Annotated in this window: 55 protein-coding genes and 1 other RNA gene; 17 read left to right on the top strand and 39 right to left on the bottom strand. The window is 58.4% G+C overall.

Translation table 11 applies throughout. The annotated features are described in order from the left end of the window. Positions 1-11 precede the first annotated feature (11 nt). An RNA gene (gene rnpB / locus FT726_RS10885) (RNase P RNA component class A) lies at positions 12-388 on the bottom strand. 33 nt (positions 389-421) lie between these two features. Continuing rightward, the gene (rsmI, locus tag FT726_RS10880) at positions 422-1,285 is read right to left on the bottom strand and encodes a 16S rRNA (cytidine(1402)-2'-O)-methyltransferase (RefSeq protein ID WP_058759850.1); all 864 of its coding nucleotides are present in this window, start codon (positions 1,283-1,285) and stop codon (positions 422-424) included. A gap of 62 nt (positions 1,286-1,347) precedes the next feature. Here rsmI and FT726_RS10875 point away from each other — a divergent pair, with 62 nt between their 5' ends. The 4 genes from FT726_RS10875 to dolP are packed head-to-tail and all read left to right on the top strand — an operon-like array spanning position 1,348 to position 4,929. Beyond that, positions 1,348-3,387: a penicillin-binding protein activator gene (locus FT726_RS10875; protein ID WP_346302802.1), complete on the top strand. Its 2,040-nt coding sequence runs from the start codon at positions 1,348-1,350 to the stop codon at positions 3,385-3,387. Further along, the gene (locus FT726_RS10870; protein WP_021509715.1) at positions 3,345-3,740 is read left to right on the top strand and encodes a YraN family protein; all 396 of its coding nucleotides are present in this window, start codon (positions 3,345-3,347) and stop codon (positions 3,738-3,740) included. The genes FT726_RS10875 and FT726_RS10870 overlap by 43 nt, the downstream gene beginning before the upstream one ends. A gap of 14 nt (positions 3,741-3,754) precedes the next feature. After that, positions 3,755-4,342 (top strand): DnaA initiator-associating protein DiaA, encoded by a 588-nt coding sequence (diaA, locus tag FT726_RS10865; RefSeq protein ID WP_021509716.1) that lies wholly within the window; start codon positions 3,755-3,757, stop codon positions 4,340-4,342. A gap of 14 nt (positions 4,343-4,356) precedes the next feature. After that, the gene (gene dolP, locus FT726_RS10860; RefSeq protein ID WP_021509717.1) at positions 4,357-4,929 is read left to right on the top strand and encodes a division/outer membrane stress-associated lipid-binding lipoprotein; all 573 of its coding nucleotides are present in this window, start codon (positions 4,357-4,359) and stop codon (positions 4,927-4,929) included. Positions 4,930-4,959: 30 nt separating this feature from the next. Here dolP and FT726_RS10855 read toward each other — a convergent pair whose 3' ends face one another. Then, positions 4,960-5,661, bottom strand: a complete 702-nt coding sequence (locus FT726_RS10855) for a pirin family protein (protein WP_031280148.1) — start codon at positions 5,659-5,661, stop codon at positions 4,960-4,962. Positions 5,662-5,790: 129 nt separating this feature from the next. Between FT726_RS10855 and FT726_RS10850 the strand changes: the two genes are divergently transcribed. After that, complete coding sequence (locus FT726_RS10850; RefSeq protein ID WP_021509719.1) at positions 5,791-6,690, top strand: LysR family transcriptional regulator; 900 nt, start codon at positions 5,791-5,793, stop codon at positions 6,688-6,690. Positions 6,691-6,896: 206 nt separating this feature from the next. Here FT726_RS10850 and FT726_RS10845 read toward each other — a convergent pair whose 3' ends face one another. The 11 genes from FT726_RS10845 to pmbA form a co-directional block, all read right to left on the bottom strand. Further along, entirely contained in the window at positions 6,897-8,807 is a 1,911-nt protein-coding gene (locus FT726_RS10845; RefSeq protein ID WP_021509720.1) for a transcription antiterminator, read from the bottom strand. A gap of 24 nt (positions 8,808-8,831) precedes the next feature. Further along, on the bottom strand, positions 8,832-9,569 hold the full coding sequence (gene dagF / locus FT726_RS10840) for a 2-dehydro-3-deoxy-phosphogluconate aldolase (RefSeq protein ID WP_021509721.1): 738 nt from the start codon (positions 9,567-9,569) through the stop codon (positions 8,832-8,834). Next, positions 9,566-10,687: a DgaE family pyridoxal phosphate-dependent ammonia lyase gene (locus FT726_RS10835; RefSeq protein WP_346302801.1), complete on the bottom strand. Its 1,122-nt coding sequence runs from the start codon at positions 10,685-10,687 to the stop codon at positions 9,566-9,568. The genes dagF and FT726_RS10835 overlap by 4 nt, the downstream gene beginning before the upstream one ends. Continuing rightward, positions 10,671-11,804, bottom strand: coding sequence for an amidohydrolase/deacetylase family metallohydrolase (locus FT726_RS10830; RefSeq protein WP_346302800.1), 1,134 nt, complete (start codon positions 11,802-11,804; stop codon positions 10,671-10,673). The genes FT726_RS10835 and FT726_RS10830 overlap by 17 nt, the downstream gene beginning before the upstream one ends. Positions 11,805-11,913: 109 nt before the next feature. After that, complete coding sequence (locus FT726_RS10825) at positions 11,914-12,561, bottom strand: DUF4310 family protein (RefSeq protein ID WP_021509724.1); 648 nt, start codon at positions 12,559-12,561, stop codon at positions 11,914-11,916. Between the two features lie 12 nt (positions 12,562-12,573). After that, positions 12,574-13,350, bottom strand: a complete 777-nt coding sequence (locus tag FT726_RS10820; protein WP_021509725.1) for a DUF4311 domain-containing protein — start codon at positions 13,348-13,350, stop codon at positions 12,574-12,576. Positions 13,351-13,375: 25 nt separating this feature from the next. Next, the gene (locus FT726_RS10815; protein ID WP_021509726.1) at positions 13,376-13,672 is read right to left on the bottom strand and encodes a DUF4312 family protein; all 297 of its coding nucleotides are present in this window, start codon (positions 13,670-13,672) and stop codon (positions 13,376-13,378) included. A 2-nt stretch (positions 13,673-13,674) separates the two neighbouring features. After that, the gene (locus FT726_RS10810) at positions 13,675-14,031 is read right to left on the bottom strand and encodes an SFCGS family glycine-rich protein (protein ID WP_021509727.1); all 357 of its coding nucleotides are present in this window, start codon (positions 14,029-14,031) and stop codon (positions 13,675-13,677) included. A gap of 19 nt (positions 14,032-14,050) precedes the next feature. Then, a complete protein-coding gene (locus FT726_RS10805; RefSeq protein ID WP_010617110.1) occupies positions 14,051-14,389 on the bottom strand; it encodes a glycine dehydrogenase in 339 nt (112 codons plus the stop codon). A gap of 263 nt (positions 14,390-14,652) precedes the next feature. Next, positions 14,653-15,039: a cytochrome b562 gene (cybC, locus tag FT726_RS10800; protein WP_021509728.1), complete on the bottom strand. Its 387-nt coding sequence runs from the start codon at positions 15,037-15,039 to the stop codon at positions 14,653-14,655. A gap of 72 nt (positions 15,040-15,111) precedes the next feature. Continuing rightward, on the bottom strand, positions 15,112-16,452 hold the full coding sequence (gene pmbA / locus FT726_RS10795) for a metalloprotease PmbA (protein ID WP_346302799.1): 1,341 nt from the start codon (positions 16,450-16,452) through the stop codon (positions 15,112-15,114). A 115-nt stretch (positions 16,453-16,567) separates the two neighbouring features. On the opposite strand from pmbA, the gene yjgA reads away from it, so the two are divergent. After that, a complete protein-coding gene (gene yjgA, locus FT726_RS10790; RefSeq protein WP_058759857.1) occupies positions 16,568-17,110 on the top strand; it encodes a ribosome biogenesis factor YjgA in 543 nt (180 codons plus the stop codon). A 257-nt stretch (positions 17,111-17,367) separates the two neighbouring features. Here the strand turns inward: yjgA and mpl are convergent, their stop codons facing one another. Further along, positions 17,368-18,723 (bottom strand): UDP-N-acetylmuramate:L-alanyl-gamma-D-glutamyl-meso-diaminopimelate ligase, encoded by a 1,356-nt coding sequence (gene mpl, locus FT726_RS10785; protein ID WP_058781127.1) that lies wholly within the window; start codon positions 18,721-18,723, stop codon positions 17,368-17,370. A 168-nt stretch (positions 18,724-18,891) separates the two neighbouring features. Between mpl and fbp the strand changes: the two genes are divergently transcribed. Beyond that, positions 18,892-19,899: a class 1 fructose-bisphosphatase gene (gene fbp / locus FT726_RS10780; RefSeq protein ID WP_021509731.1), complete on the top strand. Its 1,008-nt coding sequence runs from the start codon at positions 18,892-18,894 to the stop codon at positions 19,897-19,899. A 211-nt stretch (positions 19,900-20,110) separates the two neighbouring features. On the opposite strand, the gene FT726_RS10775 is transcribed toward fbp, so the two are convergent. Beyond that, the gene (locus FT726_RS10775; RefSeq protein WP_282995939.1) at positions 20,111-21,670 is read right to left on the bottom strand and encodes a methyl-accepting chemotaxis protein; all 1,560 of its coding nucleotides are present in this window, start codon (positions 21,668-21,670) and stop codon (positions 20,111-20,113) included. A 172-nt stretch (positions 21,671-21,842) separates the two neighbouring features. On the opposite strand from FT726_RS10775, the gene FT726_RS10770 reads away from it, so the two are divergent. The 3 genes from FT726_RS10770 to ppa all read left to right on the top strand — a co-directional run bounded on the left by FT726_RS10770 (position 21,843) and on the right by ppa (position 23,404). Then, positions 21,843-22,256, top strand: a complete 414-nt coding sequence (locus FT726_RS10770; RefSeq protein ID WP_346302798.1) for a lysozyme inhibitor LprI family protein — start codon at positions 21,843-21,845, stop codon at positions 22,254-22,256. A gap of 67 nt (positions 22,257-22,323) precedes the next feature. After that, positions 22,324-22,773 (top strand): DUF441 domain-containing protein, encoded by a 450-nt coding sequence (locus FT726_RS10765; RefSeq protein ID WP_021509736.1) that lies wholly within the window; start codon positions 22,324-22,326, stop codon positions 22,771-22,773. Between the two features lie 100 nt (positions 22,774-22,873). After that, positions 22,874-23,404: an inorganic diphosphatase gene (gene ppa, locus FT726_RS10760; protein WP_346302797.1), complete on the top strand. Its 531-nt coding sequence runs from the start codon at positions 22,874-22,876 to the stop codon at positions 23,402-23,404. 80 nt (positions 23,405-23,484) lie between these two features. Here ppa and FT726_RS10755 read toward each other — a convergent pair whose 3' ends face one another. From FT726_RS10755 to FT726_RS10745, 3 genes are read right to left on the bottom strand one after another with little or no spacing between them, the layout of a single operon-like run. After that, positions 23,485-23,838, bottom strand: coding sequence for a gamma-glutamylcyclotransferase (locus FT726_RS10755; RefSeq protein WP_031280151.1), 354 nt, complete (start codon positions 23,836-23,838; stop codon positions 23,485-23,487). 2 nt (positions 23,839-23,840) lie between these two features. Continuing rightward, the gene (locus FT726_RS10750) at positions 23,841-27,611 is read right to left on the bottom strand and encodes a translocation/assembly module TamB domain-containing protein (RefSeq protein ID WP_346302796.1); all 3,771 of its coding nucleotides are present in this window, start codon (positions 27,609-27,611) and stop codon (positions 23,841-23,843) included. After that, on the bottom strand, positions 27,608-29,347 hold the full coding sequence (locus FT726_RS10745; protein ID WP_058781125.1) for an autotransporter assembly complex family protein: 1,740 nt from the start codon (positions 29,345-29,347) through the stop codon (positions 27,608-27,610). Before FT726_RS10745 ends, FT726_RS10750 begins: the two co-directional genes overlap by 4 nt. A 454-nt stretch (positions 29,348-29,801) precedes the next feature. On the opposite strand from FT726_RS10745, the gene FT726_RS10740 reads away from it, so the two are divergent. Further along, positions 29,802-31,145: a hemolysin family protein gene (locus FT726_RS10740; RefSeq protein ID WP_021509741.1), complete on the top strand. Its 1,344-nt coding sequence runs from the start codon at positions 29,802-29,804 to the stop codon at positions 31,143-31,145. 56 nt (positions 31,146-31,201) lie between these two features. On the opposite strand, the gene FT726_RS10735 is transcribed toward FT726_RS10740, so the two are convergent. After that, positions 31,202-31,408, bottom strand: coding sequence for a DUF1107 domain-containing protein (locus FT726_RS10735; protein ID WP_031280153.1), 207 nt, complete (start codon positions 31,406-31,408; stop codon positions 31,202-31,204). Between the two features lie 313 nt (positions 31,409-31,721). Here FT726_RS10735 and FT726_RS10730 point away from each other — a divergent pair, with 313 nt between their 5' ends. Next, positions 31,722-32,279, top strand: coding sequence for a YtfJ family protein (locus FT726_RS10730; protein ID WP_058759862.1), 558 nt, complete (start codon positions 31,722-31,724; stop codon positions 32,277-32,279). A 31-nt stretch (positions 32,280-32,310) separates the two neighbouring features. Here FT726_RS10730 and cysQ read toward each other — a convergent pair whose 3' ends face one another. Next, positions 32,311-33,057, bottom strand: coding sequence for a 3'(2'),5'-bisphosphate nucleotidase CysQ (gene cysQ / locus FT726_RS10725; RefSeq protein WP_021509744.1), 747 nt, complete (start codon positions 33,055-33,057; stop codon positions 32,311-32,313). Between the two features lie 281 nt (positions 33,058-33,338). Here cysQ and FT726_RS10720 point away from each other — a divergent pair, with 281 nt between their 5' ends. Continuing rightward, positions 33,339-35,297: a bifunctional 2',3'-cyclic-nucleotide 2'-phosphodiesterase/3'-nucleotidase gene (locus tag FT726_RS10720; protein ID WP_278428021.1), complete on the top strand. Its 1,959-nt coding sequence runs from the start codon at positions 33,339-33,341 to the stop codon at positions 35,295-35,297. A 35-nt stretch (positions 35,298-35,332) separates the two neighbouring features. Here the strand turns inward: FT726_RS10720 and fklB are convergent, their stop codons facing one another. Beyond that, on the bottom strand, positions 35,333-35,953 hold the full coding sequence (gene fklB / locus FT726_RS10715; protein WP_021509746.1) for an FKBP-type peptidyl-prolyl cis-trans isomerase: 621 nt from the start codon (positions 35,951-35,953) through the stop codon (positions 35,333-35,335). Positions 35,954-36,137: 184 nt separating this feature from the next. On the opposite strand from fklB, the gene FT726_RS10710 reads away from it, so the two are divergent. Continuing rightward, a complete protein-coding gene (locus tag FT726_RS10710) occupies positions 36,138-36,797 on the top strand; it encodes an OapA family protein (protein ID WP_150360361.1) in 660 nt (219 codons plus the stop codon). Positions 36,798-36,852: 55 nt separating this feature from the next. Here FT726_RS10710 and rplI read toward each other — a convergent pair whose 3' ends face one another. From rplI to rpsF, 4 genes are read right to left on the bottom strand one after another with little or no spacing between them, the layout of a single operon-like run. Further along, positions 36,853-37,302 (bottom strand): 50S ribosomal protein L9, encoded by a 450-nt coding sequence (gene rplI, locus FT726_RS10705; RefSeq protein ID WP_021509748.1) that lies wholly within the window; start codon positions 37,300-37,302, stop codon positions 36,853-36,855. Between the two features lie 39 nt (positions 37,303-37,341). After that, positions 37,342-37,569: a 30S ribosomal protein S18 gene (gene rpsR, locus FT726_RS10700; protein WP_000135199.1), complete on the bottom strand. Its 228-nt coding sequence runs from the start codon at positions 37,567-37,569 to the stop codon at positions 37,342-37,344. A 4-nt stretch (positions 37,570-37,573) separates the two neighbouring features. After that, positions 37,574-37,891 carry a primosomal replication protein N gene (priB, locus tag FT726_RS10695; RefSeq protein ID WP_031280155.1) on the bottom strand — a complete coding sequence of 106 codons (318 nt, stop codon included), beginning with the start codon at positions 37,889-37,891 and terminating at the stop codon, positions 37,574-37,576. A 6-nt stretch (positions 37,892-37,897) separates the two neighbouring features. Further along, positions 37,898-38,293 (bottom strand): 30S ribosomal protein S6, encoded by a 396-nt coding sequence (gene rpsF, locus FT726_RS10690; RefSeq protein WP_021509750.1) that lies wholly within the window; start codon positions 38,291-38,293, stop codon positions 37,898-37,900. A gap of 386 nt (positions 38,294-38,679) precedes the next feature. Here rpsF and FT726_RS10685 point away from each other — a divergent pair, with 386 nt between their 5' ends. Beyond that, positions 38,680-38,886: a hypothetical protein gene (locus tag FT726_RS10685; RefSeq protein WP_021509751.1), complete on the top strand. Its 207-nt coding sequence runs from the start codon at positions 38,680-38,682 to the stop codon at positions 38,884-38,886. A gap of 51 nt (positions 38,887-38,937) precedes the next feature. On the opposite strand, the gene yjfP is transcribed toward FT726_RS10685, so the two are convergent. Beyond that, complete coding sequence (gene yjfP / locus FT726_RS10680; protein ID WP_346302795.1) at positions 38,938-39,687, bottom strand: esterase; 750 nt, start codon at positions 39,685-39,687, stop codon at positions 38,938-38,940. A gap of 159 nt (positions 39,688-39,846) precedes the next feature. Here yjfP and FT726_RS10675 point away from each other — a divergent pair, with 159 nt between their 5' ends. Together FT726_RS10675 and bsmA are read left to right on the top strand one after the other, a co-directional pair. Then, positions 39,847-41,778 carry a Cache 3/Cache 2 fusion domain-containing protein gene (locus FT726_RS10675; protein ID WP_346302794.1) on the top strand — a complete coding sequence of 644 codons (1,932 nt, stop codon included), beginning with the start codon at positions 39,847-39,849 and terminating at the stop codon, positions 41,776-41,778. A gap of 55 nt (positions 41,779-41,833) precedes the next feature. Continuing rightward, positions 41,834-42,160, top strand: coding sequence for a biofilm peroxide resistance protein BsmA (gene bsmA / locus FT726_RS10670; protein WP_021509754.1), 327 nt, complete (start codon positions 41,834-41,836; stop codon positions 42,158-42,160). On the opposite strand, the gene FT726_RS10665 is transcribed toward bsmA, so the two are convergent. The 12 genes from FT726_RS10665 to mutL form a co-directional block, all read right to left on the bottom strand. Beyond that, the gene (locus tag FT726_RS10665) at positions 42,134-43,762 is read right to left on the bottom strand and encodes an isovaleryl-CoA dehydrogenase (RefSeq protein WP_282996489.1); all 1,629 of its coding nucleotides are present in this window, start codon (positions 43,760-43,762) and stop codon (positions 42,134-42,136) included. The genes bsmA and FT726_RS10665 overlap by 27 nt on opposite strands. A 95-nt stretch (positions 43,763-43,857) precedes the next feature. After that, entirely contained in the window at positions 43,858-44,592 is a 735-nt protein-coding gene (gene rlmB / locus FT726_RS10660) for a 23S rRNA (guanosine(2251)-2'-O)-methyltransferase RlmB (RefSeq protein WP_021509756.1), read from the bottom strand. A 138-nt stretch (positions 44,593-44,730) separates the two neighbouring features. After that, positions 44,731-47,169 carry a ribonuclease R gene (rnr, locus tag FT726_RS10655; RefSeq protein WP_152390396.1) on the bottom strand — a complete coding sequence of 813 codons (2,439 nt, stop codon included), beginning with the start codon at positions 47,167-47,169 and terminating at the stop codon, positions 44,731-44,733. Between the two features lie 16 nt (positions 47,170-47,185). Then, on the bottom strand, positions 47,186-47,629 hold the full coding sequence (gene nsrR, locus FT726_RS10650; RefSeq protein WP_021509758.1) for a nitric oxide-sensing transcriptional repressor NsrR: 444 nt from the start codon (positions 47,627-47,629) through the stop codon (positions 47,186-47,188). Positions 47,630-47,824: 195 nt separating this feature from the next. After that, complete coding sequence (locus tag FT726_RS10645) at positions 47,825-49,123, bottom strand: adenylosuccinate synthase (protein ID WP_058759868.1); 1,299 nt, start codon at positions 49,121-49,123, stop codon at positions 47,825-47,827. Positions 49,124-49,298: 175 nt separating this feature from the next. After that, positions 49,299-49,499, bottom strand: coding sequence for a DUF2065 family protein (locus FT726_RS10640; RefSeq protein WP_031280157.1), 201 nt, complete (start codon positions 49,497-49,499; stop codon positions 49,299-49,301). A 57-nt stretch (positions 49,500-49,556) separates the two neighbouring features. Beyond that, on the bottom strand, positions 49,557-50,561 hold the full coding sequence (gene hflC, locus FT726_RS10635) for a protease modulator HflC (RefSeq protein ID WP_021509761.1): 1,005 nt from the start codon (positions 50,559-50,561) through the stop codon (positions 49,557-49,559). A gap of 3 nt (positions 50,562-50,564) precedes the next feature. Continuing rightward, positions 50,565-51,800, bottom strand: coding sequence for an FtsH protease activity modulator HflK (gene hflK / locus FT726_RS10630; RefSeq protein WP_021509762.1), 1,236 nt, complete (start codon positions 51,798-51,800; stop codon positions 50,565-50,567). 79 nt (positions 51,801-51,879) lie between these two features. Beyond that, positions 51,880-53,160 carry a ribosome rescue GTPase HflX gene (gene hflX / locus FT726_RS10625; RefSeq protein WP_288420929.1) on the bottom strand — a complete coding sequence of 427 codons (1,281 nt, stop codon included), beginning with the start codon at positions 53,158-53,160 and terminating at the stop codon, positions 51,880-51,882. An 80-nt stretch (positions 53,161-53,240) separates the two neighbouring features. Next, positions 53,241-53,555: an RNA chaperone Hfq gene (gene hfq, locus FT726_RS10620; RefSeq protein ID WP_010618006.1), complete on the bottom strand. Its 315-nt coding sequence runs from the start codon at positions 53,553-53,555 to the stop codon at positions 53,241-53,243. Positions 53,556-53,665: 110 nt separating this feature from the next. Then, positions 53,666-54,607: a tRNA (adenosine(37)-N6)-dimethylallyltransferase MiaA gene (miaA, locus tag FT726_RS10615; protein WP_031280158.1), complete on the bottom strand. Its 942-nt coding sequence runs from the start codon at positions 54,605-54,607 to the stop codon at positions 53,666-53,668. Further along, positions 54,600-56,465, bottom strand: a complete 1,866-nt coding sequence (mutL, locus tag FT726_RS10610; protein ID WP_288420925.1) for a DNA mismatch repair endonuclease MutL — start codon at positions 56,463-56,465, stop codon at positions 54,600-54,602. Before mutL ends, miaA begins: the two co-directional genes overlap by 8 nt. Between the last annotated feature and the right edge of the window lie 104 nt (positions 56,466-56,569).

Genomic DNA, 56,569 nt, shown 5'->3' with positions numbered 1-56,569 from the left:
CTCATTAAAAAAGTCGAAACTGACCGATAAGCCGGGTTCTGTCGTGGACAGTCATTCATCTAGGCCAGCAATCGCTCACTGGCTCAAGCAGCCTACCCGGGTTCAGTACGGGCCGTACCATGTGAACCCCTATTTGGCCTTGCTCCGGGTGGAGTTTACCGTGCCACGGACTGTTGCCAGCCGCGCGGTGCGCTCTTACCGCACCCTTTCACCCTTACCTGATCCCATTACTGGGCCATCGGCGGTTTGCTCTCTGTTGCACTGGTCGTAGGCTTGCGCCCCCCAGGCGTTACCTGGCACCCTGCCCTATGGAGCCCGGACTTTCCTCCCCTCTGCCCGTCTCCCCCGAAAGGGACGACGACAAAGCGGCGACTGTCTGGTCAGCTTCGGCGCGGGATAATAGGCGATCCGCCCGCGTTTGTCACGCCTCTTGCTGCTCCAGCGCATACTTGTACAGGGCGTTTTTCTTAACCCCATGAATTTCCGCCGTCAGCGCCGCCGCCTTTTTCAGCGGCAGCTCGGCCTGCAGCAGCGCCAGCGTGCGCAACGCCTCTGCCGGCAGCGTCTCTTCATCCGCTTTATGGCCTTCGACAATCAGCACCATCTCGCCCTTGCGGCGATTCTCATCCGCCTGCACCCACGCCAGCAATTCACCTACCGGCGCACCGTACAATGACTCCCAGGTTTTGGTCAGCTCTCGTGCCAGCACCACGTAGCGCGCCGCGCCCCATACGCTGACCATATCCTGTAGCGTATCCAGCACGCGATGGGTCGATTCGTAGAAAATCAGCGTGCGCGGCTCGTCACTCAGTGCACGCAGCGCATCGCAACGTCCTTTACTTTTGGCCGGCAGAAACCCTTCGTAACAGAAACGATCGGACGGTAATCCCGCCGCGCTCAATGCTGTGATCGCCGCGCAGGCACCGGGCAACGGCACCACACGCACCCCGGCCTCGCGGCAACGACGCACCAGATGGTAGCCCGGATCGTTGATTAACGGCGTGCCCGCATCGGAAACCAGCGCAATGCTCTGGCCCTCCTGCAGCTTCGCTAACAGCACGTCGGCCTTCTGCTGTTCGTTATGGTCGTGAAGTGCGAACAGTCGCGCATTGATGGCGAAATGTTGTAGCAACAGCCCGGTATGACGTGTATCTTCCGCAGCGACCAGATCGACGCTCGCAAGCACCGTCAGCGCACGCTGCGTGATATCACCCAGGTTACCGATCGGGGTAGGAACGATATAGAGCGTGCTGGCAGAAATCTCTGCCCGATCGAGTTGTTTCATTGTTTCATCCGAATTGCCGATTTAATATTGAGCATCTTGAAAAAAACATCACTGGATACAGTATGCTTCCTTCGAAAGTCGTACGTCATAAAGCAGGACGCCTGGTCCCTGTTTTGCTCGCGGGCCTGATTCTGGCCGCCTGTAGCGGCCAGGGACCGCAGCAAACCTCAAGCGTAAACGTGCAGGGTCCTGCCACGGGCCGCTCTGACTATTATCTGCAGCAGGTGCAGCAAAGCAGCGATGATAGCAAGACCGACTGGCAATTACTTGCCATCCGTGCCCTGCTGAAGGAAGGAAAGTATCCGCAGGCGCAAAATCAGCTCGGCCAGCTGCCACAGCAGCTCTCTGACGTACAACAGCAGGAACTGCTGCTGCTGCGCGCCCAGCTGCAAATTGCCCAGCAGCATTTCAACGGTGCTCAGCAGCTGCTGGGACAGATAAAAGCCGCTGACCTGTCGCAGGATCAGCAGGTGCGCTACTACGCGCTGCAGATTGCCGCTGCGCAAAATCGTCCGTCGCTCGCGCTGCTGCGCGCCTATATTGCTCAGGAACCGCTGCTGAAAGGCGCCGATCACCAGAGCAATATTGACGCCACCTGGCAGGCGCTGACCCAGCTTACCCAGGATCAGCTCAACAGCGTGGTGATCAACGCCGACGAAAATACGCTGCAGGGCTGGCTTGACCTGCTGAATACCTGGCACGCCAACAGCCAGGATGCCCAGATGCTGAAAGCCGCCATTAGCGACTGGCAGACGCGCTATCCGCAAAACCCCGGCGCGAAAACCCTGCCGACCCAGCTCAGCCAGGTGCAGAACTTCACTAAAGCCTCGACCAGCACAATCGCGCTGCTGCTGCCGCTTAATGGTCAGGCGCAGGTGTTCGCCAGTGCCATCCAGAAAGGCTTTAACGATGCGAAAAACGGTGTGCTGACTGCGCCGGCAGCCCCTGCCGCACCGGCCAGCAGCGATGCCAGCGCATCCACGCAACAGCCCGCCAGCACGGCAACGCCAGCCAATGGCGATGCCAACGCGGTGGTCAGTCCGTCGGCCGCGGCCATCACGCCGTCAGACAGCGCACAGCCGCAGCAGCCCGTCGCACAGCCAGCCGTCGCGCAGCCTGCCAGCAGCGCCCAGGTGAAAGTGTATGACACCAGCAGCCAGCCGATTGCTCAGGTGATGCAGCAGGCGCAGCAGGATGGTGCCACCCTGGTGGTTGGTCCGCTGCTGAAAAATAACGTGGAACAGGTCGCCAACAGCCAGACACCGCTGAACGTGCTGGCGCTCAACGAACCAGAGCAGATCCAGAACCATCCGAATATTTGCTATTTTGCGCTTTCTCCTGAAGACGAAGCGCGCGATGCCGCGCACCATATCTGGGATCAGGGCAAACGCCAGCCGTTGCTGCTGATGCCGCGCAGCAGCTATGGCGACCGCGTGGGCAAAGCGTTTGCGCAGGAGTGGCAGAAGTTGGGCGGCACAACCGTGCTGCAGCAGCGTTTCGGCGGCGTGGGCGAGCTGAAACAGGGCATCAACAGCGGCGCCGGTATTGCACTGAGCGGCACGCCGCTGACGGTCCAGCCGGACCAGCCGCAGGGCGTGGCGGTTGCCGGTCTGACGATTCCGGCACCGCAGACCAGCACTCCGGCACCTGAGAGCAGCAGCGGCAGCGTTGATGCGGTTTACATTATTGCCACTCAGGACGAACTGCAGCTGATCAAGCCGATGATTGCCATGCGCACCAGCAGCCGCAATAACATCGCCCTGTATGCCAGCTCGCGCAGCGCGCAGGCCGGTGCCGGTCCGGACTTCCGGCTGGAGATGGATGGCCTGCAGTTCAGCGATATTCCGCTGCTGTCCGGCGCCAATCCGGGCCTGATGCAGCAGGCGGCGCGCAGTTTCAACAACGACTATTCGCTGGTACGCCTCTATGCGATGGGCATTGATGCCTGGACGCTGGCGAACCAGTTTAACCAGATGCGTCAGGTACCGGGCTTCGCCATTGATGGCAATACCGGCAAGCTGAGCGCCGACACGGATTGCGTGATCAACAGGAAGTTGGCATGGAACCAGTATCGTCAGGGACAAATCGTTCCGGTGCAGTAAACCGCCAGCGCCTCGGCGCTGAGCAGGAGCAGCAGGCGCGTCGCTACCTTGAGCGCGCCGGACTGCAGTGGGAAGCCAGCAATGTGCGCTGCCGCAGCGGGGAAATCGACCTGATTATGCGCGACGCGGATTGCTGGGTGTTTGTTGAAGTGCGCTATCGGCGCGATGCACGTTTTGGCGGCGCGGCTGCCAGCGTGACGCGCCAGAAACAACAAAAGCTGCTGCGTACCGCTGCGCTGTGGTTGCTGGCACGCGGCGGCAGTTTTGATACGGTGAATTGCCGTTTTGACATCATCGCCATCACCGGGCGCGAACTGGTGTGGCTGGCCGATGCCTTTCGTGCGGATGGATAGAACCAGGTGGTCTTGTGCAGGACAGAATTAAAGCGTGTTTTACCGAAAGTATTCAGACGCAAATCGCCGCAGCCGAAGCGCTGCCAGATGCGATTTCCCGCGCCGCGATGACGCTGGTGCAGTCACTGCTGAACGGCAACAAAATCCTCAGCTGCGGTAACGGCGCCTCGGCGGCTAACGCCCAGCATTTTGCCGCCAGCATGATTAACCGTTTTGAGACTGAGCGTCCCAGCCTGCCGGCGCTGGCGCTGAGTGCGGACAATGTGATGCTGACGGCAATCGGTAACGACCGTCTGCACGACGAAATTTATGCCAAGCAGGTTCGTGCGCTTGGACAGGCCGGCGACGTTCTGCTGGCCATCTCCACCCGTGGCAACACCCGCGATATTGTTAAAGCGGTGGAAGCTGCGGTTACCCGCGATATGACTATCGTCGCGCTGACCGGCCATGACGGCGGTGAGCTGGCGGGCCTGCTCGGTCCGCACGATGTGGAAATTCGCATTCCGTCACATCGCAGCGCACGCATTCAGGAGATGCATATGCTGACGCTGAACTGCCTGTGCGATTTGATTGATAACACCTTGTTCCCACACCAGGAATGACTGAAGGAGCTCAAATGAAAGCATTGAACGCTATCGCCATTCTGTTAACCGCCATGCTGCTGCAGGGCTGCGTGGCGGTTGTCGCCGGCGGCGCTGCGGTCGCCACCAAAACCGCCACCGACCCGCGTACCGTGGGCACGCAGGTTGATGACGGCACGCTGGAGCTGCGCGTCACTAACGCGCTGGCAAAAGATGAGCAGATCAAAAATCAGGCGCGCGTGGTCGTGACCGCGTATCAGGGCAAAGTACTGCTGACCGGTCAGGCACCGTCAGCCGATCTCGCCAGCCGGGCGAAACAGATCGCCATGGGCGTTGATGGCGCGACAGAGGTGTATAACGAGATTCGCACCGGGCAGAAAGTGAGCCTCGGCACGTCTTCATCAGATACGTGGATCACCACCAAAATCCGCTCGCAGCTGCTGGGCAGCGATCAGGTGAAATCGTCCAACGTGAAAGTCACCACTGAGAACGGGGAAGTGTTCCTGCTGGGTCTGGTAACGCAGGAAGAAGCGAAGGCAGCAGCGGATATCGCCAGCCGTGTCAGCGGCGTGAAGCACGTCACCACCGCCTTTACCATTCTGAAATAATGCCACAGGCGGCCAACAGGGCCGCCTTTTTTACACCGGAATATCAATTACCAGCGCACGCAGCGGCGTTTCCGCCTGCAGCGTAATCTGCGCCTCTTCACTGACAAACGCCCCATCGCCACAGCGCAGCTGCTCCTGATGCGCACTGCTGGCCCGTACCTCAAGCGCACCGTGAATCGACTGCAAATAGGCGCGCGGTCCGTGCAGCGCCAGACTGTACTGCTCGCCCGGTGCCAGCGTGACCTGATGTACCCACACCTGCTGGCGCAGCTGCAAACTGCCGTCCGCGCCATCCGGTGACGCAATCAGCACATGGGTTTGCTGCGGCAGCGCGCGTTTTTGCAGCAGCGGATTTTCCCGTTCCGGACAGGCGGCCAGCCACAGCTGCATGCGCGTCAGTGGGCGATCCTTGCTGATATTGTGTTCGCTGTAATTGACGCCCTGGCGGGCCGACAGCAGCATCGCTTCGCCCTCGCGCGCCACCAGGTGATTGCCTTCGCTGTCGCGGTATTCGGCTTCACCCTGCAGCACCAGGTTGAGCACATCTACCTGCGGATAGGTGCGCGGCTGAAATGCCGCACCGGGTGCCAGCACTTCCTGATTCAGCACGCGCAGCGAGGCGTAGCCCATCAGTTGGGGATCAAAATAGTGGCCAAATGAGAAGCTATAGCGCGCCTGCAACCAACCGAAATCGGCCTGGCCACATGCGGACGCGCAGCGGGTTGTCATCATGCTTTACCTCCGACGCACTGCGGTGAGAATCCACCACAGGCTTTATACGTCAATGGTAAAAGGCTGGACGCCGGATTGTTAGCCAGTTAATCTGCCTGGCATATTCAAATTTACTGACAGAGAGTCGGCATGGCTAAAGAGCGCGCGTTAACCCTGGAAGCTTTACGTGTGATGGATGCGATTGACCGGCGCGGCAGCTTCGCCGCGGCGGCCGACGAGCTGGGACGCGTGCCATCGGCGCTGAGCTACACCATGCAGAAGCTGGAAGAGGAGCTGGATGTGGTGCTGTTTGACCGCTCCGGCCATCGCACCAAATTCACCAACGTCGGGCGAATGCTGCTGGAACGCGGCCGCGTGCTGCTGGAAGCCGCCGATAAACTCACCACCGATGCCGAAGCGCTGGCGCGCGGCTGGGAAACCCATCTGACCATCGTGGCCGAAGCGCTGATCCCGACCGAGCTGCTGTTCCCGCTGGTAGAGAAGCTGGCCGAGAAAGCCAATACGCAGATTTCGCTGGTCACCGAAGTGCTGGCGGGCGCGTGGGAGCGACTGGAACAGGGGCGCGCCGACATCGTGATCGCGCCGGATTTGCATTTTCGCGCCTCCACCGAAATCAACACGCGCAAGCTGTACAGCATTATGAGCGTGTATGTTGCCAGTCCGGATCACCCGATTCATCAGGAAGCCGAGCCGCTGTCCGAGGTCACGCGCGTTAAGTATCGCGGCATCGCCGTGGCGGACACCGCGCGCGAACGTCCGGTGTTGACGGTGCAGCTGCTGGACAAACAGCAGCGCCTGACGGTAAGCAGCATGGATGATAAACGCCGCGCGCTGCTGGCCGGTCTCGGCGTAGCGACCATGCCCTATCCGATGGTAGAGAAAGATATCGCCGAAGGCCGCCTGCGCGTCGTCAGCGCCGAGTATACCCGTGAGGTGGATATTATTATGGCGTGGCGCCGCGATAGCATGGGTGAAGCCAAAGCCTGGTGCCTGCGTGAGATTCCAAAACTGCTGGCGAAACGCGGCTGATTTTGTGGGCTGGCGGCACTTCGCCCTCACCCCAGCCCTCTCCCGCACGCGGGAGAGGGAGCCGCCCGAACGTGGTTTGAGGGCCAGAATTCAGTCAATCCACCGGGCGCTAAGGATCAGCAACTGAACTCACACGCCGCTGGATCGGTCCCCTCGCCCGCTTGCGGGAGAGGGTTAGGGTGAGGGACAAACCGCACCCATCCCCATCACAACCGGCTCAGACAATCCATTGCCACCGCTTTAAAGCTGACGAAATCAGCGCAGTCGCGCAGTCTTGTCACCGCCCTTTCGCGCAGGAAGGTGACAAACAGATCGTAAATCGCCATCGCCTCTTCGTATTCGCTCTTACTGATCGCCAGCAGAAAAATTACCGAAGCCGTCTCATCGCCCCAGCTCACGCCGTGCGGTGCCAGCACGGTATAAACCACGGTTTTTTTAGCCAGTAATCCCAGCGAGTGTGGTAGCGCAATCCCTTCGCCCAGCATGGTACTGACAATCGCTTCACGCTCTTCAACCGAAGGATAAAAATCAGCATCGACATAGCCCTCCGCTTCGAGCCGATCGCACAGCAGGCGGAACAGCGCCGACTGGCTCATTGGCCGGTCGAGCACCATGAAATGCTGCGCGTCGAAGTACTTCTCCAGCATGTAAGGCCGGGTGCGATCCACCAGCACCAGCTTGCCGAGCTGTTCCAGCTGAAACTCCGTAGGGAATGGCGACATCATCACTACCGGCTTGTTCTTCTCGCTGAGCCGCGCGGTTGAAATAACAAAATCTTCATCAATGTGCGCACGCACTTCGTAGTCGCGCTGCGACAGCCGCGCCGTCACCACCAGTTGCGGGTATTTGCGCAGCAGCAGCGCCTCGATCATGCGCAGCGTGGAGTTGCCGCTGTCGCAGACCAGCAACACCTGCGGGTGTCGCTGGTAGCCGACATCGTAATGTCGCTCCAGCCCGACGCCGATGTGCAGCACCAGAAAGCCAATCTCGTTTTCGCTGATGGTATACGGCGTGTATTTGCCCCAGCTGGTGACGGCCGCCAGCGTTACATCGTAGGCCATCGGATAGTGCTGCTTGATGTTACTCAGCAGCGGATTAGGGATGTGGATCTGATAGCGCACGCGGGTGATCATGGTTTTGATGTGCGTGAGCAGATCGGCGCGCAGCTGCTCATCCTGCTGCAGCCGGTAGTTGTAATGGGTGTTGATGTAGTTAAGCAGGTAATCCACCAGCGCATCCGCGTCATCGGCGTTGATGGTGCTGGGGGCCAGCGCCTGAATCTGCCGCGCCGCAATATTGACGCGCAGCCAGTTCTCTTCCGCCTGCGAGATGCCTTTACCCACCAGCGGGCGCATCAGATTAACCAGATCGTGCGCCGCCTCGCGTATCTCCTCGCCGACATCCTCCGCGCCGGGATCGCTGAGCGGGAAGCCTTCGCTGATGCGGCGCACCGCCACCGCGCAGTAAATCAGCAGATAGCGCTCGCCTTCATCGCTCAGCCGGATGGCATGCTGCGTGAAACACTGCGCCAGCAGCGGCTGCAGCTGCGCCAGCATGCCGCTGTGCAGCGCCTCGACCGTCAGCAGTGGGCTGTCCGGCGTCTGCTGGTCGATTTGCCACAGCAGATCGGTCAGGCAGGTGCGAATCGCCGCCTCGCTGCCAAACAGTTTCATACCGTAGCGCGGCTTGGTTTCGATGTTGAGATGATAGCGGCCCAGCCACTCGCGCACTTCCGCCATATCGCTCTGCAGCGTGGCGCGGCTGACGAACCACTCTTCCGACAGATCTTCCAGCTTGAGCGAATACGCGGCGGTGAGAAAGCGGCTCAGCAAATAGCGCACCCGATCCTGCGAGGTGCGCGGCACCCGCAGCGGTGCCGCACTCTCCTGCTGCAGGCGGCCGAAGCGCACCGCGTCGTCGATTTTTAGCTGATAGCCCGCGCCGCGCGCCAGCACGAACTGAGCGCCGTGCTGTTCCAGCAGCGCATTGAGCGCGGTGATGTCGGTGCGCACCGTGCGCGTTGAAACGGAAAAACGCCGCGCCAGCTCATCCTGTGGCAGCGTTTCGCTTTGCAGCGCCGCGAAGAGTTGAGCTAAACGCTGATTGGGAAATCTCACGGAGCCTCACCTGTTACTCATTTGTTACAGCAGTTTCTTGCACGTTGCCAGAAGCTGACGCACATCGTCAATGCGCGTGTCGCCGCTGGCGCTATCAATAATTGAGCTGTAAACGTGCGGGATGACTTTACTGACCCCGGCCTCCAGAGCAATCCGCACAATCTCTTCGAAATTACTGAGATCGATACCGCCGGTCGGCTCCAGCCAGAAATCATGGTGCGCACAGGCGTCCGCCACCGCGCGATACTCCTCCACCGCTTTCAGGCCGCCCATCGGGAAATACTTCACCGAACTGCCGCCCATATCCTGCAGCATGGCGATCGCCGTGGCGATCGGCACAATGCCGTCCGCCGCCTGCGAACTGCGCGGACCGGTGGAGATTTTCACCTTGCCCGGCGTGCCGGTTGGTGAAACCAGACCGTTCACGATGGTGTGTGGCTGTCCGAGCAGCGCGCGGCTGGTGGCCACGCCGGTAAAGACCTGATTAACGTGCTGCGGCTGCAGTTCCGCCGAGATTTCACTGACCATCGCCGACTGATTCGGGTCGCCCGCACCCAGCCCGACCGACAGCGCATTATCAATCAGCGCCGCGTACTCGCGCATATCGGCAATCGCGGCCTCATTCGAGGCGTAGTTTTTCGACAGAACGCCGACCAGCACATGCCCTTCTGCCGCCTGCCAGATCGCCTGCGCATTCTGCTTTGAACCAGCCAGCACGTTGAGGCACAGACGGCCCTGATAGAAATTGGGGTTGAGATTCATGCGCGTTTTCCTCCGCTGAGCAGCGCCTGGATGCGGCTAAAGATAATGTGCAGCTGTTCCGCGCTGACGCTGCGCACATCCGCTTCGATAATGCCTTCGTTGGCTTTATAGCCGCGGAAATAGATGGCGATGTCGCCGTTTTTCAGCGCCTGCACCAGCTCGCCGGTCGGCCAGCCCGTCACCGCTTCATCAAATTTGATCTCGGCGCGGGCGATATCACGACCAGCGGCATCCCACACCACGCGCGCGCTGACGCCGTTCAGCGTGTTGAGGTTATCGATAAAGGGCGTCATCTTCGCCACCATGTCGGCACCGCTGGTTTTGCTCTGCAGCAGGTAGCTTTCAATCGCCTGAGTCAGACCGAGAATGCCCTCTTTGCCGACTTTCATCGCGCGGCCAATGCCGTTGCTCTGGCGTTTCACCCACTCGACGTACTGGCTGCGGCCAAGCACCAGGCCGCTGGTTGGCCCTTCAATCGCTTTGGCACCGCTGTAGATCACCAGGTCAGCCCCCATCTGGTAATAGCACTGCAAATCCTCTTCGGCCGCCGCATCGACAATCAGCGGAATACCGTGTTTGCGCGCGACCACCGCCGCCTGTTCGACGCTGAGATGGCTTTTCTGCACACAGTGATGCGACTTGACGTACAGCAGCGCCGCGGTGGTCGGCGTGATGGCCGCCGCCAGCTGTTCTGGCGAGCACTCATTACTGTAACCAGCCTCAATCAGGCGTCCGCCACCCAGCGCCACCATGCTGCCCACCGGCGCGCCGTAGTTCACGTTATGGCCTTTCGGCACCACAATGTCGTGCGGCACGCTGAGCGGCGCGGCGTGCAGGTTATCCAGCAGCCAGTCGTTATCTTTGACGATCACCGCCGCTACGCACTGGGCAATACCGGCCGAGGCGCAGGACACCACCACCGCGTTTTCGACTTCCAGCAGGCGCGCGATGTAGGCACCGGTTTTGTTGACCAGATCTTTGATCTCAAAGTAGTGATTGAGGCCGTAGCTGACGGTATCCACCACGTCGGCGGACGGCGTCGACACGCCGAGAATGGTCATACGGCCGGAGGCGTTGATCACCTGTTTCAGGTCATATTTCTCATAAATCGAAGACATGATGCGCTTTCCCTTCCTCAGTCAGATGCCACTGGCCCGCGATCACCACGGCCAGCGGCAGCAAATGTTGCTCACCCGTTACCCGTTCGCCTTCAGCATCGACGAACGGGCGGGCTTCCTCTTTGACGGTAAAAATGGTCAGATCGGCGTCATAACCGGCGGTAAGATGCCCTTTACCGGCCAGATGCAGACCCGCTGCGGCATTAACGGTGACGCAGGCGATCACCTGCGGCAGCGTCATGCCGATGGAGAAAAATTTCGACATCACGTGCGCCAGGCTGTGCACCGGGCCGTTGATGCGGTTGCGACAATAGATATCGGAGCTGATGGTGTCCGGCAGAATGCCCTGGGCAATCGCCTCGCGCGCCACCGCAAAACTGAAGCTGGCGCTGCCGTGGCCGATATCCAGCTTCACGCCGCGCGCGATCGCCTGCTTAACCGCCGCTTTCAGCTCGCCCTGCGGTGACAGAATGCGGTTCGGCTTGCCGTTGAAGCAGTGAGTGATGATGTCGCCGGAAGTGAGCAGCGCGGCTATCTCCTCCAGCACCGGCGGGTTGTTACCGATGTGCACCATCAGCGGCAGATTGCCCGCCGCCTGCTGAATGGCTTTGGCGCGCACCAGCGGCTGAATGCCGTTGTCGCCGACCACGCTGCTGCTCATGCGTGCCTTCAGGCCGACAATAAAGTCCGGGCGACGCTGTACCGCCTGCACCACCGCTTCGCCATCGATCTGCGCCATGTCGGCCAGCTCGTTCTGCGTGACGATGCCGGTGCGCGAGATGTTGATCAGCGCGCGCACTTCGGTCTTCGCGCTGCGCGTCAGCTGATAAAAGTCGTCGATGTAATCGGCACCGGTGCTGCCCGCATCCACCACGGTGGTGACGCCCTGCGCCACGCCAATCGCGTCGGCTTCGTCGTGGTAAATCGGTGATTTGGGATAGCAGTGTACGTGGCTGTCAATCCAGCCGGCGCTGACGTAGTAGCGGCCGCCGAGATCGCGCTCCTGTTGCGCTGCGCCGTCCACCTTACCGACCGCCGCGATTTTGCCGGCGCGAATCGCGATATCCACCAGCTGTTCATCACACAGACGCGCGCGGCGCAGAATCAGATCAAACATGCTTACTCCTCATGGTGTGCATGAATGCGCACCCTACAATCAATGCTTTACTCAAACGCTTGCGTAATATCAGGCATTGTAGGGTCGCCATTCATGGCGACCGCATACATCAAAGCGAAACCGGGAAGATAGCGCCGAGCACCATGGCACCGAGAATTGCGCCGCCGGTAATCGGCTTGTTCCACAGGTAAAACAGCAGCGCACCGACCAGCGAACCGAGGCCGATCGGAATCGACGCCGCCATAGCAGACAGAATAATCAGTGGACCAAGGAAGCGACCGGAGGCATTCCCGGCGCCCATCATTACGTCCGCGCCGTAGGTGGAATCGCTCTGGTTGATGGTGAATTTACGCGCGAGGATAATCACGTAGCCAATCGCCACACCAATCACCAGCCCGGTTGCCAGCGAGGCGGCAAAGTTCGCCACCGGAAACACGATACCGGCTCCCAGCAGCAGCGCCGGCACACCGAGGCCGACGCCGGTCTGAATCGCGCCGCCGATATCCAGAATCCCTACCAGCGAGCCTTCAATGATGCGCGCAAACAGGAAGCTGGCACCAAACGCCGCCACCGCGCCGTACACGCCGGTTTCCATGCCGGAGCGCAGCATCGAAACGAATGCCACTTCGTTAAAAGCACCGATGCCGTACAGGTAGTACATGTGCGTCCCGGCGAATACGCCGGAGGAGAGCAGGCCGACAAACAGCGGGAAAGACCAGTCGGCGTACCAGAACCCTTTGTTTTCGTTCTCGTTCATGCTGAAGGCTCCTTATTTGCCGCTCAGGCTGTTGTGGATCATGTCGAGCCAGCCAGGGATGCCGAGCTGGAAGGATTGCAGCAGTTTCACATCGAAGCCACGGAAGAAGCCGCTCAGCACAAACAGCAGGACAATCGCAGCCATCATCACTTTGGTGACTTTGTTCCAGCCGCTCTCTTCCACGCCTTTACCGATCAGAATGCCCAGCACCAGACCCGGCACGGCGTTACCCATGATCAACTGCGCCAGACCACCAAAAATGGTTGCCCAGAAGCCCGATTTCTTACCGGCATCTATCGCCGCCAGCCAGAAGATCACCGGCATCACCGTGTTCACCAGCAGATTCGCCGCCGGCACCAGCACTTTTACCGCAGTCACCTGCAGCGCAGCCGGTACGGCAGAAGCGGTACTGTTCAGGAAGGCCACCACGATCATGCCGATGATGCCGCAGGCAATCGCCATGCGTTTCGGGTTATGCAGCGTTTCCGCGACGTTGCGGTTCTTTACCATCAGTGCGGCCGCGCCCCAGTTCGGCAGAATGCGGTGATCCACATCCTGCGTGAAGGAGCCCGCAGCAACGGAGGATGCCCAGGCGTTAAAGAAGAAGCCGAGACCAAAGGAGAAGTGCGAAGCCGGATCGCCCTCGCAGGAGTTGAGCTCGCCCAGCGTACGGAAGGCACCCATCCCCTGCGTGACAGGCGCGTGGAACATGCGCGCCGCGCCCGCTCCAACGCCCACGCCGACTAATCCACCTATGATCAACGACTTAAACAAAATGATTAAAAACATAATGTTACCCTTGTTGTCGTTATTCTTACGTTGCTGTGAAGGTCACGCTCTCGGTGTCGATCACAGTGACGCTGACAGTAATTTCCAGCTCCACGCTGTAATTCCGCCGTTCACGCGCGAGGAAGAAGAACAGAAATTTCTCCTTCCGCACGCTCTCCTGCGCGCGCAGCACCCGCACATCGAGCGGTTCAATGCGCAACAGAATTTTCTGGCTGGTGCGCAGCACCTGCTGCTGCACCTTGCTGAGCGCATCGGCGAAGGCTTTTGCTTTGCTGTCGCCTTTGCCCTGCACCGTGACCTGCGTCTCATACTGTTGTTTCATGCTTAGCTGCCGTGTTTTTTATTCCAGGCCTGAACCAGACGCTCACCCAGCTCTTCTTTATCCATGAAGCCAAAACCGAGCACGGTGGCGCCTTCGTTGATGGCGGTTACCCCTTCGTCCACCGAACGCATGCCGTGTTTGGCTTTGTAGCCGTACTTGTTCTGCGCGGTGATGGCACCGGCGCCGCCGCTGCCGCAGAAGGAGATGCCGAAATCAGCGTTTTCCGCCTTCATCACATCGCCCAGTTTCATATCCGCCGCCACGCCCGGCACCACTACTGCCCGGCCGCCGGCTTTTTCCACGCCAGCTGCCACTTTCTGTCCTTTACCCAGACGATCGCCAATCACTACCGTTACCATATTCCGTTCCTCTCTCAATTCATGCTTCGTTCGATTTCGCCACTTCGATATGCACCGACAGCAGCCAGGCTTCTTCGACAGGCAAATTGCCAAACAGATCCACCACCTGCTGCGCCAGCGCCATGGTCTCAGGCGAGATGTCCTCAAACAGTTCGGCTTCGACGTCCGGCAGCGCCTCTCCGGTGAGAGAACGTGCCGCCATGGCGCGGACATGTGAGGCCAGCATTTGCTGTTGCACCGCATTGGCTGCAATGTGGTGCGCGGCATACAGCGCCGCGATTTGATTCATCACCTTATCCGCCAGCGCCTGAATTGCCTCCGGCGTGCTCGGTTTCAGCGGGACAGCATCACTCCTCACCTTGTTACTCCTGTTTACAGCGGACAATGTCAGATAATTCGCGTTGAGAAGAAATTACGCTGTCCGCCTGGCGGTGTGGAGACGCAACATTTCCACCTCAAAGTGGAAATCCCACGGGCGACTGTGCGCCAGATCGCACGATGCACGAACTATGCGAGATCGCTCACGAAATGCGTGAAATGAGGTAAAAAGCGGGATAAAAACGGTGGAATGACGCAAGGCTGCGGCAGGAATAAGGCCAGCCTGCAGGCTGGCCCGGTTTATCAGCGGAATTTCTTATGGTTGGCGTTACGGATATCTTCCAGTTTCTTCGCTTCGGTTTTCGCCTCGTCCAGCTTGTTAGCCTGCGCCAGCTGGTCGACAACGTCGATCTGGGCAATCAGTGAGTCCAGACCGGCGTGGTAATCCTTGATCTGTGCGCTGTCAGCACCCTGGCCTTCCAGTTTTTCCGGCGTGGATTTTTTTGCATCCTGCGCAGCGGCACGCATCTTGCCCAGTGCAGCGTGCATTTCCTGTGCGTCAGAAGTTTTCTTGACGACACTCAGCCCGTCTTTCAGGGTATCCATATCCTGCTCCAGGTCAGCCGCGAACAGGCTGGCTGAAGAGAACAGCAACGACAAAGACAACATAGCAATCACATGCTTACGCATAACGTTTTCCTTTAATTATTATCAGGCGAAAAAAAAGCAGCCGCTGTGGGCTGCTTTCATCAAGCGATGTCTTTATTGTCCGGCGATTTTCATCTCCGGCAGCAGCACCGATCCGCATTGTATATTGCTGCGCGTTTCAATGTCGTTACCGACCGTTACCATATTGAGCCACATATCTTTGAGGTTACCCGCAATTGTGATCTCGCTCACAGAGTATTGAATTTCGCCGTTTTCAACCCAGAAGCCCGCCGCACCGCGCGAGTAGTCACCGGTCATGGCGCTGACGCTGGAACCCATCATCTCGGTAACGATCAAACCGCGCCCCATCTGCTTCACCAGATCGTCAAAGCTGTGGCCCTGACCGGCGATGCGCCAGTTATGAATGCCGCCCGCGTGGCCGGTGCTTTGCAGGCCAAGCTTACGCGCCGAATAGCTGGTCAGCAGCCAGTTCTGCAGCACGCCATCTTTCACGATTTCGCGCGCTTCGGTGCGTACGCCTTCGCTGTCGAACGGCGTCGAGGCCAGCCCTTTCAGCAGGTGCGGCTTCTCTTCAATCGTCAGCCACGACGGCAAAATCTGCTGGCCCAGCGCGTCGAGCAGGAAGGTGGATTTGCGGTAAACGCTGCTGCCGCTGATCATGCCCACCAGATGGCCGAACAGGCCGGTGGCCACTTCCGGCGCAAACAGCACCGGCGCTTTCATGGTCGGCAGCTTACGTGGCGAAAGACGTGCCAGCACGCGGCGCGCGCACTCCGCGCCCACCCAGTCGGCGCTTTGCAGATCGCCCATCGCGCGGCCAATGGTGTAGGCGTAGTCGCGCTCCATGTCACCATTGTGCTCGGCAATGACGCAGCTCGACAGCGAATGCCGGCTCGAGCAGTAGCTCTGCAGCATGCCGTGACTGTTACCAAAGACTTTGATACCGACGTGGCTGTTAAAGCTGCCCCCTTCGGTATTGGTGATGCGCTTATCAGCCTGCAGCGCGGCCTGCTCGGCTTGCGCGGCCAGCTCAATGGCGCGATCGGCGTCGATCTCCCACGGGTGATAGAGATCGAGATCCGGCGCCTCAAACGCCAGCAGATCGCGCTCGGCCGGCGCAGCACAGGGATCGGGCGAGGTGTAGCGCGCGATATCGATCGCCGCCTGCACGGTGCGTTTAATCGCGTCCGGGCTGAGATCGGTCGAGGAAGCACTGCCTTTGCGGTTTTGGTGATAGACGGTGATGCCAAGCGCGCCATCGCTGTTGAATTCGACGTTTTCCACTTCGCCGTAGCGGGTACTGACACCGATTCCGGTGGTTTTGGTGACCGCCACTTCTGCTCCGTCGGTACTGGCTTGCGCCAGTTCCAGCGCCTGCGCGACAGCCTGTTCCAACACTTTACGTTGTTCTGCAACCTGAGTAGATACGTTCATCGACCTGCCGTCTAATCTTAAGTATGAATTTATTGAGTCTATCAGACTCAGAGAACAATTTCGCAGTCGCCCGATAAACTGGTAGGATTAGCCTCTTTTTTTAGGGAGCCAACAGATGACGAAGCAGCCCGAAGACTGGCTCGACGATGTGCCGGATAATCAGGAAGAAGAAGACGAAGAGATTATCTGGGTCAGTAAAAGTGAAATTAAACGCGACGCCGAGGAGCTGAAACGCCTGGGCGCCGAGTTAGTGGATTTAGGGAAAAACTCCCTGGATAAGATCCCGCTTGATGAACAGCTGCGTGACGCCATTGAACTGGCGCAGCGCATTAAGAAGGAAGGCCGCCGCCGCCAGCTGCAGCTGATTGGTAAAATGCTGCGTCAGCGCGACGAAGAACCAATCCGCCTGGCACTGGATAAGCTGAAGAACCGCCACAACCAGCAGGTTGCACTGTTCCATAAGCTGGAGCAGCTGCGCGATCGGCTGATCGAGCAGGGTGATGACGCGGTGGCGGAAGTGCTGAATCTCTATCCGCACGCCGACCGTCAGCAGCTGCGCAGTATGATCCGCAACGCGCAGAAAGAGAAAGCCGCTAGTAAGCCGCCAAAAGCCGCCCGCCAGATTTTCCAGTATCTGCGCGAGCTGGCTGAAGCGTAAGTCCGCTGCGGACGGTTGCCCTGCCCTCACCCTAACCCTCTCCCGCAAGCGGGAGAGGGGATATAAAGTACAGTGCCGGGTTAGAAGCAGAGTGCTGAAGCAGCTGAAGCACAGTGCTGAGGTAGCTGAAGCAGAATGCTGAGGTAGCTGAGGGCGAGCGCTGGATGTGACGTCCGCCCCGGACGGCCCCTTCTCCCGCTTGCGGGAGAAGGCTGGGATGAGGGCAGATCGCCTCTCGGCCCTGAACCGGCCACGCATTACTTACCTAACCGCTCCAGCAGTTTCTGATGAATCCCGCCAAAGCCGCCGTTGCTCATCACCAGAATCGAATCACCCGGCTGCGCCGCTTTAGCCACCATCTCCACCAGCGTATCAATGTCCGCGCTCCAGTGTGCCGGCTGAATGCAGGCTTCCGCAACGTCCGCGACCTGCCACGGAATGTGGTGCGGCTGGAACAGGAACACCTCATCGGCACGCCCTAACGAAGGAGCGAGTTCGTTCTTGCTCACGCCCATCTTCATGGTATTAGAGCGCGGCTCAAGCACCGCCAGAATGCGTGCGGTGCCGCCGACTTTACTGCGCAGCGCCGCCAGCGTAGCGAGAATCGCCGTTGGGTGATGGGCAAAATCGTCATACACCTTAATCGCGTTCACTTCGCCGCGTAGCTCGAGGCGACGACGCGCGTTAATGAAGCTGTTCAGCGCCTCTCCGGCATCGCACGGCTTCACGCCAACGTGACGTGCGGCGGCAATCGCCATCAGGCCGTTGTGCATGTTATGTTCGCCGACCAGCGCCCAGTTCACTTCCGCCACTTTCTCACCGTCGAGCCAGGCTTCCCAGCGCGAGGCATCCGGCACCAGCTTCTTCGCCTGCCAGCGACCGTTATCGCCCACGCTCTCCTGCTCGCTCCAGCAGCCCATCGCCATCACCTGCTTAATGTTGTGATCGTGTTCCGGCAGCAGGATCTTGCCCTGACCCGGCACGATGCGCACCAGATGGTGGAACTGCTTCTGGATCGCCCGCAGATCGTCGAAGATGTCGGCATGATCGAACTCAAGATTGTTGAGGATCAGGGTGCGCGGGCAGTAATGTACAAACTTGGAACGCTTGTCGAAAAACGCGCAGTCGTACTCATCCGCCTCAATGACGAAGAATGGACTTTTTCCTAATTTTGCCGATACGTCGAAGTTACCCGGCACCCCACCAATAATAAAGCCCGGTTCCAGGCCGCAGGCCTCGAGAATCCACGCTGCCATGCCGGCTGTGGTGGTTTTGCCATGGGTACCGGCCACCGCCAGCACCCAGCGATCGCGCAGCACGAAATCGTGCAGCCATTGCGGTCCGGAGAGGTAAGGAATGTTGCGTTCCAGCACCGCTTCCACGCACGGGTTGCCGCGCGTCATGGCGTTGCCGATGATCACCAGGTCCGGTGCCGGATCCAGCTGCGAGGCGTCGTAACCTTCAGTTAATTCAATGCCTTGCTGTTGCAGCAGCGTGCTCATCGGCGGATAGACATTGGCATCTGAACCGGTCACTTCGTGTCCGAGCGAGCGGGCCAGCATCGCCAGTCCGCCCATAAAAGTGCCACAAATCCCAAGGATGTGAATGCGCATAAAAAGATCCATTACTCAAAAGTTCGGCGCACAGTGTAACGCCGAGTCCGGAGGGAAGAAACGGATTAGGACTATGGTTTTTGAAGTTCAATCGGCTAAACTGCGTACGCATACGTTGGTAGCTTGTTACAGCTGCTGCCACTCCATCGTAGATTCAGGGAATGTGTTATGAAAACGTTAGGCGAATTCATCGTCGAGAAGCAACACGACTTTCCTCACGCCACAGGTGAACTGACGGCGCTGATTTCCTCCATCAAGCTGGGCGCAAAAATCATCCACCGCGACATCAACAAAGCGGGTCTGGTGGATATTCTTGGTGCCAGCGGCGTAGAGAACGTGCAGGGTGAGCAGCAGATGAAGCTGGATCTGTTCGCTAACGAAAAGCTGAAAGCGGCACTGAAGGCGCGCGGTGTGGTCGCGGGGATTGCTTCCGAAGAAGAAGATGAGTTTGTCATCTTTGAAGGTTCGGAGAACGGTAAGTACGTAGTATTGATGGACCCGCTGGATGGTTCCTCGAACATCGACGTTAACGTTTCCGTCGGCACCATTTTCTCGATTTATCATCGTATTAGTGAGCCAGGCACGCCAATCACTGAAGCCGATTTCATGCAACCGGGCCACAAGCAGGTTGCCGCAGGTTACGTGGTGTACGGTTCCTCAACCATGATGGTGTACACCACCGGCGTGGGCGTTCATGCCTTTACGTACGATCCGTCGCTCGGTGTGTTCTGCCTGAGCCACGAACGCATGACCTTCCCGGAAAAAGGCTACACCTACTCAATCAACGAAGGGAACTACATCCGCTTCCCGCAGGGCGTGAAAAAGTACCTGAAGTTCTGCCAGGAAGAAGATGTTTCAACGAAGCGCCCTTACACCTCGCGCTACATCGGTTCACTGGTGGCGGATTTCCACCGCAACCTGCTGAAAGGCGGCATTTATCTTTATCCCAGCACCGCCAGCCACCCGAAAGGCAAGCTGCGTCTGCTGTATGAATGCAACCCGATGGCCTTCCTCGCCGAACAGGCGGGCGGTAAAGCCAGCGACGGTAAAAACCGTATCCTCGATATTCAGCCGGAAACGCTGCACCAGCGCTGCCCGTTCTTCTGCGGTAATGATGCGATGGTCGACGACGTGGAACGCTTCATGCGTGAGTTCCCGGACGAACATCAGGCGTAATGTAAGCGGGCATTTAAAATGCCTGCGTGTGAAGCCTGTCAGTAAATGATTTTCGGTCGCCATTAATGGCGACCCTACAGGTTGATGGCACGGTTTATGTTGGGTGCGCATTTATGCGCACCGCGTAAATTACCGCTTTATCTTCTCCCGCGTCGCCATCCATCAGGGCGAACACAGGCAACGTTACCGGTCATCCCTGACCACATCATAACTATGCCGCCTGCACGCGGAACTGTGCCATAGATGCCTGCAACTGCTGCGACTGCGCTTCCAGCGACTGCGTAGCGGCACTGGCCTGCTCCACCAGCGCGGCGTTTTGCTGCGCGGCTTCATCCATCTGCGTCACCGCCTGATTGACCTGCTCAATGCCGCGGCTCTGCTCTTCCGAGGCGATGGAGATCTCTTTCATTAGCGCGGTCACCCGCATCACTTCACTGGAGATCTCATCCATGGTTTCGCCGGCGCGCGTGGCCATGTCGCTGCCCTCTTTGACCCGCGTCTGTGATTCGCTGATCAACTCACGAATCTCTTTGGCGGCGCTGGCGCTGCGCCCGGCCAGGGTGCGCACTTCGTTGGCAACCACGGCAAAACCGCGCCCCTGCTCACCGGCACGTGCCGCTTCCACCGAGGCGTTGAGCGCCAGGATGTTGGTCTGGAACGCAATGCCGTCGATCACGCTGAGAATATCGGCGATCCGATCGGAGCTGTGGGTGATCTCACGCATCTTCTCCATCACGTAGCACACCACTTCCGCGCCGCGATCGGCGGTATCGGACACGCTACTGGCCAGCTGATTGGCCTGCTGCGCGTTGCTGGCGTTAAGCCGGACGGTAGCCGTGAGCTGCTCCATGCTGGCGGCAGTCTGCTCCAGCGAGGCCGCCGACTCTTCCGTGCGCTGCGACAGATGCACCGTGCCCGCGGACAGCTCGCGGCTGCCGACGTCAATCTGCAGGCTGGCTTCACGCACCTGGCTGACCGAGTTGCGCAGCGCCAGCTGCATTCCCGTCAGCGCCTGGTTCAGACGGCCGATTTCGTTATTGGCCGCTGCCGGCAGCGGCTGTGACAGATCGCCGGCTGCAATCTGCTCCAGATGCTGGATCGCCCCGTCCAGCGGATGCAGTAGCGCGCGGCGCAGCAGCAGCCAGGCCAGCGCAATCAGCAACAGGGTCAGCGCGACGGCGACGCCAATCATGATCTTCATCTGCAGTTCATTGTGCGCCGCTGCCGCCAGACGTGCGGCAGAGACTTCGTCGGCATACAGACTGAAGTCGTTCACTGCCTTGGAATAGTTAGCCGCCAGCTGCGACAGGTTGCCTTCCAGCACCTGGTAATACTCATCGGTATACTGCTTTTGCAGCGCATCCATCATGGGTGCCATGGCACCTTTCTGATACGCGTTGAACGCGGCCGCGACCGCATCGGCGAGGCTTTTGCCCTGCGCGGTGACGGTACCGGCATCAATAAACGCGGTCAGATGGCGTTGCGAGCTGGCGACATCCGCCTGCGCCTGTTTGGTGACGGTCGCACCCTCGTCCAGCAGGCCGATTTCGATTTTGCGCACCGCCAGCGCGGCGCTGGCGCGGGCACGCATCAGATCGGCGTTGCTCTGATACAGGCTGTTGAGTTCAATGCCCTGAATACGGTTGATGGCGTCAAGTGACTGGTTGCCGGAATTGATGGCGTAGATGCCCATACCGCTCACTGCCAGCAGCAGCAGCGTCATAAAGGCCAGAAGAGAGAGTAAAGCCGTGCGTATAGATAGCTGTGTGATCATGATAATTCCCGTGCGCTTTAAAAAAGGGAGAATCCAGTAGCCCTAAAACGGAGAGATTATCGGCAGTGACCGGGGGAAACTTTATCCTTCATTGATGGTCAACCTGATTACGATCATCTACGCTTCAGATTTCCTGAAGTTCGTAGCGCTAAAAGCAAGGAATTTAACGATGAAAAAATGGCTTCCGCTCGCCTTTCTGTTCGCGTCCAGCGTGGCAATGGCACAGCAAAACCCTATCGATCAGCAGCTCAATCAATGCCTGAATAAAGAGTCCAGCACCACCGGCATGTCGCAGTGCTACAGCACGGCCAATAAGGCGTGGGACAAAGAGATGAATGCGCAATATAGCCAGCTGATGAAGAAATTAACCGGTGAGCCCAAAGACAAACTGCGCAATGCGCAGCGCGCCTGGCTGGCCTACCGTGATAGCTGGACCGATGCCAGCCGCAGCTATTTCCTCAGCAGTCAGGGCTCCATGGCGGCGCTGTCAGTGGGCGCGCAGGGCGTCAGTCTGGTGCGCAACCAGGCGCTGATGCTGCAATCAATCAACAAAGGCAGTTGCGCCAATCCCGATGATTGTTGATAAATGGGGGCGTTAAACACGCTCAGCGCTGGCCACGGTCAGCGCGCCCATTATTCACGGAGAAACCATGGCTGCCTACGCCTCGACCCTCATTCTTATCTGCCTCGCCATCCTGAGCTACTTCGTCCACAACAGCGCCGTTACCATTTCGATTCTCATCCTGCTGGTGATTAAGCTCACGCCGCTGGCACAGTTCTTTCCCTACGTCGAAAAGCAAGGCATCCAGATTGGTATCATTATTCTCACCGTGGCCGTCATGGCACCGCTGGCAAGCGGCACGCTGCCGGCCTCGTCGCTGCTGAAATCCTTTGCTAACTGGCAATCCATTGTGGCGATTATCGTTGGCGTATTTGTTGCCTGGCTCGGCGGTCGCGGCGTCAGTTTAATGAGCGTGCAGCCGTCGGTGATTGGCGGGTTGCTGATTGGCACGGTGATTGGTGTGGCGTTCTTTCGCGGCGTGCCGGTCGGGCCGCTAATCGCCGCAGGGATTGTGTCGCTGTTTGTCACCACGAAGTAGCCTGCTGGACCATTCCGAAACGCCAAAAAGGGGGCATACTTTCAGAGTCAGTTGGCTATAATAGCCGTCACTCAACTTACGACTAATGAAGGAAAGCCAGATGAGTTTGAACCAGGTGCCTGCAGGTAAAGATCTGCCAGAAGATATCTATGTCGTCATCGAGATCCCGGCCAACGCCGATCCGATCAAATATGAAGTGGACAAAGAGTCTGGCGCCCTGTTTGTAGACCGTTTCATGTCTACCGACATGTTCTATCCGTGCAACTACGGTTACATCAACCACACGCTGTCTCTGGATGGTGACCCGGTTGACGTACTGGTGCCAACCCCGTATCCGCTGCAGCCAGGTTCAGTGATCCGCTGCCGTCCAGTGGGCGTGCTGAAGATGACCGACGAATCAGGTGAAGATGCCAAACTGGTAGCGGTTCCGCACACCAAGCTGAGCAAAGAGTACGATCACATTAAAGATGTGAACGACCTGCCAGAACTGCTGAAAGCGCAGATCACCCACTTCTTCGAGCACTACAAAGATCTGGAAAAAGGCAAATGGGTGAAGGTTGACGGCTGGGACAACGCGGAAGCGGCTAAAGCTGAAATCATCTCCTCTTTCGAGCGCGCACAGAAGAAGTAAGTTTTCTGTCAGCGCTGTCGCATCGCTATGTATGGCGATCGGCAGATAAAAAAACACCGCCCACTGGGCGGTGTTTTTATTTACGCTTCTGCGGCGTCATCGCGCCGTAACCAGTCGCCACTCGCGATGCGGGTGCGACCGGCAATCGAACGCTGATACACGTACAGCCAGGCGCTGCCGTAGGGCGTCTGGATCAGCTGGCGCTTATACTCGCCGTTCTTGCTGCGCAAGGCATCCAGCTCGCCGAGGGTGCTGGCGTCGATGCGATACACTTCGCAGTACACCGTGCCGTCCCCCTCAACCACGCCCGGATAGTGACCGAGATTGTAGAGCGCAAACCCTTCAATCTGATGGTCGCCGAGCCATTGCGCATTGGTCATCCAATGACTATTTCCCTGTTTGCGCCGTAAACTGCCGTAGACAATTATTCGCATTGCTAAAACTCAAACTGATAGAGCAAATCCAGTGCCTGATCGAGACCCGACACGGCTTCCAAATAGAGTTTGGGCATCAGGCGATAACGCAAAGTGAGCGTCGCCAGTGAATCAAATATGCCAACACCGTATTTTACCTGCAGACCCGGCAGCACATAACCACTCACCTGCACCTGCTGGCTGTCGCCGACACCGGTGGTATCAAGCGCAAGGTTACTGACGCCGAAGGTCTCGCCGATTTTACCCATAACCTGACCACTTTGTGCAACCCCCAGTCCAACCAGCGCCGAGGTTAAGGCGTTGCTGTCGCCATCGCTGCTGAGTCCCTGACCGCGTAAAAGGTAAGACAGCGCCTCCTGCTGCGACATCGCCGGGTCGGAGAAGACCTCCACCTTCGGCTCGTCGGCCAGCCCGGTGACGCGCAGACCGGCTGTCACATCATCCTCGGTGGCTTCCGGGTTACGAATCGCCTCCAGATTGACGTAGGGCTGATCCGGCGGACCGGCGAACTGCAGCTCGCCTTTACGCACAATCAGATCCTGACCATACGCGTGGAAACGGCCGGAAGGAATATTGATTTGTCCGTTTAAGCCCAGGCCGGTTTTATCCTGCACCAGTTTGAGATCGCCGTTGAGGCGCGCTTTCAGGCCAAAGGCCGAGAGACGCACATCGTTGCCGACGTGGATCACCAGATTGCTGTTGATTGGAATCGCGGCGGTTTTCGGCTGAATCGGCTTGAGGTTCTCATCCAGCATCACCTCATCCGACGACACGCCGGTAGCGCTCTCCGGCACTTCCTGCACCGTGATGCGCGCCCACGGAATATCAACCTTGCCGTCAAGGTTGAACGCCGCCGGTGTGGCTTCAAACGCCAGGTCCGGCGAAACGTCCATCCGCACCATCGGCGGAACGGTAACGCGAATACGGCTGCCCTGCGCAGTGACGCGCGCGCGCCAGTTATCCAGCTGGCTCCAGTCCGCGTTGCCGCCCAGAGTGAGGTTACCCTGCTGCGTCTGGATCAGGCCGTTGAGCGTGGAACTCATGCCGTTAAACACCAGGTTGAGATTGGCCGAGGTGAGATCAACCGGCATAAAGCTGCCATCCACATCAACATCGCTCAGCCCCAGCTGACCAAAGATCTGCGGCTGCTGCAGCGTGCCGCCGAGACGCAGATTGCTGTTGAGGTTGCCTTTGATCTTCTCGCCCTGCATCAGCGCCGGGTTGAGCATCGCCAGCGAAATGTTGCTGATGCCGATGTTGCCTGACAGCTGGCGGCGATTCTCCGGATCGGCGATTTGCACGTTGCCGCTCAGCTGACCGTTATTCACGATGTGAATCAGCCAGTCGAGCTGCGCGCGTCCATTACGCAGCGCCGCATTCAGGTTGAGCGTGTCGAAGGCGATCGGCAGGTTATTCCCCTGCACATCCTGCACCACTTTTACGCCGTTTCCTTTAAGCGATACCGTGCCGGTCGGCAGCGCGCCGTCGGCGGTCCAGTTCACGCGCGCATCACCGCTGAATACGCCGTTCAGCTGGGTGGCATCAGTAAGGAACGGCTTAACCATCGCCAGATCGAAGCGGTTCAGCACCACGTGCGCATGGCCGCTGGCTCCGGCCTCGATCGGCTCCGGCACGCACAGCTGCGCGTTGGGGTTTAGCCAGCAGTGCGGCCCGAAGGTGGCGCTCTGTTTGCTGTTCAGGTAGTCAATTGTCATCGCGCGCGTCAGGCGCCATTCGCCCACCGGCGTGTCAAAACGCGTATTGTTGAGATTGCCCTGCCAGCGCTGCGTCTGGCGATCAAAGCTACCGTTGAGCGCCAGCTGGCCGGAGACCGGCTCGCCCTGCACGTTGAGTTTCAGCTGGTGCTGCTTCTCGTTACCGTCGGCGTTGAGCGTCAGCAGGCTGATCTTAAGCGCGTCCTGCTGCAGCTGCTCCACGCGCAGCTGCAGTTTACCGGCGACCTGATCGCTGGATTTCACGTCGCTCTGCAGCGTGACACGGCGGATCTGCAACTGCTGCCAGCGCAGGCCGCTGGCGGTAAGATCGGCCAGCAGCTGGGGCGCCTGCAGCGTACCGCGCGCCTTGATGGTGCCTTTGGCTACGCCGCCGAGGCCCGGCAGCGCATTATCCAGATGCGGCGCATCGACACTGGCATCGAGATTTAGCGCGTCGCCCAGTTCGCCCTTCACGTCGAGATGGTTGCGCCCCAGCGCGATGTCAATGCCGGGGATTTTCCACTGATTGTAACTGTTGCCGGTCAGCGAGCCTTCGGCGCTCACCGCGTTCTGTTTCACATTGCCCTTCAGCGCCAGCTGCGGCACGCTAAGCTGCCAGCTTCCGCCGTACAGGCTGCCGCGCGTGGTGATTTTACCGTCGAGCTTCGCCGGCCAGTCAGGATACTGTTTAGCGGTATTGATGCCCGCCAGCGTCAGTTCGCTGCGCCAGCTGATGGCTTTGCTCCAGTCCACCAGCGCGCTAAGGTCAATGTTGCCCTGCAGCGCCGCCACGCGCAGTTTATCCAGGCTGAACTGCTGCACGTTGCCTTTACCGTCCAGCGTAATGGTGGCCGGCGGCACCGCTTCGCCCTTCACCGCAGTGCGCAGCGACATCACGTAGTCGGTGGCTTTGCCGCTGAACTGGTAGTCGAGATTATCCGCCTGATACTGCACCGGACCGGTCAGCGGCCAGCGCAGCTGCGGGCTGGTGAGTTTGAGCGACAGCGGCAGACCGGCGACCGCCGGCTGTGCGGCGGCGTCCAGCTGGGCACGCACCGGCCCCGAGAGATTCAGGCCCAGCTTCAGCTCGTCGCGCATTGCCCCGGCGAGGTTCAGTTTGATCTTCTCGCCTTTAATCGGATCGAGATTCAGCGAGCCGTTGAGCACAAAATTGACCGGCCAGTTATCCGCCAGCCGGGCATCGCCGCTGGCGTTGATCTGTCCCTGCGGCGAGTCGACGTCAAAGGTCTCCAGCTGCACATGCCGGTCGGTAGTTTTGGCCTTCAGCAGCAGACGCGTAATCGCCACGTCCGTATCGCCGGTGATGCGCAACTGCTCACCCAACAGCTGCTGCACGTTGATATCGAGCGGCAGCTGGAAATCCGGCAGTGCCGGCAGCAGCGGCTCGGCAAACATCGCCTGCAGCGTTTCGCCCAGCGGTTTCTCATCCGGCTGCGGCTGCTGCACTTTAGGCTGCACCACCTGTTCGTCCGCCACTTTCGCCGCCTTCGGCAGCGCGATCAGCAGGCTCTGGATATGGGTGGGATTGAGCGTCAGCGCGCGATCCTGCCACTGCAGGCCGCTGGTGAAATCGAGCAGCGAAATGGCGGTGTCATCGACTTTGACGTTGATGTTATGCAGGCTGACCCGGCTCAGCGTGATCGGGTATGGCGTGCTGAGATTGCTGCTGCCGCTCTCCTCTTCCGGCGGCTGCGCACTGGCGGGCGTCATTTTTTTGCTGTCGACCACCACGCTGACATCCTGCAGCGCGATATCGTTCACGCACACCGAGGAGTGCAGCAGGCAGTTGAGGTTGAGCGCCAGATGGAAGCGCCCGGCATCCACGCTGACGCCCGGCATCTGGTACTTCACGCCGCTCAGCGTCAGATCGCGCCAGCCGCCTTCCACCTTGTTAATCGACAGGCCCGGCACCCAGCGATCGGCACCTTTAAACAACAGATGCAATCCGGGCGTGGTGCCCACCAGAAACGCCACGCTGGCCAACAGCACCAGCAGGAAAATACCGATACCGATCAGGACCTTTTTCCACAGCTTCATAGTTCAGGCCCCAGTCCTACATAAAATTGCAATCCATGCTCCTTGTCGTCACCAATCGGGCGCGCGATATCAAACTTGATCGGCCCTACCGGAGAAGACCAGCGCACGCCGAAGCCTGCACCGGTTTTAACATTACTCTGCTTGATGTCGTTGACCGCTTCACCGGAGTCGACGAATACCGCGCCCCACCATTTGCCGGAGACGTTGTACTGATACTCGAGCGAGCCGGTGGCCAGCTTTGAGGCACCGGTGAGTTTGCCTTCGTCATCGCGCGGCGAGATATCTTTGTATTTGTAGCCGCGAATGCTGCGGTCACCGCCGGCGAAGAAGCGCAGATCGGGCGGCACTTTTTCGAAATTGTTGGTTTCAATCCAGCCAAGGTTACCGCGCGCCACAAAGCGATGCTTCTCGCCCAGCGTGCGGATCCACACGTTCTGCGCCTGCAGGATCAGGAAGTCGACGTCTGAACCCCAGGTGGTGTCCGACACGTCTACCGAGTAGCGCTGTGAATCGCCCCAGGTCGGCATCAGGCCGCCGCGCGAACGGGTGCGGTTCAGGCTTACGCCCGGATAGAGCAGCATGGTGGTGTTGGTGACGCTGCCCTGAGTAAAGTGGTCGAGACTCCAGCGCAGGTTAACCGCGCGCTGCCAGCCGGAGCTGCTGTCCCAGTTACGCGACATCGCCAGCGTGGTGGTGTCCGATTTGGTGTCGTTGAGATCGGTGCGTTTCAGGCCGCCGGAGAAGGTGTAGTACTGCTCCAGCGGACTTTTCAGCAGCGGCACTTTATAGCTGAGATCAAGCTGCTGCTCCGGCGCGGAGATATAGGCGCTGGAGGTCAGGCTGTGGCCGCTGTCATTGATCCACGGCTTTTTCCACGTGCCTTTCAGCCGCGGTCCGACGTCCGTCGAGTAACCGACACCGGCTTCGATGGTGTTCTCCACGCGCGGCGACACGGCGGCGCTGAGCGGCAGCACTTTGGTCTGGCGCCCTTTATCGAACTCGGGTGCCACGACGACAGAATTAAACCAGCCGGTGGCGGAGAGGCGACGATTGAGTTCGGCCAAATCGCGTGAGCTATAGGGATCGCCCTTTTTGAACGGCACCAGATTGCGCAGATAGGCTTCATTGATTTGCGAGCCCTCAAAGCTGACATCGCCGAAGCGATAGCGCGGGCCGCTGTCGTAGTCGATATCCCAGAACGCTAAGCGCCGTTCGACCGAGACACCAAGCTGGCTCTGCTTAAAGTCACCGTCGAAGTAACCATTACGCAGCGCCAGGCTGGAGAAGCCGTTTTTGAATTTATCGTAGTCGCCGTGATTGAGCTGGCTGCCGACTTTCGGCCTGCCCTGTTTTACCCACGCCTGATAGTCAGGATCGTCTTTTGCGGCGCCTTCCACCACGATGGTGCTGCCGCCAATCTTCACCGGCTCACCGGCGGTGACGCGGGCAATCAGCACCGGACGGCCACCCTGCGGCGGTGCCGGGCGTGATTCAAAGTCGATCTGCGGCTCGTAATAGCCCAGCGCGCGCAGGCCTTCTTTGATCGCGGCAGCCACGCGCGCCTGGAAACGGCCGTCGTTCGACACCTCGTCACTGCCGATAGTGGACAAGCGCGCCCTGACGTTTTTCTGTAACTCCCCGGTCAGGCCTTCCAGCTGCAGTCGCACTTTGGCTGCCTCAACAGCAGGTGCGGCAAGCAGCAGGCTGGCCAAGCAATAAGCATGAAATCGCGGCACGCGTACTCCTGTTAATAATGCCTGCCCCTATTCCGCAGGGGCGTTAACTCTGGTGGAAAGGGTATCACCACACCTTGCATACCCATCAGCATAGCCGCTCTTTTTTGCGAGCGGCTGCGTAAAAACGGCCGCTAAGCCAAATCGACTGCTATTGTCGGTAAATGTGCGTACCGATACAACAACGAAGCCGCGCTTCTGCGCACCGCCAGCCGCCACTCGGATTAATCCGAGCCGGCCAATCACGCCGCTGGCGGCAGCAATAGCGCTGCTGCTATAATCAGCGACCAGCAGGCCTCGCCTGCACGCATTTCTGCCCCGACGTTAACGTGACTTTGTCGAACTGGCGCAGACATTTTTGGCACGGATAGCCCTGTTTGACGGGTAAGTACCGGATGTACGCCTCTTCGCGCTGCCCAGGCCAAAAATGACAAGTGATTAACCCAACGGATCTTTTATGCTTGATAGCCTGCTTGTCATTCTTTTACTGATCGTAATCAGTTCATTTTTTTCTCTGTCGGAGATCTCGCTGGCGGCTGCCCGCAAGATCAAACTGAAACTGCTGGCCGATGAAGGCAACATCAACGCGCAGCGCGTGCTGAAGATGCAGGAACAGCCGGGCATGTTCTTCACCGTGGTACAGATTGGCCTCAACGCCGTCGCGATTCTCGGCGGTATCGTCGGCGATGCGGCGTTTTCGCCCGCCTTCAGCAGCCTGTTCAACCGCTTTATGGAGCCGGAACTGGCGGATCAGCTCAGCTTTATCTGCTCCTTCACCATCGTCACCAGCCTGTTTATTCTGTTTGCCGACCTGACGCCAAAACGCGTCGGCATGATCGCGCCGGAAGCCATCGCGCTGCGCATCATCAATCCGATGCGCTTCTGCCTGCTGGTTTTCCGCCCGCTGGTGTGGCTGTTCAATGGCCTGGCCAACGTGTTCTTTCGCATCTTTAAGCTGCCGATGGTGCGTAAAGATGACATCACCTCGGATGACATTTACGCGGTGGTAGAAGCGGGCGCGCTGGCCGGCGTGCTGCGCAAGCAGGAGCACGAGCTGATCGAGAACGTGTTTGAGCTGGAATCACGCACCGTGCCTTCGTCCATGACCTCGCGTGAAAATATCGTGTGGTTCGATCTGCACGAAGACGAAACCAGCCTGAAAACCAAAATCGCGCAACACCCGCATTCGAAGTTTCTGGTGTGCGACGGCGATATCGACCATATCGTCGGTTACGTTGATTCCAAAGAGCTACTGCTGCGCGTGCTGGGCAACCAGAGCATGACGCTCAACAGCGGCGTGCAGATTCGTTCGGCGCTGATTGTGCCGGATACGCTGACGCTGTCAGAGGCGCTGGAGAGTTTTAAAACCGCCGGCGAAGACTTCGCGGTGATCATGAACGAATATGCGCTGGTGGTCGGGATTATCACGCTTAACGACGTGATGACCACGCTGATGGGCGATCTGGTCGGTCAGGGGCTCGAAGAGCAGATTGTGGCGCGTGACGAGAACTCCTGGCTGGTGGAAGGCGGTACGCCGATTGATGACGTGATGCGCGTGCTGGATATCGACGAGTTCCCGCAGTCCGGCAACTACGAGACCATCGGCGGCTTTATGATGTATATGCTGCGTAAGATCCCCAAACGCACCGATTTCGTCAAATTCTCCGGCTACAAATTCGAGGTGGTGGATATCGACAGCTACCGCATCGACCAGCTGCTGGTGACGCGCATTGACGATCGCCCGCCGGTGCTGAATGTGTCGAAGAGTACGCTGGATGAGTCTGAAGGGCCTGCCGCGTAGCAGTGATCGTGCAGTTACAGAAAGATTCAGGGCGCCAGCGGCGCCCTTTCTTTTGCTTAGTTGTACTCGGCTTGCAGCCGCAGCACCTGGCGGTTGATTTCTGACATCACGCTAAGGTGCTGTTTATCCTTGACGCGCGGCAACATGACTTTGCCTTTGTCGAACTCAAACGCGCCAACATCCTTGATGTACAACCTTCCTTTAAATAGCGTCTTTACATATTTCGCAATTTGCAGCGGATTATAGCGCTGGAAGATCTTCATGCTGTTTAACTCCTGAACAGATGTAATACGCTTCGCCGTTGCCAAATTCGGTACGAGCCCTTGAAGCGCAAATGAGGCATAACTATAGAACATGATTCCTTGCCGATGTTCCGAAAAAATGGATTTTTTACTGAATTGACACATCATTACAGAGAACTCTGTCATAACGATCACAAAATCCAGTATAAACCTTCATTGGTTAAGGAATTGTGGCATGGGTTACAAAGCTGCTATCTCATCGCGACAGGCGCATCATCCACGCCTAATATTGCAAAAACATGAATAACTGGTCGGATCACTAAGGAGCATTACCATGCGTTTGGCACATTCCGTGATAGCCCTGGCGCTGCTGCTGCCCAGCCTTGCCTCAGCCCACGCGTTTAAGGTTGGCGAGCGCGTACCGGCAGTCGGCGTTAACGACAAAGGAGAACTGCTGTATCAGCAGGAGAAGTTTCGCTACCAGCCCTGGAACAGCGCCCAGCTGAGTGGCAAAGTGCGGGTCATCCTGCATATTGCCGGACGCTCGTCAGCCAAAGAACAGAACGCCGCGCTGATTGAAGCCATCAAAGCCGCTCAGCTGCCGCACGACCGCTATCAGACCACCACGGTGGTGAATACCGATGATGCCATTCCCGGCACCGGGATGTTTGTGCGCAGCAGCATTGAGAGCAATAAACAGCAGTATCCGTGGTCGCAGTTCATTGTCGACAGCAACGGCAACGCGCGCAAGGCGTGGCAGCTGGAGAAAGGCGGTTCGGCAATTGTGATTCTGGATAAGACCGGCCATGTGCGTTACGCCAAAGACGGTCCGCTGACGCAGGATGAAGTGCAGCAGGCGATGAAACTGATCCATCAGCTGCTGCAGGCGTGATCGCGCCACAGCGGGCGGCGCGCACAGCGTATCAGAACAGCGAGACGCGGAAGCCCGGATTCAGGAACGACTCGCGCGGCGCGTAGTCGAGGGTTTTGCCCTGCCAGTCATGCACGTGCGCGCCAGCGGCAATGGCTACCGCATGGCCGGCACCGGTATCCCAGATATTGGTCGGCCCGAAGCGCGGATAGAGCTGCGCCTTGCCCTCTGCCACCAGGCAGAACTTGAGCGAGGAGCCGATAGCGGTGGTCTGATGCTCGCCCAGCTGGGTCAGATACTCTTTCAGCTCTTCGTCTTTATCAGCGTGCGAACGGCTCACCACCACCAGCAGCGGTCGCGCTTCACGTACGTGGATCTGCGTGGTGTGGCCGCCCTCTTCTTTCCACGCTTTGCCTTCGGCCGCAGAATACATCACCCCCAGCGCCGGCGCGTACACCACGCCCAGCACCGGTTTGCCGTGCTCAATCAGCGCGATATTGACCGTAAACTCGCCGTTACGCTTGATGAACTCTTTGGTGCCGTCGAGCGGATCGACCAGCCAGTATTGCTGCCAGTGCTGACGCACATCCCAGCCGGGTGGATCCTCTTCCGACAGCACCGGCACGTCAGGCGTCAGCGCTGCTAAGCCCTGCACGATAACCTGATGTGCCGCCAGATCGGCCGCCGTGACCGGTGAATCATCCGATTTACGCGTCACGTCCAGCGGTTGTGCGCCATCGTAGACCTGCATAATGGCATCGCCCGCGCTTCGCGCCAGCTGGCAAATTTTATCTAACATTGTTCACCTCATTTCGGCTGATGCTGCCGCTGAAACCCCGGCAGCCCGTCTCCAGATATTTTAGCAGCTGCGCTGTGACAGCCGCAGCTACGCGTATTCGCTTTGATTATCAATATCATAGTTCGGTCGTGGCGGCTATGGCGCAATGCTGAATGGCAGGCACTCCGTCAGCTTACGCAGGAAAGAGGCAAAATCCCGAGCCCCATCACAAATTGAAATGATAATTCGTCATGGTTTTACATTATTTTGAGAGGCCCATTAAAGCGAACAAGGAGCAAGCCATGTTCAAAGCGAGCATGTCGTTACTGGCACTGTGCGTTGCAGCCGCCACGGTGCAGGCTGCCACGGTGGATTTACGCATTCTGGAAACCACCGATCTGCACAGCAACATGATGGATTTCGATTACTACAAAGATACGCCGACCGAAAAGTTTGGTCTGGTGCGCACCGCCACGCTCATCCAGCAGGCGCGCGGCGAAGTAGCAAACAGCGTGCTGGTGGATAACGGCGACATTATTCAGGGTAGCCCGCTGGGTGATTACATGGCGGCCAAAGGCCTGCAGCCGGGAGAAATCCATCCGGTGTATAAAGCCCTTAATACGCTGGATTATGCGGTAGGCAATCTGGGTAACCACGAATTTAACTACGGCCTGCCCTATCTGCAGCAGGCGATTGCCGGGGCACGTTTTCCCTACATCAATGCCAACGTTATCGATGAAACCAGTGGCAAGCCGCTGTTTACCCCCTATTTAATTAAAGAAACCACGGTAAAAGACCGCGACGGCAAGCCGCATACGCTGAAAATCGGCTATATCGGCTTCGTACCACCGCAGATTATGGTGTGGGATCGCAACAATCTGCAGGGTAAAGTGCGCGTTGATGACATCACCGAGACAGCGAAGCGCTATGTGCCGGAAATGCGCGCAAAAGGTGCTGAAATAATCATCGCTATTCCGCACTCCGGTCTGAGCAGTGAGCCGTACCATGCCATGGCGGAAAACTCGGTGTATTACCTCAGTCAGGTGCCAGGTATCAATGCCATCATGTTCGGCCATGCGCACGCGGTGTTTCCCGGCAAAGAGTTTGCGGAGATTAAAGGCGCGGATATCGCTCAGGGCACGCTTAACGGCGTACCGGCGGTAATGCCCGGCATGTGGGGCGATCATCTCGGCGTAGTTGACCTGGTGCTGAAAAATGACAGCGGCAACTGGCAGGTGACCCTGGGTAAAGCCGAAGCGCGGCCAGTTTACGATGCGGTGGCGAAAAAATCGCTGGCGGCGGAAGATGCCGATCTGGTGAAAGTGCTGGCCGACGATCATCGCGCTACGCGTGAGTTTGTGGCAAAACCGATCGGCAAGTCGGCGGATGTGATGTACAGCTATCTGTCGCTGGTGCAGGACGATCCCACCGTGCAGATCGTCAATAATGCGCAGCGTGCTTACGTCGAACGCTTCATTCAGGGCGATCCCGATCTGGGCCGCTTACCGGTGCTCTCGGCAGCGGCCCCGTTCAAGGCCGGCGGCCGTAAGAACGATCCGGCCAGCTATGTTGAAGTGGAAAAAGGCGATCTTACCTTCCGTAATGCCGCCGATCTCTATCTCTACCCGAATACGCTGGTGGTGATGAAAGTCAGCGGCGCGCAGGTGAAAGAGTGGCTGGAGTGCTCGGCAGCGCAGTTTAATCAGATCGACGTGCATCGTCGTCAGCCGCAGTCGCTGATCAACTGGGATTTCCGCACCTACAATTTTGATGTAATTGACGGCGTGCAGTATCAGATCGATGTAACGCAACCGGCGCGCTACGACGCCGAATGCCAGCTGATTAACCCGGCGGCATCACGTATTCAGGATCTGCGCTGGCAGGGCAAACCGATCGATCCCAAAGCGACCTTCCTCGTTGCCACCAATAATTACCGTGCCTGGGGCGGCAAATTTGCCGGTACCGGCGAGCAGTATGTCGCGTTTGCTTCGCCGGATGAGAACCGCTCGGTGGTGGCCGCCTACATCAGCAGCGAAACCCGCACCCACGGCGCGGTGCAGCCACAGGCCGATCACAACTGGCGGCTGGCACCGATCGCCAGCGCAACGCCGCTTGATATTCGCTTTGAGACCGCGCCGGGCGCAAAAGCCACGCAGTTTATTGAGAAGTATGCTGATTATCCGATGAAAGCCGTCGGCAGTGATGAAACGGGCTTTGCCATCTGGCAGGTAGATCTACAGAAGCAGGCAGAGAAGAAGTAGTGACCGCGGGCGCCAGATATGGCGCCCGCTGTTTATTACAGGATTTCCAGCAGCTCGACTTCGAAAATCAGGGTGCTGAATGGCGGGATAGAGGCACCCGCGCCGCGCTCGCCGTAAGCGAGATTGTGCGGAATGGCCAGCTCCCACTTCGAACCAACCGGCATCAGGGTCAGCGCTTCAATCCAGCCAGCAATCACGCCGCTGACCGGGAATTCAGCCGGTTCGCCACGGGCAACGGAGCTATCAAACACGGTGCCGTCAATCAGCTTACCGGTGTAGTGCACGCGTACGCGATCCTGACGTGATGGGATCGGACCATCGCCCTGGGTGATGACGCTGAACTGCAGGCCGGATTCGGTGCTGCTCACGCCTTCACGCTGTGCATTCTGCTCAAGGAACTGCTGACCTTCGGCCGCCATGGCTTCGACGCGCTCACGACGTACGCCTTCGGCACGCTCGTGGACTTCACGCAGCGCACGGTGTACCACGTCAACCGGAACTGCCGGTGAGTTCCCTTCCAGCGCGTCGCGCAGGCCCGCAAGCAGCGCTTCTGGCTGCAGACCCTGCAGTCCAGACTCTTGCAGCTGCTGACCAACCTGTAAACCGATACCGTAACTTGCTTGTGATTCGACGCTGTCAAATGAAGGGGTCGTCATCTTGTTTCCTTAATCCCGGAGAAAATAGAACCGGCAGCATAACAGCGCAGGCGGCTGGCGTAAAATCTCGCGCGCCGCGGATGACATTTCCCGGGGAAAGAGAAACAATATGCAGGTCAAATTTTTCAATGCTGGCAGGCACTTCGCGCCCGCTTTGCCCATACTATAGAACAAGAGAGCATCCATGGGCCAAATCGCCCCACGACGTCGCAGGACGCGCGCACCGCGTACCTTATTTTCCCGGTTGCAACGCTGGCTGCCTGACAGGCGCGTCACGACCGCCAGCGAGGAGGAGGAAAGAATGGCTTCTGAAACCCCGTCGCGTATACCCGCTGTACTGCAGCGCATCTGGCATCTGCTGGATAACGTACGCTGGATGGATCCGCTGCCGCCGCTGCACCGACGCGGTATCGTTATTGCCCTTCTGGTGATGCTGCTGGCGTTTCTCTGGCCTGCCAGCACGCCGCAGTATCCGGTGGAGCGTCCGGCAGAGAGCAGCGGCAAAGAGGTGCCGATGCAGGCGGAAATCTACGATAACAATGCGCAGCCGCCGCAGAATACGACGCCGAAAAGTGATGCCCAGGGCGAATGGCACAGCTATACCGTGGCCTCGGGCCAGACGCTGGCACAGCTGTTCCGTGACAACAATCTGCCGGTCAATGATGTGTTTGCCATGGCGCGGGTGGAAGGCGATGGGCAGCCGCTGAGCGCGCTGCAGAGTGGTCAGCAGGTGAAGATTCGTCAGAACGCGCAGGGCGTGGTGACCGGCTTAACGGTCGAGAGCAGTAACGGACCGGTGCTGTTTACCCGCCAGCCGGACGGCAGTTTTATCCGCGCACAGTAAGCGACAGAAACAAAAACGCCGGCACAAGGCCGGCGCTTTCAAACTAAGTAAAAAATTACTCAGCTACTACATTCACAACCAGTTTCGCGAATACTTCGCTGTGAACCTGGAAGTCAACTTCGTGCTCACCGGTGGTGCGCAGAACGCCGTTTGGCAGGCGAACTTCGCTCTTCGCCACTTCAACGCCAGCTGCAGTAACTGCATCAGCGATGTCGCGGGTACCGATGGAACCGAACAGTTTACCTTCGTCGCCTGCTTTAGACGCGAGAGTAACGGTGCCCAGTGCATTGATTTTCTCTGCACGTGCGTTAGCAGCAGCCAGAACGTCAGCCAGTTTGGCTTCCAGTTCAGCGCGACGCGCTTCGAAGAACTCAACGTTTTTCTTGGTAGCAGGAACAGCTTTACCCTGTGGAACCAGGAAGTTACGAGCGTAGCCCGCTTTAACGTTAACCTGATCACCCAGGCTGCCCAGGTTTGCTACTTTATCAAGCAGAATAACTTGCATTACCTTATCCTCTTAAAGTCGTTAATGGACAGTTGCCGATTACTGATGACGATCAGTGTACGGCAGCAGAGACAGGTAACGCGCGCGCTTGATAGCACGAGCCAGCTGACGCTGGTATTTTGCACGAGTACCGGTGATACGGCTTGGAACAATCTTGCCGCTTTCAGTGATGTAGTTTTTCAGCGTTGCGATATCTTTATAATCGATCTCTTGAACGCCTTCCGCGGTGAAACGGCAGAACTTGCGACGACGGAAATAACGTGCCATTTGGCTAGTCTCCAGAATCTATCAATTCAATCTGCTCGGCATGTAACACAAGTTTGCTCTGGCCATTGCGTGCCTGATGGCAGCTAATAAAACCTTCGAGTGTGAGTTGCGTGCCGACCGTTATATGTTGAGTAATCGCCTGATGGGCGCTGCCGCTGATAATCACCGGCATCTGACACCAGGCTTGCCGGTGAAACCCGGCTTCCTCCTGCACAGAACGATGCTCAAGCACGAACTGGCAGTGAGGAATCCCTGACGGACTGACTTTTCGAACTGGCGTCTTGCACACGGTGCCAGACAGGCGCAGCCGATTGGCCGTCATCGTGGATTACTCTTCAGAATCCCCAGCATCTGAGTCTTCTGCCGATTCGTTAGCGAAGTCTTCGCGGCGCTCACGACGCTCGTCTTTCGCTTTAACCATCGGAGAAGCTTCAGTTACCGCGTGCTTAACGCGCATAACCATGCTGCGGATAACGGCGTCGTTGAAGCGGAAGTTAGTTTCCAGCTCGTCGATCACTTCCTGCGGTGCTTCTACGTTCAGCAGAACGTAGTGTGCTTTGTGCAGTTTGTTGATCGGGTAAGCCAGCTGACGGCGACCCCAGTCTTCCAGACGGTGGATCGTGCCCTGTGCACCAGTGATAGCACCAGTGTAACGCTCGATCATGCCCGGAACCTGCTCGCTCTGGTCAGGATGGACCATAAATACGATTTCGTAATGACGCATCGATAGCTCCTTACGGATTATTCAGCCTCCTGTCAGGGTCAGCTGCGGCCCACGGAAGCAAGGAACGTTATAGGTTGCGAATCACCCAAAAGATGAAACACACCTCTGAATGCAGCTGAAAAATTGACGCGTAATCATACTGACCTCGCCGGGGAAACTCAAGCGCACAATTCATCAAATTGTCGCTGCCGTGCCAGGCGGGGACACCTTTCGTGCTAAGGATTGAGATTCAGCAGGTTAGTCAGAGATTGTTCAAAATCCCTGAACGAGGCGTTCAGCATGACGATCTGGCGTCGTACTGGTGAAGAACTAAACTCTCTACAGGCGCAACGGTTTGGCTTAATCAGCGCGCCTGAGAGTGAAATCCCTGGAGTGAGGAGTCGATTATGAAAGCTGTCATTATCGCCACTTTACTGGGTCTCTTCCTGTCTACCCCCGCTCTTGCCAGCTCCGCTGACCAGGCGCTGCAGATGAGAAGTAACAGCAGCAAAGCGGCTTCAGGCTATGTCTACGTTAACCGGCTGGATGCGCCAGGCGGTAACCCGGTCAGCGCGAACACCAGCGCCGCCGACCGCTTGTCGTCACAACTGTAGTCCGGCCTGTTATCCCGGGCTGGCGTGCTCCGCGCCGCCAGCCCGTTCCGTTTACAAATGATGTTTAAAGAAACTGACCAGCGCGGTGAGCGCTGGCGGCGTGATTTTGTGCCCAATCTGCTTTTCCGCCAGAAAGGTGAGCCGGCTGTCGAGCTGCACCTCGCGCAACGCCTTCTCCAGCCGTACCGTTTCGGCAAACGGTACGACTTCATCCGCTTCACCGTGCCATAACAGCAGCGGCCGGTTAGCCAGCTGCGCCAGCTGCTGACAGGGATCGTAGGCCGCCAGCGGGGCCAGCCGCGCCTGTAACGCCGCTTTTTGCTCTGGCGTGTGCGCCACCAGCGGCGGGAACAGCGTCTGACTGAGCTGCATGAAGTAGCCGGAGCCCATCAGACAGGCAACGCTGTGCAGGTGTGGATAGCGTGCCATCGCGCCCAACGCGGTCATCCCGCCCATTGAGGCGCCGGCAATAGCGAAACGCTCATCTGCCACCCAATCGTTGTCGCGCAGCACCGCTTCCAGCAGCGGCACTTCATCGATGTTCTGGCGCAAAATCTCCCAGAAGTGCGTCATGCGCGCGTCGGTATCACCGTTGTAGCGCGCGCCGTGCATCTCTGCATCCGGCATCACCACACGGAAACCGGCCTGCGCCAGCGCCACGGCAAAGTAGCTGTACACCTCTTTCGACGAGGTAAATCCGTGATAAAACAGGATGGTGGGTAAGCGCGCCAGCCGCTGTCCGGCCGGTGCCGCGTGAATACACTCAATGCCCGCCAGGTTCTCCGTTGCCAACTCAATCATACCGTCTCCGTTGAGAATGATTATCACTGGTCTCAGTGTACGTGCTGCCGGCCAAAACGCGAGCCACATCACATTTATTTCGATTAATTTCTGCCCTAAACATTTACCGCATTTTGCCGTTGATCCTGTACCCCTCCAGTTATTTATTAAAGGTACTTTATGAAGCGTCTCTCTCTCAGCGCCATGAGTCTCGGAATTAAGCTGTCTGTATTGACGTCTTTCAGTGTGGCAATCGTGCTGTTTGCCCTGACGTTAACGCTCAGCCATAACGCCGCGCGCCAGCTGGAGCAGTTGGCTGTCGACGATATGCAAAACCAGGTGCTCGGCATTAATGAAATGGCCACGATGTTTAACGCGACCTTATCGGAAGAAGTGGCGAACTATACCCGGCTGTTTCAGAGCTTTTTACCTAAGCGATTCAGCCGTGACGACAGCTCACGCATTCAGGTGGGATCGTTCAGCACGCCGACGCTGCGTGCCGGGCTGAAAACCCTCAACCTCGATCAGATCGCCGTGGACGATTTTCTCGATCGTACCGGTGCAGTCTCCACCATTTTTGTGCGCGACGGCGAGGATTACATTCGCATCGCGACCTCACTGAAGAAAGAGGATGGCAGCCGCGCGGTGGGCACCCAGCTTGATCGCAGCAGCGCGGCGTGGCGCAGCGTGAATAAGGGCGAAGTGTATCGCGGCCTGGCGACGCTGTTCGGCCATCGCTATATCACCCAATACCAGCCGGTGCAGGACGACAGTGGCGCAGTGATCGCCATTCTGTTTGTTGGCGTGCAGATTGATAAACAGTACGCGCTGATGCGGGAGAAAGTGCTGGCGCGACGTCTCGGCGACAGCGGCAGCTTCTTCGTGCTGAACGGCACGCCGGGCAGCGCACAGGGCCAGTATCTGTTTGCCCGTCAGTCCGAAGGCAAGCTGCCGGACTGGGATCGCAGCGTACAGCAGCAGATCCTGACGCAGCCGCACGGCCTGCTGGAGATCGCGCATCAGGGCGAAACCCGCCTGCTGGCATGGCAGCAACTGCCGGGCTGGAACTGGATTATCGCCGGTGAAGTCAGCCGCGCCAGCCTGCTGGCACCGATCACCCACAGCCGCAATCTGTTCATGCTGATTGGCCTGGCGCTGGTACTCGCCTTTGCCATTGGCTTTGTGCTGTATAGCCGGCGCGCCATTACCCGGCCGCTGCAGCAGGTGATCCATCTGGCCGAGCAGTACGCGGCGGGTAATCTGCAGGCGCACCTCGACTCAGCGCGCCGCGACGAGATCGGCCAGCTGGTGAACGCGATTAACGGCATTGGCGACGGTCTGGAGAAAGTGGTAGGCCAGGTACGCGCCGCCGCGCGTGAGATCAGCGACGGCACCGACACCATTGCGGCCAGCAGTTCCAGCATCAGCGAGCAGATTGGCCGCCAGGCGAGCAGCGTCGAAGAGACCTCGGCCAGCATGGAGCAGTTTGGCGCAACCGTGGCGCAAACCGCCGCTAACGTGCGTCAGGCGATGGCGCTGGTCGGTGAAGCCGCCAGCACCGTCAGCCAGGGCGGCAGCACCGTGGCGCGCTCGGTAGAGACCATGGCGGAGATTCGCATTGCCTCACAGAGCATCGCCGACATTACCCACGTGATCGAGTCGATTGCCTTCCAGACCAATATTCTGGCGCTCAACGCTGCGGTTGAGGCGGCGCGCGCCGGTGAGCACGGCAAAGGCTTCGCGGTCGTCGCTGCGGAAGTGCGTGCACTGGCGCAGCGCAGCGCCAGTGCGGCGAAGGAGATTGACGGGCTGATTGCCAGTTCGATCGACAAAGTGGCCGCTGGCCATGCGCTCTCGGAACAAACGCGTGACGCCATGAGTCATATTGTCAGCCATATCGAACAGGTGAAAACCCTGATGGGGGAAATCAATATCGCCGCCCAGGAGCAGGCTGCGGGTATTGGTCAGGTCAATCTGGCAATGAACCACATCAGCCATGCGACCCATCAGAGCAGCGACATGATTAACCAGTCCGAGCACACGGCGCAGCACCTGAGTCAGAAAGGCCATCATCTGACCCAGCTGGTGAGTATTTTCCGCCTCAACGACTGATGAGCCGGGGCAGATGGCTTACACTTGAGTCATCTGCCTGTTTTCCGGAGCCACCATGCGTACGCTTATTCTGCTGCTGGGCCTGCTGCTGAGCGGCTGTGCCGCACTGCACACCACGCCACAACCCCCGCCAGCGCCCACCACTCAGGCGCAGGAGATCACCCGCGCGCAAAGCTATGGCCTGCCGAAGCTTGGCACCGTCAGCGCCCATTCACGCGGCTCGCCGGATGATGTGCAGCGCGCGATCGCTGCACGCGCCAATCAGAGCGGTGCGGTTTACTATCAGATCCTGATGGTCGATGAGACCACCATGCCTGGCTTCTGGTATGCCACCGCCATTCTGTACGGCGCGCCCTCAGGCGGCAGTAGCACGCTGCAGTAAGCGTGCGTTCAGATCATCACTCAGCGCCTGCGCCGGGCGCGATGAGAGATAACGCGCGCACCAGCTGTCTGCCAGCGGCGGTTCTGCCGCTTTCAGCAGCACCGCGGCACTCGCCAGCCGAATCAGCATGTCGCTGACCTGCCGTCCCTGCTCTTCGCGCAGGTTGCCGAGCTGCAGCCGCAGCTGACGCCAGCAGCGATCGAAGTGGCGATTGCTGCCCTTCACCGCATCAAACTCATCCTGCAGCATGCTAAGCACTTCTGCATGCCGTCCCAGTACACGCAGCACATCCAGGCACATCACGTTACCCGAGCCCTCCCAGATGCTGTTCACCGGCATCTCGCGATACAGGCGCGGCAGTTCACTCTCTTCGCAGTAGCCAATGCCGCCCAGCACCTCCATGGCTTCAGCCACAAACGGCATACCGGCTTTGCAGATCACGAACTTGGCCGCCGGAGTGAACAGGCGTGCATACAGCCGTTCATGCGCGCTGGCTGGCGTTGACCAGGCGCGCGCCAGACGCAGCAGCAGTGCGGTTTGTCCCTCCAGCTGCAGTGCCTGCTGCGCCAGCACCGCGCGCATCAGCGGCTGATCGCTAAGGTTTTTGCCCATCACCTGGCGCTGACCGGCGTGATGCAGCGCAATCGCCAGCGCGCGTCGCATCTGGCCGTGGCTGCCGAGCGCACAGTCAAAGCGCGTCATACCGCCCATTTTCAGGATCAGCCGCACGCCATCGCCCTCCTCACCCATCAACCAGCCGAAGGCATCCTGAAACTCCACTTCGGCACTGGCATTGGCGCGGTTGCCCAGCTTGTCTTTCAGACGTTCAAGACGAATGGCGTTGCGCGTGCCGTCCGGCAGCAGGCGCGGCAGAAAGAAGCAGCTCAGCCCCGCGGCGGTCTGCGCCAGAATCAGGTGCGCGTCGCTTTGCGGCACCGAGAAAAACCACTTGTGGCCGGTGATGCGCCAGGGTTCGCCCGGCGCACGCGTGCCAGGCGGTTCGGCGCGTGTGGTGTTGCTCAACACATCGGTGCCGCCCTGCTTCTCCGTCATGCCCATGCCAATCAGCAGGCCGCGCTTCTGGCTGCCGGGCAGATGATGCGCATCATACCGATCGCTCAGCAGCCGATCGTGCCAGTCGGCGTAGGGAGCGGGCAGATGGGTTTGCAGCAGCGGGATCGCGGCGTGAGTCATGGTTACCGGGCAGAGTGAACCGGCTTCCACCTGCGCATGCAGAATGAAACGCGCCGCGCGTGCCACCATGGCGCTGCCCTGCACGTCAGGCTGCCAGCTCAGGTTATGTAACCGGCTGGCGCACACGCCCTGCATCAGCAGATGCCAGGCAGGATGAAAGCGCACCTCGTCGAGTCGCTCACCGCGCGCGTCGTAACGCAGCAGCTCCGGCGGCTGTGCATTGGCCAGGCGACCTAATTCCAGTGACTCCGCGCTGCCGAGCTGCAGGCCGACGGACGCCAGCCATTCGCGGTCCCAGCCGGCCCCTTCACGCACCACCGCCTCGCACAGCGCGCTGTCGCCGGTGAAGAGATTGCTGTTGCTGAGCGGAGATGGTTGATTGAATACGCTGTGAGTGGTCCAGGCCATGGCACTCTCCTCTCCAGTTGCCCGTACTGATGTGGCTATAAGTATGGAGAGGATGTGCAGTTATGCCTGGTACAGCTGAGGTTTTGCGGCGGCGATCACGCCTGGCGCTGACGCACCGCTTCGAACAGACAAACGCCGGTGGCCACCGAAACGTTGAGGGAAGAGACGCTGCCGGCCATCGGGATGCTGATCAGCTCATCGCAGTGTTCGCGCGTCAGGCGGCGCATGCCTTCTCCTTCCGCACCCATCACCAGCGCCATCGCGCCGGTCATTTTGCTCTGATACAGCGTGTGGTCTGCTTCACCGGCCGTGCCGACGATCCAGACGTTGTACTCCTGCAGCAGACGCATGGTGCGCGCCAGATTGGTGACGCGAATCAGCGGCACGTTTTCCGCCGCCCCGCTGGCGACTTTTTTCGCCGTGGCGTTGAGCGGTGCCGAACGGTCTTTCGGCACGATCACCGCATGCACACCGGCCGCATCGGCGCTGCGCAGGCAGGCACCCAGGTTATGCGGATCGGTGACGCCATCCAGAATCAGCAGGAACGGCTGATCCAGTGAAGCCAGCAGATCCGGCAGATCGCCTTCCTGATAGTTTTTACCCGGCTTAACGCGCGCCACGATACCCTGGTGCACGCCGCCTTCGACCTGGCCGTCGAGCCACTGGCGGTTGGCCAGCTGAATCACTATTCCCTGAGCTTCCAGTGCGGCGATCAGCGGCTGCAGGCGGCGGTCATCGCGGCCTTTAAGGATAAAGACTTCCTGAAAACGCTGGGGATCACGCTCCAGCAGCGCCTGCACGGCGTGAATGCCAAAAATTATTTCACTCATTACTTTGCTCAAGGTTGGATGTATATCGTTGAATACAGAACATTAATCAGGCTGCGCGTTGGGGCGCAGCCTGCGAAACAGGGTTGAGCAAGGTGCGTCAGCGCTGACGCACCTGGCCGCTGGCGGGTGAAGAGGCCATCAGGCTTCGCTGGCCTTCTTCTTCACTGCGCGCTTCGCCTTGGTTGCGGCGGCGATTTTACGGGTTTTTTCGGAGACTTTTTTGCTTTTTTTCTCGCTTTTATTCGCCGCAGGCGGCTGCTTCTCACCGCGGAAAGCGGCGTCCGGCTCAAAGTTGCCCTTGCGACCCGCGTCGCGACGCCGCTTCGCCGGTGGCTTGCCGCCATGCTTCTCACGCTCGCGCGCGGTTTTTCCTTCACCGCGCGGTACGCGTTTGCTGGAGATCAGCGCGAAATCGATCTTGCGCTCATCCATGTGCACCGCGTCAACGCGCACTTCCACCGCATCACCCAGACGGTAAGTGCGACCGCCGGATTCGCCAATCAGACGCTGGCCCACCGGATCGAAGCGGTAGTAATCATTGTCCAGCGTGGAGACGTGCACCAGGCCATCAATGAACAGATCGTTGAGGCGAACAAAGAAGCCAAAGCCGGTCACGCTGGAGATCACGCCGTTGAATACGTTACCCACCTGATCCTGCATAAAGTCGCACTTCAGCCAGTCGGCCACATCGCGCGTCGCTTCGTCGGCACGGCGTTCGGTCATCGAACAGTGCTGACCCAGCTGCAGCATCTGCTGCATATCGTAGTGATAACCACCGGTTGGCGTGGTGTTGCCTTTTACCGTGCCCTGCTCTTTAGCCAGCAGGTACTTGATGGCACGGTGCAGCAGCAGATCCGGATAGCGACGGATCGGCGAGGTAAAGTGCGCATACGACGCCAGCGCCAGGCCAAAGTGACCGCGGTTTTCCGGATCGTACACCGCCTGCTTCATCGAACGCAGCAGCATGGTTTGCAGCATTTCAGCATCCGGACGGTCGGCAATCTGCGTCAGCAGATCGGCATAATCGATCGGCTGCGGTTTCGACCCACCCGGCAGGCTGAGGCCCAGCTCGCCCAGCACGGTACGGAAGCTGGTGATGCTGTCTTCGCTCGGGCGATCGTGATCGCGGAACAGCGCCGGCTCCTGATGTTTCTCAACGAAACGCGCGGAGGCGATGTTGGCCAGAATCATGCACTCTTCAATCAGCTTGTGCGCATCGTTACGTACGGTGCGCTCCACGCGCTCAATGCGGCGCTCAGCGTTGAAGATGAATTTGGCTTCGTCGGTTTCAAACGAGATGCCACCGCGCTGTTCGCGGGCGGTTTCCAGCACCTCATACATACGGTGCAGCTCTTCGAGGTGCTTCACCTGCGCCGCATACTGTTCACGCAGCTCCGGGTTGCCCTGCAGAATGCTCCACACTTTGTTGTAGGTCAGACGCGCATGTGAGTTCATCACCGCTTCGTAATGTTTGAAGCCGGTGAGTTTACCGCTGGCCGAGATGGTCATCTCGCACACCATGCACAGGCGATCCACCTGCGGATTGAGCGAGCACAGGCCGTTCGAGAGGATCTCCGGCAGCATCGGTATCACCTGCGACGGGAAGTAGACCGAGGTGCCGCGCTGCTGCGCTTCGTTATCCAGCGCGGTGCCGGGACGCACGTAATAGCTGACGTCGGCAATTGCCACCCACAGGCGCCAGCCGCCGCCACGTTTTTTCTCGCAGTAAACGGCGTCATCGAAGTCACGCGCGTCTTCACCGTCGATGGTCACCAGCGGCAGTTCACGCAGGTCGACGCGGCCTTTTTTCGCCGATTCCGGTACCTGCTCTTTCAGTCTGGAAATCTCTTTCTCGACTTCTTCCGGCCATGAGTGGGGAATTTCATGGGTGCGCAGCGCCATATCCACGGCCAGACCGGTGCCCATGTTATCGCCGAGAATTTCAGTAATTTTGCCGATGGCTTTGCTGCGGCGCGTCGCGCGCTGCACGATTTCCACCACGACCACCGATCCCATGCGCGCATTCAGCGTCTCTTCCGCCGGGATCAGAATGTCAAAACTCAGACGACTGTCGTCCGGTACCACGAAGCCGGTGCCGGCATCGGTGAAGTAGCGGCCAACAATCTGGCTGTTGCGCGGTTCCAGCACGCGTACCACGCGCGCTTCACGCCGCCCTTTGCGGTCGGAACCGCCCGGCTGGGCGAGGATGACATCACCGTGCAGGCAGAACTTCATCTGCTCCGCCGAGAGGTAGAAGTCATCTTTCTGACCATCAACGCGCAGGAAGCCGTAGCCATCGCGATGGCCAATCACTTTGCCGCGCAGTAAATCCAGACGCTCCGGCAGGGCGTAGCACTGGCGACGGGTGAACACCAGCTGGCCGTCACGCTCCATGGCGCGCAGGCGGCGACGCAGCGCTTCAAGCTGATCTTCGCTGGTGATGTTTAACTCTTCGGCGATCTCTTCGCGACTCGCCGGCTTTTCACGCTTTTCTAATAGCGCGAGGATAAATTCCCGACTGGGAATAGGATTTTCGTACTTTTCAGCTTCTCTATCCTGAAAGGGATCTTTTGACATTACGGTTCCTCCGATGTCATTTATGTGGAATTGCCACCGGCGGTTCGGACAATAAGATGTGGTAAAGCGAATCGTTGTTTTGCACCAGGTCGGCGAGCGTATATTTATCCAGTTCCTGCAGGAATAGCTGGACCGCATTATTCAGCGCGCTACGCAGGCGACAGGCGGGATTTATCGCACACTCTTTACAGTTTACCAGCTGCAAAGGCTCCATTTTTCTCACGACATCGCCAATGACGATTTTTTCCGGGTCCATGCCTAAACGAATTCCGCCGTTTTTACCGCGTGTCGCGGCAACAAAGCCGGCCCGGCTCAGTTGATTGATGATTTTAACCATATGGTTACGCGATACCCCGTAGGTATCGGTGACTTCGGTAATGTTGGTCTGCTGACCTTGCGGCAATGTCGCCATGTAAATCAGGGCGCGCAGACCGAAATCGGTAAAACTTGTTAGCTGCACATGTACCTCAGTGAATCATCGATATTGTTGTTATAACGCCCGTGAGCGCTTCGATTAACATTGATGATAAACCAGTGTGGAAAACCCGGAGCGCTTTTTTCCTGTAACTCCCGAAACCAGCAGGAAAAAATGAAGTGAGCGGAGTCAAAGAGCAGATAAACGAAGGCCGGACAGTGTCCGGCCTGCAAAACGTGATTAAGCGTCGAACGGATCGCGCAGAATCATGGTCTCACTACGGTCGGGACCGGTTGAAATAATATCAATCGGCACGCCAGTCACTTCTTCAACACGTTTGATGTAATCACGTGCTGCCTGCGGCAGGCCTTCCAGTGTTTTAACACCAAAGGTGTTTTCACTCCAGCCCGGCAGAGTTTCATAAATCGGCTCGATGCCTTCCCAGCCTTCAGCGGCCAGCGGCGTGGTGGTCATCTCGCGGCCATCCGGCATACGGTAACCGACGCAGATTTTCACCTCTTTCAGGCCATCCAGCACGTCCAGTTTGGTCATGCAGAAGCCGGACAGGGAGTTGATCTGCACCGCGCGGCGCACTGCAACCGCATCCAGCCAGCCGGTACGACGACGACGGCCGGTGGTGGCACCGAACTCGTTACCTTTCTCACACAGGAACTCGCCGGTTTCATCAAACAGTTCGGTCGGGAATGGACCGGCACCAACGCGGGTCGAGTAAGCTTTGACGATGCCCAGCACGTAATCCACGTAGCGTGGACCGATACCTGAACCGGTCGCCACGCCACCAGCAGTGGTGTTGGACGAAGTCACGTACGGATATGTACCGTGGTCGATATCCAGCAGCGTACCCTGTGCGCCTTCGAACATGATCAGGTCGCCACGCTTACGCGCGCCGTCCAGCAGTTCAGACACGTCGACGACCATGCCGGTCAGGATGTCGGCCACCGCCAGTACATCGCTCAGCACTTTATCGTAGTCTACTGCATCTTCTTTGTAGTAGTTCACCAGCTGGAAGTTGTAGAAATCAACGATCTCTTTCAGCTTCACGGCGAAGGTTTCTTTGTTGAACAGGTCGCTGACGCGCAGACCGCGACGGGCAACTTTATCTTCATAGGCTGGGCCGATACCACGACCGGTGGTACCGATAGCTTTGGCACCGCGCGCTTTTTCACGCGCCAGGTCCATCGCCACATGGTATTGCAGAATCAGCGGACAAGCTTCAGAGATCAGCAGACGTTCACGTACCGGCACACCGCGCGCTTCCAGACCGTTCATCTCTTTCATCAGGGCTTCAGGCGACAGCACAACACCATTACCAATGATGCTGGTGACGTTTTCACGCAGGATGCCAGAGGGAATTAAGTGGAGGACGGTTTTCTCACCGTTGATGACAAGTGTATGGCCTGCATTGTGGCCACCCTGGTAACGCACAACATATTTCGCGCGTTCAGTCAGAAGGTCTACGATCTTACCTTTACCTTCATCACCCCATTGGGTGCCCAGTACGACGACGTTCTTACCCATTTTCTAAAATCACCGATTGCTTAAAAATGGATTCTACCATCGGATTTTCACTCTTTCAGCACTTTTAGCATACGATTGCGCTGTTTTTTGCCTGAGTTTTGATCACTACAACATGTTGGGGGCAATGCTCTGCAGCAGACACAATTTAGCCGTGCGGCAGCGCGCAGATTATTGCTCAGCCATTCGCGTGCGTGCTCAGCATGGCGTAAATCACCACGCCCGCCACCACCAGCCCGCCGCCAAAACGGTGCAGTATACGGTCCGGTAACTGCGTCATCGCCAGAATCATGCGACGCCACAGACGCGGCAGCAGCATCGGTCCTAATCCCTCCAGCACCAGCACCAAAGCCAGCGCCATCCAGACGGTTGTGTTCATTCTGTTTTCCCAAAAAAAAGGCCGACATCAGTGTCGGCCTCAAGGTTATAACAGTTATTAACGCGAGACGTTAGTTGGCGCCTTCATATAGCGGAAGAAATCGCTATCCGGGCTCAGCACCATCACGTCCTGATTGTCCGCGAAGCTGTTCTCATAGGCACGCAGGCTGCGGATAAAGGCATAGAAATCAGGATCCTGGCTGAAGGCGTCAGCGAACAGCTTGGCCGCTTCACCATCCCCTTCACCACGGCTGATCAGCGCCTGACGCTGCGCTTCTGCCAGCGTACGGGTTACCTGATAATCGGCCTGAGCGCGCAGTTTTTCCGCCTCTTCCTGACCCTGTGAACGCTGACTACGTGCTACCGCTTCACGCTCGGCGCGCATACGGTTGTAGATCGCGTCCGACACTTCGGTCGGCAGGTTGATCTGCTTGATACGCACGTCGACCACCTGAATACCCAGCGCCGCCATACTGTTCGGGTTTGGCGCCGGCTCATTGCTGTTGGTCTCGCGCTCAACGCGGGCAGCCGCGCTGGCAATCGCATCGTCAGCGGCTGGCGTCTGCACTTCGTCGTCATTGCCGGCACTGCCGGTGTTCAGCGCATCGCGCACGTCGGTGGTCAGACGGCCACGCGAGTCGGTGACGATGTCTTTCACATCAAGGCGGCCCATTTCTGAACGCAGGCGGTCGCTGAACTTACGTTTCAGCAGCACTTCCGCCTGAGACACATCGCCACCGCCGGTCGCGAGGTAGTAACGGCTGAAATCGCTGATGCGCCACTTGATGTAAGAGTCCACAATCAGGTCTTTCTTCTCTTTGGTGACGAAACGATCGGCCTGGTTATCCATGGTCTGGATGCGCGCATCCAGCGACTTCACGGTTTCGATAAACGGAATCTTGAAGTGCAGACCCGGTGCGTACACCTGCGGCTTGTTCTCATCATCACGCAGCACTTTACCAAAGCGCAGCACGATACCGCGCTGGCCTTCCTGCACCACGAACAGTGAGGCGTACAGCACCACCAGAACAACAATAATTACGGCGATGATTGGCTTACGCATCGATTACTCCCTCCCTTCGCGCTGGGTATCGTTACGCAGCGCATTGGCGCGACGCTGATCCATGATGCTGTCCGGACTGTAGGATGAAGTGTCGCCGCGGCCGGCATTGCTGCCCGGTGACGACGGTAACTTCATCAGATTGGCATTGTTCTGACCGCTCTGGCCGCCTGCCTGGCCGCCACGCATCAGCTGATCCAGCGGCAGCACCATCAGGCTATTGCCGCGGTCGTTAACCAGCACTTTGCGGGTATGGCTGAGCACGCGCTCCATGCTTTCAATGTAGAGACGTTCTTTGGTGATCTGCGGTGCGGCTTTGTACTCCGGCAGCAGACGCGCGAACCGCGCCACTTCACCCTGCGCTTCCAGCACGGTACGCTCTTTATAGGCTCGCGCCTCTTCAAGAATACGCTGCGCCTGGCCGTTAGCACGCGGCTGCACTTCGTTGGCGTACGCTTCAGCTTCACGCACGTACTGCTCGCGGTTTTCGCGGGCGGCAATCGCATCGTCAAACGCGGCTTTGACCTCTTCCGGTGGACGCGCCGCCTGGAAGTTGACGTCAAGCAGCGTAATACCCATGTTGTAAGGACGAATGGTTTCGTCGATTTCACGCTGGGTATCGCTACGCACGACGGTACGGCCTTCGGTGAGGATACGGTCCATGGTCGAGCGGCCAATCACGCCGCGCAGCGCGCTGTCAGTGGCCTGACGCAGGCTGTCATCGGCACTGGTCACCGCATACAGGTAGCGCTCCGGATCGGTCACGCGGTACTGCACGTTCATCTCCACGCGCACCACGTTCTCGTCCGAAGTCAGCATCACGCCCGACGCCGCCAGCTCACGCACCGCTTCGACGTTGACGGCCCGCACCTGATCGATAAAGGTCGGTTTCCAGTTGAGGCCAGGCTCAACCAGATGGCTGAATTTGCCGAAACGCGTCACGACCCCGCGCTCCGCTTCTTTGATGGTGTAGAAACCACTGGCTGCCCAGATGACCACTGCCGCCACGGCGACAATGCCAACCAGTTTGCCACCGCTGCCGCCGCTGCGCTGGCCGTTATCGCTCTGTTTGCCACCGCCCAGTCCGCCGAGTTTTTTACTCAGCTTACGGAAGATATCATCCAGATCAGGAGGTCCCTGATCGCGACCTCCTTTATTTCCCCCAGAGTTGCCGCCTTGGTTATTGCTGCTTCCCCACGGGTCGCGGTCCTGTCCGTTATTTCCGGGCTGATTCCACGCCATGTCTCTACTCCATTTATTGTATATAAGTTTACCCTGCCACGTGCCGGGCACGTCTTGGGGTAAATGAGTTGGGCAACGGTCAAACAATATAGCTGGCGAGCTGCGGTTCCTGCTTGCACAAGCGGCGCCAGTCAACAATCGGCATTCGCACCTGCAAACCTACGCAGCCATCTTCTTCATTCCACTCTTTTTCAATCGCCTGCAGCTGATAGAAGCGGCTGCGCAGGCGGCCCGCTTCCGGCGGCAGACGTAAATCATACTGCGCCACTTCACCGGCTAAGCGCTCGGACAGCGCCTGCCACAGCAGCGGCAAACCGGCACCGCTCTGCGCCGACAGCCACACGCGCGTCGGCCGGTTCTCTTCGTCGCGATCGATACGCGGCTCAAAGCCATCCAGCATATCGATCTTGTTCATCACCAGCAGCACCGGAATCTCATCGGCTTCAATCTCTGCCAGCACTTCGTTTACGGCATCAATGTTGTCATTGACGCGTAAATCCGCGGCGTCAATCACGTGCAGCAGCAGCGACGCCTGACGGGTTTCCTGCAGGGTGGCTTTAAACGCCGCCACTAAGTCATGCGGCAGGTGACGGATAAAGCCTACCGTATCCGCCAGCACCACTTCGCCGACATCGGCCACATTCAGGCGGCGCAGCGTCGGGTCCAGCGTGGCGAACAGCTGGTTGGCAGCATACACGTTGGCTGAAGTGATGGCGTTGAACAGGGTGGATTTGCCGGCGTTGGTGTAGCCCACCAGGGAGACGGTCGGCACATCGGCTTTCGCACGCGCCTGACGTCCCTGCTCACGCTGTTTTTCCACGCGTTCAAGGCGGGACAGAATCTGGCTGATGCGGCCGCGCAGTAAGCGACGGTCGGTTTCCAGCTGGGTTTCACCCGGTCCACGCAGGCCGATACCGCCTTTCTGCCGCTCAAGGTGTGTCCATCCGCGCACCAGACGGGTGGCAAGATGGCGTAACTGTGCCAGCTCGACCTGCAATTTCCCTTCATGGGTGCGGGCGCGCTGGGCAAAAATATCGAGAATTAAGCCGGTGCGATCGATTACGCGACATTCGCACAGCCGCTCAAGATTACGTTCCTGAGCAGGGGATAAGGCATGATCGAATAAAACGACCGATGCTCCACTCGCTTTCACCGCATCGGCAATTTCAACTGCCTTTCCTTCACCGACAAAATATTTGGGATGTGGCGCTTTACGGCTGCCGGTAATCACTTGCAGCGCATCGACGCCCGCAGAAGAGACAAGAGTTTCAAACTCCTGCAAATCTTCCAGCTCTTTGTCTTGGGAGAACCAGATGTGTACCAGTACGGCCTGCTCACCGGCATCATAACGGTCAAACAAGCTATAACCTCGCTAAAATAAAATAACCAGGACGGGAAAACGCACTCGCTCCCCAGCCCTGGCTTTACGGCCGTGCAGAATTACTCTGCGTTATCGCCGTCTTGTTGTGGCTGCGACTGAGCGCCCTGGTTGCTTCCGCCATGGTGGTAGTTACTGCCACCGCTGCCGCCCGCGTTGTTGCTATGGTGCGAAACCGGACGAGAAGGAACCACTGTAGAGATGGCGTGCTTATACACCATCTGGCTTACCGTGTTTTTCAACAGAATGACGAACTGATCAAAGGATTCAATTTGTCCCTGCAGCTTAATACCATTCACCAAATAGATCGAAACCGGTACACGTTCACGACGCAATGCGTTCAAAAACGGGTCTTGTAATGATTGCCCCTTAGCCATTCTATCTTTTCCTTATATGCTTGTTGTTTGTTACTTTGTGAACCGTGGTTCAGAAAAACTGCGTAAAAATTTGCGCACGATAACGGACCAATTGTACACAATCATCCCTGCTACGCACTAACAACCTGAAGCACCGCATTACGCGCTAATTCTGGCGCGTCACTGTCTAACCAGTGGACGTCGGGCCAGCCACGTAACCAGGTCATCTGGCGTTTAGCGAGCTGCCGGGTGGCGCAAATTCCCCGATAAACCATTTCGTCGTAATCGATTTCGCCAGACAGATAAGACCACATCTGACGGTAACCAACACAGCGAATGGAAGGCATGTCCGTATGCAAATCACCTCGTGCAAACAGTGCCCGAGCCTCCGCTTCAAAACCTGACGCTAACATCTGGTCGTAACGCAACGCGATGCGCTGGTGTAACAGTTCGCGGCTCGCCGGAGCGATAGCAAACTGGTACACATCGTAGGGTAACGCTTCACCGGCCGTTTTTGTCAGTTCCGTTAAAGTTTTACCCGAAATAAAAAAAACTTCCAGTGCTCGCGAAAGTCTCTGCGGATCATTCGGATGAATACGACTACCGGCGACCGGATCGATTTCACACAGCTGGCGGTGCAGGGCTTCCCAGCCTTTTTCCGCCGCCATTTGCTCTATTCGCTGACGCACTTCCGGATCGGCCGAGGGCAGCGGCGACAATCCTTCCAGCAACGCTTTGAAGTAAAGCATGGTTCCACCAACAAGCAGCGGAATCTTACCTTTTTGGGTAATCTCCGCCATTTCTGCCAGCGCATCGCGACGAAACTCAGCAGCGGAATAGCTTTCCGCCGGGTCGCGAATGTCCAGCAAGCGATGGGGTGCCTGCGCCAACTCCTGTGCCGACGGTTTCGCCGTGCCAATATCCATCCCGCGATAGATTAAGGCAGAGTCAACGCTAATAAGTTCCACCGGAAGTTGCTGACGCAGCGCAATGGCTAATGCCGTCTTACCGGAGGCGGTCGGCCCCATCAAAAAAATTGCCTTTGGCCGGCTAGCCTGGTTCAGTTCACTCATGCTTCAACGCGTTTAGCGCGCTCTCAATCTCAAGGGTCTGTAACAGACCTGAAGGCGGCGATTTCAGCAGATGCGGACAGAGCCGTTCGAGCTCTGCCAGCAGCGTGATCGCCTGCGAGTGATTCCAGTGAGGTTCTGCCGCATCGTCGCGTCGCGCCAGCCACTGGGCCAGTGCGGAAGCAGAAACCTCTTGCTGCCGGGCGAGATAGCCTAACAGGTCTGGAATCAAGATTTGTAAATTTTGTGTTCGTAACGGTAAAGGGACAGCGCGCAGCGTCACATGCTGTCCTTCCCGTTGTAAATCAATGCCCATCTGGCTTAACAGCGCCGCCTGGGCATCAATCACGCTTAACTCTTCGTGAGCGATTTTCAGCCGTACCGGGATCAGCAGCGGCTGCGGTTTGAGCCCCTCATCGCCGGGTTGCAGCTGGGCCTGTTTGAGCCAGCGCGCCGCCACGCTTAATGACAGCAGCTGCAACGTCTCCCCGCGCTCCAGCAGCGCATAGCGCTCGCGCACCACGCTGAGCACCCGGCCAAAACTTTGCGTATGGGCGGCCAGCGGCGCTTCACGCGCGGGTGCCGGGCGTGGCGCGGGCGCGGGCGCGGGTTCAGCGGCCGGTGCGCGTGGCGTCTCCGCCGCCGGTGTTTTTATCAGCTGCTGATAAACCGCCCCTTCACGCGCGCGATAGCCCGGCTCTTTCGGCTGCCACTGGCCGCCCGTGCCGCCGGATGCCGCGCTGCCACCGCTGCGCGCGCCGGTTGCCGGCTGGGCAAAGTGATTCGCTCCGGCGGCCTGGCGGTTCTCAGGCTGCCACTGCGGCGGCGGCTCTTCGGCATGGGTCAGCGGCAATTCGGCGCTGCGACTGGCCTGCAGCACGCTCATCACGCCCTGCCAGATAAAGTCATGCACCAGACGCGACTGATGAAAACGCACCTCATGCTTCGCGGGATGCACGTTGACATCCACCTGGTGCGGGTCAATCTCCAGATATAGCACATAGGCTGGCTGCTGATCTTCACCGAGCTGGGTTTGATAGGCCTGGCGGATGGCGTGATTAATCAGCTTGTCGCGCATCATGCGACCGTTAACGTAGCAGTACTGCAGGTCGGTAACCTGACGCGAACCGGCCGGATCGGCTACCCAGCCGCGCAGCGCCAGATCGTCGTGCTGCCAGTCAATGCGCAGCGCATGCTGCATAAAAGGGGTACCGCAAATGGCGCCCAGACGCCGCTCGCGCTGCGCCTCCTGCGTCACGCCGCGATACTGGCGCACCAGCTTACCGTTGTGCGTCAGTGAAATGGCCACGTCGAAACGCGCCAGCGCAATGCGGCGAATCACCTCATCAATATGGGTGAATTCGGTTTTTTCGGTGCGCATGAATTTACGGCGGGCAGGCGTGTTGTAAAACAGATCGAGCACTTCCAGCGAGGTGCCCACCGGGTGCGCGGCGGGTTTGACTGTCACCGACATATCGCGTCCTTCGGCGTAGGCTTGCCAGGCTTCCTGCTGATCGGCGGTGCGCGATGTCAGCGTCAGACGCGACACCGAGCTGATACTCGCCAGCGCTTCGCCGCGAAAGCCGAGGCTGACAATCGCCTCCAGGTCATCCAGCGAGGCGATCTTGCTGGTGGCGTGACGGGCCAGCGCCATCGCCAGCTCATCTCTGGCAATACCGCAGCCGTTGTCGCGGATGCGGATTAGCTTTGCGCCGCCCTTTTCAATATCCACCTCAATGCGCGTCGCTCCGGCATCGAGGCTGTTCTCCACCAGCTCTTTTACGACCGAAGCCGGGCGCTCAACCACTTCGCCGGCGGCAATCTGGTTCGCCAGCTGGGGCGGTAAAATCTGTATTGGCATGGTGGTGATCCTTATCAGGTATGGGCTGCGCGCAGCCCCTCATCAGGATTGTGGAATCTTTAAATTTTGCCCCAGCATCACGTTGCTCGACTTCATGTTATTCG

Source organism: Pantoea sp. Morm (genome assembly GCF_016643525.1).
GTDB lineage: Bacteria > Pseudomonadota > Gammaproteobacteria > Enterobacterales > Enterobacteriaceae > Pantoea > Pantoea dispersa.
This window is presented reverse-complemented; position numbering and strand designations above follow the sequence as displayed.

Coding starts and splice junctions, on each gene's coding strand:
- rsmI (WP_058759850.1), bottom strand. CDS start 1,285: ATGAAACAACTCGATCGGGCAGAGATTTCTGCCAGCACGCTCTATATC.
- FT726_RS10875 (WP_346302802.1), top strand. CDS start 1,348: ATGCTTCCTTCGAAAGTCGTACGTCATAAAGCAGGACGCCTGGTCCCT.
- FT726_RS10870 (WP_021509715.1), top strand. CDS start 3,345: ATGGAACCAGTATCGTCAGGGACAAATCGTTCCGGTGCAGTAAACCGC.
- dolP (WP_021509717.1), top strand. CDS start 4,357: ATGAAAGCATTGAACGCTATCGCCATTCTGTTAACCGCCATGCTGCTG.
- FT726_RS10855 (WP_031280148.1), bottom strand. CDS start 5,661: ATGATGACAACCCGCTGCGCGTCCGCATGTGGCCAGGCCGATTTCGGT.
- FT726_RS10850 (WP_021509719.1), top strand. CDS start 5,791: ATGGCTAAAGAGCGCGCGTTAACCCTGGAAGCTTTACGTGTGATGGAT.
- dagF (WP_021509721.1), bottom strand. CDS start 9,569: ATGAATCTCAACCCCAATTTCTATCAGGGCCGTCTGTGCCTCAACGTG.
- FT726_RS10835 (WP_346302801.1), bottom strand. CDS start 10,687: ATGTCTTCGATTTATGAGAAATATGACCTGAAACAGGTGATCAACGCC.
- FT726_RS10830 (WP_346302800.1), bottom strand. CDS start 11,804: ATGTTTGATCTGATTCTGCGCCGCGCGCGTCTGTGTGATGAACAGCTG.
- FT726_RS10825 (WP_021509724.1), bottom strand. CDS start 12,561: ATGAACGAGAACGAAAACAAAGGGTTCTGGTACGCCGACTGGTCTTTC.
- FT726_RS10820 (WP_021509725.1), bottom strand. CDS start 13,350: ATGTTTTTAATCATTTTGTTTAAGTCGTTGATCATAGGTGGATTAGTC.
- FT726_RS10815 (WP_021509726.1), bottom strand. CDS start 13,672: ATGAAACAACAGTATGAGACGCAGGTCACGGTGCAGGGCAAAGGCGAC.
- FT726_RS10810 (WP_021509727.1), bottom strand. CDS start 14,031: ATGGTAACGGTAGTGATTGGCGATCGTCTGGGTAAAGGACAGAAAGTG.
- cybC (WP_021509728.1), bottom strand. CDS start 15,039: ATGCGTAAGCATGTGATTGCTATGTTGTCTTTGTCGTTGCTGTTCTCT.
- pmbA (WP_346302799.1), bottom strand. CDS start 16,452: ATGAACGTATCTACTCAGGTTGCAGAACAACGTAAAGTGTTGGAACAG.
- yjgA (WP_058759857.1), top strand. CDS start 16,568: ATGACGAAGCAGCCCGAAGACTGGCTCGACGATGTGCCGGATAATCAG.
- mpl (WP_058781127.1), bottom strand. CDS start 18,723: ATGCGCATTCACATCCTTGGGATTTGTGGCACTTTTATGGGCGGACTG.
- fbp (WP_021509731.1), top strand. CDS start 18,892: ATGAAAACGTTAGGCGAATTCATCGTCGAGAAGCAACACGACTTTCCT.
- FT726_RS10770 (WP_346302798.1), top strand. CDS start 21,843: ATGAAAAAATGGCTTCCGCTCGCCTTTCTGTTCGCGTCCAGCGTGGCA.
- FT726_RS10765 (WP_021509736.1), top strand. CDS start 22,324: ATGGCTGCCTACGCCTCGACCCTCATTCTTATCTGCCTCGCCATCCTG.
- ppa (WP_346302797.1), top strand. CDS start 22,874: ATGAGTTTGAACCAGGTGCCTGCAGGTAAAGATCTGCCAGAAGATATC.
- FT726_RS10755 (WP_031280151.1), bottom strand. CDS start 23,838: ATGCGAATAATTGTCTACGGCAGTTTACGGCGCAAACAGGGAAATAGT.
- FT726_RS10750 (WP_346302796.1), bottom strand. CDS start 27,611: ATGAAGCTGTGGAAAAAGGTCCTGATCGGTATCGGTATTTTCCTGCTG.
- FT726_RS10740 (WP_021509741.1), top strand. CDS start 29,802: ATGCTTGATAGCCTGCTTGTCATTCTTTTACTGATCGTAATCAGTTCA.
- FT726_RS10735 (WP_031280153.1), bottom strand. CDS start 31,408: ATGAAGATCTTCCAGCGCTATAATCCGCTGCAAATTGCGAAATATGTA.
- FT726_RS10730 (WP_058759862.1), top strand. CDS start 31,722: ATGCGTTTGGCACATTCCGTGATAGCCCTGGCGCTGCTGCTGCCCAGC.
- cysQ (WP_021509744.1), bottom strand. CDS start 33,057: ATGTTAGATAAAATTTGCCAGCTGGCGCGAAGCGCGGGCGATGCCATT.
- FT726_RS10720 (WP_278428021.1), top strand. CDS start 33,339: ATGTTCAAAGCGAGCATGTCGTTACTGGCACTGTGCGTTGCAGCCGCC.
- fklB (WP_021509746.1), bottom strand. CDS start 35,953: ATGACGACCCCTTCATTTGACAGCGTCGAATCACAAGCAAGTTACGGT.
- FT726_RS10710 (WP_150360361.1), top strand. CDS start 36,138: ATGGGCCAAATCGCCCCACGACGTCGCAGGACGCGCGCACCGCGTACC.
- rplI (WP_021509748.1), bottom strand. CDS start 37,302: ATGCAAGTTATTCTGCTTGATAAAGTAGCAAACCTGGGCAGCCTGGGT.
- rpsR (WP_000135199.1), bottom strand. CDS start 37,569: ATGGCACGTTATTTCCGTCGTCGCAAGTTCTGCCGTTTCACCGCGGAA.
- priB (WP_031280155.1), bottom strand. CDS start 37,891: ATGACGGCCAATCGGCTGCGCCTGTCTGGCACCGTGTGCAAGACGCCA.
- rpsF (WP_021509750.1), bottom strand. CDS start 38,293: ATGCGTCATTACGAAATCGTATTTATGGTCCATCCTGACCAGAGCGAG.
- FT726_RS10685 (WP_021509751.1), top strand. CDS start 38,680: ATGAAAGCTGTCATTATCGCCACTTTACTGGGTCTCTTCCTGTCTACC.
- yjfP (WP_346302795.1), bottom strand. CDS start 39,687: ATGATTGAGTTGGCAACGGAGAACCTGGCGGGCATTGAGTGTATTCAC.
- FT726_RS10675 (WP_346302794.1), top strand. CDS start 39,847: ATGAAGCGTCTCTCTCTCAGCGCCATGAGTCTCGGAATTAAGCTGTCT.
- bsmA (WP_021509754.1), top strand. CDS start 41,834: ATGCGTACGCTTATTCTGCTGCTGGGCCTGCTGCTGAGCGGCTGTGCC.
- FT726_RS10665 (WP_282996489.1), bottom strand. CDS start 43,762: ATGGCCTGGACCACTCACAGCGTATTCAATCAACCATCTCCGCTCAGC.
- rlmB (WP_021509756.1), bottom strand. CDS start 44,592: ATGAGTGAAATAATTTTTGGCATTCACGCCGTGCAGGCGCTGCTGGAG.
- rnr (WP_152390396.1), bottom strand. CDS start 47,169: ATGTCAAAAGATCCCTTTCAGGATAGAGAAGCTGAAAAGTACGAAAAT.
- FT726_RS10645 (WP_058759868.1), bottom strand. CDS start 49,123: ATGGGTAAGAACGTCGTCGTACTGGGCACCCAATGGGGTGATGAAGGT.
- FT726_RS10640 (WP_031280157.1), bottom strand. CDS start 49,499: ATGAACACAACCGTCTGGATGGCGCTGGCTTTGGTGCTGGTGCTGGAG.
- hflC (WP_021509761.1), bottom strand. CDS start 50,561: ATGCGTAAGCCAATCATCGCCGTAATTATTGTTGTTCTGGTGGTGCTG.
- hflK (WP_021509762.1), bottom strand. CDS start 51,800: ATGGCGTGGAATCAGCCCGGAAATAACGGACAGGACCGCGACCCGTGG.
- hfq (WP_010618006.1), bottom strand. CDS start 53,555: ATGGCTAAGGGGCAATCATTACAAGACCCGTTTTTGAACGCATTGCGT.
- miaA (WP_031280158.1), bottom strand. CDS start 54,607: ATGAGTGAACTGAACCAGGCTAGCCGGCCAAAGGCAATTTTTTTGATG.
- mutL (WP_288420925.1), bottom strand. CDS start 56,465: ATGCCAATACAGATTTTACCGCCCCAGCTGGCGAACCAGATTGCCGCC.